The following is a 57,671-nucleotide window of genomic DNA, read 5'->3' on the forward strand; positions in this document are numbered from 1 at the left end:
AATTTTGGGCTGATTTAGCTGATGAATTGATGCGCCTCAAGCCCCATAAACTACCCTATTTTCAGCAAGGTTTACGGGCTATGACTCTTATCCAGTCTGCTTTATAACTTCTCTGTCACCCCTTCAGGGTTGGGACTTTGAGTGGCATTCTTAAGCAAGCACAAGTCAATGTTGAGGAGTTTATTGACAACCTATGAGGTCTAATATTTTCTTGATAAAGAGGCAATTTATAGGCTGTTTTAGAGACATAGGGTAAAACCTCTCTACAGTTCAAGATGATTTTGACTTCTGACTTCTGACTTCTTCTCCATAACGCTAGTAACTACATTAATTAAATTTTCAGGGTCAACAGGTTTAGTCAAGTAATGCTGAAAGCCGGCGGCGAGAATTTTTAAGCGGTCTTCTTCGTGGGAAAATGCAGTTAAAGCGATCGCTGGAACAAGACCACCGTTTTCTGGTGCTAAACCCCGGACTTGTTGAATGAAATTATAACTTTCTTGGTTTGAGAGACTGAGGTCACTAATCAAGATATCTGGTTTTGTCTCTTCAATGATTACCAGTGCAGTCTCAACTGATGCGACTGCTGTAGCATTTGCGCCATACTCTTCAAACATAAAGGCCAAAAAGTTGCGGCTGTCTGTTTCATCACCGACAACCAAAACTTTCAAACCTACTAAGGGTGTATTCCCGGCTACACAAGCAATCGAGTTTTCCGCCTTACCATCAAGACTTGGACTTGGCATTAAGGGGAGTCTTAAGGTAAAAGTCGCGCCTTGTCCCTTACCTGGGCTGTCGGCGATAATGATGCCGTGGTGTAGTTCTACCAAGTGACGGACGATCGCTAGTCCTAATCCTAAACCATTGTGCGATCGCGTGGTAGTGCTGTCTGCTTGGCGGAACCTTTCAAATACTTTGGGGAGAAAGTCTGGTTCAATTCCAATTCCTGTATCAATTACCTGAATTTGAGCATAAGATGAACTAACAAACCGAATGGGAGATACGCCAGAAGATAGGACAATTTCCCTTGATGGGACTGGATCTCTAGGCTCTGTGTCAGTTTCTTGGATGAGTTCTAAATTGACAGTAACTTTACCATCTTGTGGTGTAAACTTAATTGCATTATTTAACAGATTCCAGACTATTTGTTGTAAACGTACTGGATCACCACAAACTGAACCAATAGCAGAATCAAGAATTGTGTTGATTTGAATATGTTTACTCTCAGCTAAGGGACGCACTGCTTCTAGGGCAGCTTCAATGACAGTTACTAAGTTCACTACACATAAATTCAGTTTTAGCTGACCACGAATAATCCGCGATATATCTAAAATGTCTTCAATTAATTGCACTTGAGATGTCGCATTACGTTCTATAGCTTCTAAAGCTTTAGCAGTAGCTTTGTCATCCAGTTTTTTAGAACGTAATATTTTTGACCAGCCCAACATAGAAGTCAAAGGTGTGCGGAGTTCGTGAGAAAGCACAGCCAAAAATTCATCCTTCATCCGGTTGGCTGCTTCTGCTTCTTGTCTGGCTGTTTGTTCTCGAATGATTTGAGCGCGGACTTCTTCAGCTTGTTTGCGTTCGGTGATGTCTTCTAGTGTGCCAACATAGCCAAGTAGTTTTCCTTGCGCCGAAACCATCCGGGATGAACGCACCTGTACCCAACGCCGACTATGATTAGCTGTGAGAAATTGAAAATCCTCTGAGTAGTTTTGGCAACCCTTGTCTAAGTATTTTGACCAAGTAGCGATCGCTCTTTCTCTATCATCAGGATGGACAAATTCTAGCCATTGTTTTTCTAAACTTTCGGCAGCATTTAAACCACAAATTGCCTGATAGTGAGGATTAGTATATTTACATTTTCCTGCTGTATCTATTTCAAAAATCCCCACTGGCGAACAAGTACTCAGAGAACGAAAACGTTCTTCACTTTGCCGTAGTTCTGCATTTACAGATGCTAGTTGAGTTGCATGTTCTTTAATTGCTTGTGTCTTTTTAAATAGCTCCACAAATACAGTAACTTTCGATATTAATATGTTCGTATCTATGGGCTTAAGCAAATAATCCACCGCTCCTAGTGCGTAACCTTTAAATAGCATTTGGTCACTGGTACTAAAGGCGGTAAGAAAAATAATAGGAGTTTGACGCGACCTTTCTCGACTACGAACTAAATTAGCAGTTTCAAAGCCGTCCATTCCCGGCATTTGTACATCTAGCAAAATGACAGCAAAATCTTGATGCAGCAGACACCGCAAAGCCTCAGAACCAGAGGTTGCTTTAACTAAATTTTCTCCCAGTCTTTCTAAAATTGCTTCTAGTGCCAACAAATTTTCTAATTTGTCATCTACCAAAAGGATGTTGACTTTGGGTTCAGGCTGCATGATTTATTGCACTATAATTCAGTTCAGGTCTAGGTTTCAATCTCTTACAAGAGGATTGCTTGAATTATTATGACACGACACAGTTTCTGTCATTTGTCATTTGTCAATGGTCAATAGTCAAAAGCCTGAAGTATGACATTTCACACTTCAGACTTTACACTTCAGACTGCAAATTTTCTCTTATCTTTGCAAACTGCGAGGATCAAGGGCATCTCTTAAACCATCACCCAGTAAGTTAAATGCTAATACTGTCAAAATAATCAGCACGGCTGGCGGCCAAATTAACCAAGGTTGGAGTACCAAAATTGAAGCATTGCTGGCGAGGGAAAGCATATTTCCCCAAGAAGGATCAGGCTGTTGAATTCCTAAACCAATTAAACTTAAAACTGCTTCAGCACCAATAAAACTCGGAACGGCTAAAGTTGCAGAAATAATGATATATGTAGCAGTTTGCGGCAGAACGTGACGGACAATAATGTAAAGGGGATTTCCACCCATTGCCCGTGCAGCTTGGACAAATTCTCGTTCTTTAATCGAAAGTACTTGTCCGCGAATTACTCTCGCTAAACCAGCCCAACTAATTACAGATGTAATAATCACAATTAATAAAAAGCGTTGGGTACTACTTAACCCTGGTGGTAAAACTGCACCTAATGTCACCAAGAGATAAATACTAGGAAAAGTCATTAATACTTCTGCCAAGCGCATAATGACGCTATCTAACCAACCACCAAAATAGCCAGAAATTCCTCCCAACAACAAACCGAGGGGAAAGGTAAAAATTACACCAATAATCCCAATAAATAAACTAATACGACCACCATGTAGCAAGCGGCTAAATTGGTCGCGTCCTTGGTCATCAGTCCCGAAAATATTTAATCTAGCGTTGTTATCTGCACCAAATAAATGCCAAGTTAAGGGAATACCGGGAAAAATTGTGACTTCATCCCATTTGGGGGGTAGGGGTAAACTCAACTGCAACAAACGGTATTCTGGCCCAGAGACAAATAAACGCAGAGGAGATGGCTTTGTTGAGTCTACAATTAATTGGCGATCGCCTGTCTTAATATCAGTGTTACCTTGAGTCGTCGGGTAAATATGGGGGCCGATAAATTTACCAGAGGTTTGGGAAACCCAATAAATTTTTGTTGGTGGTAGCAGTGAACCATTTGGTTGTGATACATAAGGGTCATAGGGAGCAACAAAATCAGCTGCAATCACTGCTACATAGAAAATTAACAGCAAAATCGCCCCGAACCGCGCCAAAGGGTTTTTCTTGAGTCTTTGCCACCAATTCATAATTTATTCGTCCTTTGTCCTTTGTCATTGGTCATTTGTTGTTTAAGTTTACTAATGACTAATGACTAATGACCAATGACTACAATCTAAGCATGTAATTGCTCCATCATGTACATTTGTTCTTCTTGGATTTTTTCATGTTCAACGACAAACACATTGGAGTAGAGATTTGCCATCACTTGTTTGCCTTGTTGGGTGAGTGATAAGTAACGCAGACTATCCTTGATATAAGGATGTACCCCATTCCAATAAAACTTGGCGTAATTTTTGCGTAAATCGGCTGGGGTTTCGTACCCTAAGACTTTATTCATCCCAGTTTCTTCAAACTCGTAGTATAACGAGGTAATTTTCTTTAAGTAACGGGGGTCACTCAATTGTCCAATTAAATCAGCCGCCCGTACTAAGCCGGCAAAGCTAATAGTATCGTGATGATCTTCGGCTGCGGGTACAGGGAAGCGAGTCCATTCAATGTTACTTTTAATTACTTCAGCATCTATGAGTTTATGACCACCAAAACGCTCATCAATGAATAGTTTTGCTCTATCAACATGGTAAGGTGTCAGACTGGCATCAGAAGCACCAGGATGTAGGGAAATCATTCTGCCGTTTTTACCTGTGGCGTATAAACTCGCGGCTTCTTGGTCTTGGCGGCAAACTCCTTTGACATAACCAATATCGTGGCAAACTAAGGAGATAATAAAGTGCAACCAATCTTCACTTGAAACACCACCTTCGCGGATGTGTTTGCCACGTAAAATTTCTTGCCCTACCAAGGTGACTAAAATAGAGTGTTCGACATTGTGATATAGGGCATCGCTATTGGCAATATTTTCCAACGCCATACTTCCAGCCCAGGCTATGATGTCTTGATAATCATTTTTGAGACAGCCATAAGTACGACTGTAGCCTTCTCGAATTTGCTTGACAAAAGCATCTATTAAAATTTCAGTGGCGTTGAACATATTGGTTGCTCAGTTCCAATCAGAATATTTCTTGTTTGTGATTAAGATTCCCAAAATTAAGGCTTTAGTTGGTATTGAAAAGTATATTCATCTTTTTTAACCCAGATAAGGCTGTGAATGCTAGTTGCTGGAAATCTCGATCACATGATAGGTATACTTTCTTAGTTGACTGTCAACAGATACTATTTGGCGTATCCTACACTCATCAGTTTTTCATATTTATGCACACCATCCTGTGATCTGCATACAAAGGATCTGTGACGTTAATAAGACCCCGTATGTGATGAAAATACAAAGTCAGACAGAGTAAAAACTTCCGTATAATTACGGTTTTTTCTTTTTATTTATAATAAAAAACATGACTTGTGTCATGGTTGTCATATTGGGGATTATTACAGTCAAAACTGAAGATGGAAGTCAAATTTAATATACAGTAACTAGTCGCAAACTTTTTTAAAAATAATTAACATTTGTGTGTTTCCGCAGTGGAGGTGCGTCCCTTGAGTGATGAAAGTATTCCAGAACTGGAACGAGAAGAAGTTGTTAACGTATGGCAGAAATCAGCCAGTCAACCGACTCGCCCTTGGCTAACACCAATGTTTGTGGGTGTTGGTTTGGGGATAGCGATCGCATTAGGTGGTATGGGTGTGTTAACTCAATTACCAGCGCGGCAAGACAAAGCTGTAGCGAATAAAATCACGCCTAAATCTAACCCAGTCCTGACGGTGACTGTTTCCCCAGTGGAAACTACCCGTGTTTCTCGTACCTTAAATACTACAGGTACGATCGCCGCCCGTGATTTAATTCCAGTTCTGCCCCAAGCCAATGGTTTACAAGTCAAAATCATTCCTGAAGATATCAAGGAAGGTACTTATGTCAAAAAGGGACAAGTTTTGGCAATTTTAGATGACTCTATGTTGCAAGCCCAAATGAGTGGAGCCAGAGCCGAGGTAGAATCCAAACAAGCTGATGTGGGTTCAAAACAGGCAGGTGTAGTCTCACAACAAGCCACTGTCGCATCTTATGAAGCGATCGTGCGGCAAAAAAAAGCTGATTTAGGCCAAGCTAAAGCCAAGTTAGAAGAAGCCCAAAAGAATTATCTGCGTTATCGCAAATTGGCAATGGCTGGGGCGATTAGTCTGCAAGAACTGGATACTCGCGCCTACACAGTTAAAACAGCTACCGAGGCGGTGCGGCTGGCTGAAGAAAATATTCGCAGCGCCCAAGCTAATGTCATTAGCGCCCAAGCTAATACTGGAAGTGCTGTCGCCAATATTTATAAAGCCCAAGCAGATGTGCGGACTAGCGTTGCTAAGGTGATACAAATACAAACACAGTTAAAACAAACAGTAGTCCGCGCCCCGATTTCGGGAATTGTGGCGGAGAAACTCGCCAGAGTGGGTGATGTGACAGGTATTCCGCCTCAAACCCAAGTAGGGACAGTGATTGGGGGAACACAAAAACTGTTTTCGATTATTCGGGATGGCAGGTTAGAACTGCAAGCCGAAGTTCCCGAAATTCAACTAGCACAAGTAGAAATTGGCGCGGCTGTACAAATTACCTCCGATATTGACAATCGCGTGCAGTTGCAAGGCAGAGTCAGAGAAATACAACCTTTAGTGAACGATAAACGACGAGAAGCAACAGTCAAAATCGACTTACCTTTAACCAACTTACTCCGGCCAGGGATGTTTGCCCGTGCGGCTATTACAACAAACACAGCACTGGCAATGGCAATACCACAAAAAGCCGTACAACCCCAAGCCGATGGTAGTGCGATTGTATACACCCTCTCCGGTGATGATTTAGTCCAAAGCCAGAAAGTAGAAGTCGGAGAACCAATAAATAGCGAACTCGTAGAAATTAAAAATGGCTTGCAATTAGGCGACCGCGTCATCGTTGATGGTGCAGGTTATCTCAAAGATGGCGATCGCGTCAAGGTGACAGGTGATAGGTGATAGGTTACAGAGTTAAGAGTCATTTGTTGTTCTCCCTTGTCCCCCTTGTCTCCCTTGTCTGGGTGAACGAAATTTTATGTGGTATTTCTAGCTAAGTATCCAAAAAATTACCCTCCACATTCCCCCCACTCCCCACACCTCTCACACCCCCCGCACCCCCCACACTCCCCACTCACTCCCACACCAAAAATGTCCTTCAACATCTCGGCTTGGTCAATTAAAAAACCTGTTCCCACCATTGTTTTATTCCTAATTTTGACAGTTGTTGGGTGGTTATCTTTCATTTCATTGGGAATCGACACCAACCCTAACATTGATGTCCCGGCGGTTTCTGTGACTGTTACCCAACCGGGTGCAGGGCCAGCAGAACTGGAATCGCAAGTGACGAAAAAAATTGAAGATGCTGTCGCTGGGTTGGGCAACATCGATAATATGATTTCTAGTGTCAGTGATGGTAAGTCTACCACCACGATTAATTTTGTTTTAGGAACCAATAGCGATCGCGCCACTAATGATGTCAGAAATGCGATCGCTCAAATCCGCCAAAATCTGCCCCAAGATATCAATGACCCCGTAGTACAACGTTTAGAGTTTGCCGGTGGCCCGATTATCTTTTATGCAGTCAAATCAGATCAGCGTTCTGTTGAAGAATTAAGCAACATCGTAGACCAAACTATTAGCCGCGCCTTGTTAACTGTCAAAGGTGTGGCACAAGTCAAGCGCATTGGTGGCGTTGACCGCGAAATTCGGATTAACCTCGACCCTGACCGGTTACAATCTTTAGGCATCACCGCCACCCAAGTAAACGACCAAATTCGCGCTTTTAACATCAATTTACCTGGTGGACGCGCCGAACTTGGCGGTAGTGAACAAACAATTCGCACCCTTGGTAGTGCTACCAGTGTGAATCTGCTGCAAACTTATGAAATTCTATTACCTAGTGGTGGTTCTGTACCTTTATCCAGCTTGGGTACGGTGGAAGATAAATACGCGGATGTGCGACAAACTGCCCGTTTGGATAATCAACCCGTGGTAGCTTTTCAAGTATTGCGGAGTACTGGCAGTGTGGTTGTGAGTGTAGAACAAGGCGTAAAAGCCGCAGTCGCCGAACTGCAAAAAACTCTGCCCCCAGATATCAAAATCGAGTTAATTTTTACCAGAGCCGATATTATTCGCCAATCTTATCAAAGCACCATTGATGAGTTGATTCAAGCCTCAGTGCTGGCAATCATCGTGATTTTACTCTTTTTACGCGATTGGCGAGCAACTTTAATTACTGCCGTTGCCCTACCTTTATCGATGATTCCGACCTTTGCCGTGCAGCAAGCTTTGGGATATACCCTCAACAACATGACTTTGCTGGCATTGGCTTTGGCTGTTGGTAACTTGGTAGATGATGCCGTGGTGGAAATTGAAAATATGGAACGGCATATAGCAATGGGGAAATCTCCTTGGGAAGCAGCTTTTGACTCTTCCGACGAAGTGGGATTAGCGGTGATGGCCAGTTCCGCAACAATTATTGCGGTGTTTCTGCCTGTGGCGTTTATGGGGGGTGTTCCTGGTCAGTTTTTTCAACCCTTTGGTGTAACTGTGGCGGTGTCTACAATTTTTTCCACAATGGTAGCGCGGATGATTACGCCAATGATGGGGGCATATTTATTAAAGGATAAAAAACATCAATCTAGTGCTACTGACGCTAAGAACAGATTAAGTCAAATTTTTTATCGTCAAATCAAAAAGCCACAACCAAAACACCAGTTTCAGCCTTATAAGTCTTTATTGCAAACTGCATTACGCCATAAGTTAACCACAATTGCGATCGCAATGGCGTTTTTCATTGCCAGTTTGATGTTAGTTCCCTTGATTCCCAAGGGTTTTGTCGATGACGGTGACTTTGGCATTTCTAATGTTTCGATTGAAGTTCCGCCCGGTTCCACCTTAGAAGATGTCAATAAAGTAGTTACTCAAGCAACTGATATTATTCGCCAAAACCCAGTTGTAGAAAAGGTGTTAGCTACAGAAGAAATAAATTCCGCTACCTTATCAATTCAGTTAAAGCCCAAAGAAGAACGCAATATTTCCCAAAAACAGTTTGAAGAACAAATCCGTCCGTTGTTTCAAGAAATTCCAGGGGCGAGAATTAGCTTTCAAAGCCAAAGTCCAGGAGATAGCCGCAAAGGTTTATCAATTGTGCTACGGAGTGAAAACCCCGTAGCTTTAAACCAAGCGGCTAATGACTTGGAAAAACAAATGCGGAACTTACCGGGATTAGTGGAAGTTTCTTCGACTGCCAGTTTAGTCAAACCAGAGATTTTAGTTATACCCAACCCGCAACGCGCCGCCGATTTGGGTGTAACAGTGCAAGCGATCGCCCGGACAGCTTCTTTAGCTACCATTGGTGATAATGATGCTAACTTGGCTAAGTTTAACTTGAGCGATCGGCAAATCCCCATTCGCATACAAATTGACCCAACAGCCCGCGCAGACATCAATACTATCAAAAATTTGCAAGTTCCTAGCCAAAACGGGAGTTTAGTTCCCCTTGTAGCTGTGGCCGATATCAAGTTTGGTAGTGGCCCCGCCACCATCAGCCGTTACGACCGCGCCCGTCAAGTTGCGGTAGAAGCCAACTTACAAGGTATCTCCTTGGGAGAAGCAGTCAAAGCTGTGAATCAACTACCAGCAATGCAAAACTTACCACCAGGAGTTGTTCAGCAACCTTCTGGTAGTGCCAAAATTATGCAGGAAATTTTTGGCAGGTTCGGCGGTGCATTAGCTTTAGCTATTATGTGCATCTATGCAATTCTGGTACTTTTATATAACAATTTTCTGCATCCTTTATCGATTATGGCGGCATTGCCGTTTTGCTTAGGTGGTGCATTAGTCGCCTTGATGGTTGCCCAAAAACCTTTGGGAATTTACGCCTTGATTGGGATTGTGTTGTTAATGGGAATTGTCACCAAAAACTCAATTCTCTTGGTGGACTACACAATCATCAATATGCAGGAAGGCAAGAATCAACGCCAAGCCTTGATTGAAGCTGGTGTTTCACGTCTGCGACCAATTATGATGACTTCCTTAGCCACAATTGCAGGTACTCTTCCCCTTGCCTTGGGTATTGGCGCAGGTTCCGAAGTGCGTCAACCAATGGGCATTGCCATTATGGGCGGCTTTACCACTTCTACATTGCTGACTTTGGTAGTAGTACCAGTGATATTTAGCTATATTGATAACTTCCAAACTTGGATTTTGAACACATTGCGTTATGGTTTTGGTAAAAAACCACCTGCGGAAGAAACAGAAGTTAGGGGGATGCGATCGCCAAATAACACATCTGTATCGGAAATCCAAAACTAATCAATTATGGTATAATGTCTGTTAGCTTTGACTTTGCTAATAGCCATTATTCGCGGGTGTAATTCAGTGGTAGAATGTCACCTTCCCAAGGTGAACGTCGTGGGTTCGAGTCCCATCGCCCGCTTTGAAAAAAAGCCTTACATAGCAAGCTTTACACTGCTTTTATCTTGACTGATTACTGTGTTTTTCTTTATCGTAACAAACAAATATTAGCTCTTTTTCGGTGAATTTGGGTGTATTAAACAAGGTATTATGGACATACAACCTTGGTAATAGTTAGAACCGATGAGGGATGGTCAAGTTACGTAGACTTACATTCAGTTCTAACGGGAAAATATCATGGCTAAAGAAATAACATACTTAGAGTTATCTGAAGATGGTGGAAGTTCCCACAAGTTTTATGAGGTGATTGTTGAAGATACTCAAGTAAGCATCCGCTACGGTCGCATTGGTGACGCAGGACAGACGCAAACAAAAACTTATCCGACATCAGAAAAAGCACAGGTGGAAGCGGCGAAAAAAATTAACGAAAAGCTGAAAAAAGGCTATGAAAAAGCTGTGATGGGTGTGCGTCAAAAGCGTTCTGTAACTCGCCGCCAAGTTACTAGTACTGCTTCGACAGCCAAACAAGCGCCTATCTTGTGGAAGTTTGCGGCTAATTCCGCAGCTTTTGGAATTTTTATTGATGCTAACCGTTGCTGGCTGGGTAATCAAGCAGGTCAAGTTTTTGCCTTAAACCATGAAGGGAAAGTTAGCAATCAGTTTAAATTACCTGATGGGGTGAAATGTTTAGTTGCTGATGATATCTGGATTTACGCTGGCTGTGATGATGGTAACGTCTATGATTTGACTGGGAAGTTACCCCGCGTTGCTTACAAAATTGATGAAAATGTGGATATTTTTTGGCTTGATATTAAAGATGGTTTATTAGCTGTCTCTGATGCAAATGGTGGTGTGACAACTATAGATCATGATGATGAATCACAATGGACGCGGTTGAGTCAAGGTAGTTCTGGTTGGATGGTTCGCTGTGATGAAGCCGGAATTTATCACGGTCATAGTCAAGGGGTGACTATGTACGATAATCAGGAAGGTCGAATGTTGTGGCATCAAAAAACTGCTGGGAGTGTATTATTTGGTTGGCAAGAAGCATCCACAGTTTACGCAGGTGCAAGCGATCGCAAAATTTATAGTTTTAGTAAGCAAGGTCAACCACTAACAGTATACAAGTGTGATTCCTCGGTTTATTCTTGCGCTACAGCCCAAAATGGTAAATATGTGTTTGCTGGTGATGATAATTCTTCGATTTACTGCTTTAACCAAGCCGGGGAAAGACTGTGGAAGTTGGGGACTGGTTGTGGTTCTGCTTTATCTATGCAGTTTTACGAATCTCGAATTTATATTGTCACTACCGATGGGAGTTTAGCTTGTATTGATGCGAGTGAAAATGCGATCGCCTCTGCTCAAGCTGGTACAATTCCCGAAGCAACTGTGATTAAAGCGCCAAAAACTGAGGGAGTTACACCTTCGGCTGTTCTGGAAACTACTACAGATACAACTAGTGGGGTAATTGTCGAGTGTTTTCAAGATGGCCGTAAACTGCGCGTCAGAGTTATTTCCCCAGGCTACAATTCTGACTGGAATGTGCAGTTTCCTAAAGATATTCGCCAAGCAGGCTGCTGCTATCTCGTCCAAGAAATCCGCGAGTCAGCTAGAGGTGGCTTTTATCGCGCCTATGGCGATATTAAAAAGATAAATAATTAAGGTGTGATTTGTCATTTGTCATTCTGACTCCTGAATTCTTGATTAACTAACGTCTCTTGCAGGTAAGGCGACTGTGCGAATTGCGATCGCCTGTTTTCTGCCGTTACGATTGATGGTAATTTGCATCATATCACCAACTTTGGTATTTTCTACCTGTTGTTGCACTTGTCTAATATCTTGAATTGCTACACCGTTAATACTGTCAATAATGTCGCCCGGACGCAAGCCAGCACGGGAAGCGGGAGAGTTAGCTGCAACTCCTAAAATAATCACACCTGTATCTTGATTAACTTTTAATCCAGTATCACTTTGATTAATTTTGGTGCGTAAATCGGGGGTTAACTCTCCCATTTGAATACCAACATAAGGATGATCTACCCGTCCTTTAGCGATTAATTCATTGGCAATTCTTTGGGCTGTTTTGATGGGAATGGCAAAGCCTAATCCTTGCGCTCCTTGGATGATAGCAGTATTCATCCCAATTACTTCACCTTGAGCGTTGAGCAAGGGGCCGCCAGAATTACCAGGGTTAATTGCTGCATCTGTTTGAATAAAATCGACTCGTTCTGTGGGTACTCCTAAATCAGCAACAGAACGCTGAGTGGCACTGATAATTCCTTGGGTGACTGTATTATCTAATCCTAATGGATTGCCAATGGCGATCGCCCATTGCCCTGGTAACAAATTATCGGAGTTACCTAAGTTAACTGTTGGCAATCCTGTACCTTTAATTCTAACTACCGCCACATCAGTTACGCGGTCAACTCCTACTACTTTACCTTGAAGGCTACGACCATCTTTCAACACAACTGCAACGTTATCTGCATCTGCCACTACATGGGCGTTAGTCAAAATAATCCCATCACTACTAATAATAAACCCTGAACCAATCCCCCGTTGGACTTCTTCTCGATTTGGTACTTGTTCGCTAAAAAAACGTCCTAAATAAGAGTCTTGGGGAGATACGGCAACAGTGCGAGTGGAATTGATGCGTACCACGGCTGAACCAACTTTCTGCACTACTTGAGTGATGTAATTTGGATCTTGATTAGCATTAATTGGTGATGCTGGATTGAGTGTTGCTGTGACTAAAGGATTTTTGATATCTCTATTGGCAACACATCCAGTTAATAGCACAGTTAGATAAACCGAGAGTTGCAAAATCAGACGTTTCATTATGGGTTGATGGGGCTATTGAGTTGGAGTAATAACCAAGTTAGATAAGTGCCGAAAGGCCCCCAAAGTGCATAAGGAAGAAATAGCCACGAAGCTGTTTGAGAAATTGGCTTAACGACAAAAGCCAGAATATAGACCAAAAGCGTTGCTAAACCGCCAACAATGATACCACCAATCAAACTGCGGAGTTCTACCACCACCGGGCTGTACAGCGATGTCAGTAAAGCAATGGCCGCATAAACTAGCAGCAACCCCCAAGGACGAGAACCTTTCTTACTGCTTTTCTCCCAGACGATAATTGCAGAAATCGTAATGCAAACCCAAATGAAAGTCCAGATAAAGGGAATGAGAAATTCAAAAGTTAACCAACTAGGACGTTGCAGATTTTGAAACCAAGGGTCGCGTAGCGATGTGAACAAACTACCGCCAAAAAACAAGGCTGCTGAAGCTGCTGTAATTATCCATCGAGCTTTCACAACGACTCCTGCCAAAGTAATACGTTTGTATTTTAAATTGAATCTGCGATCGCTGCACCTATCTGGTGATAGGTGATAGGTTACAGGTTACAGGTTATAAGCTGTTGCACATTTAACTTGCATAATATGTGCGGGCAAGATGCCCACCCCACAAGAGTTTAATTTAATTTTAGATATGCAAACTAAATGTTTTTGAGCTGATCATATTCGGTTAATTAGTTGTGATTCGGTAAATCTGTACAGAAACGTTAAACCCTCTCCTCAGTTGCCTTAATAACAAGTATGTGGACAGACACGTTCTTACAGGTTATCGGCGTAAAAATAACTGAGTCATATAGTATGTATTCCCAACGCGCCAAATTCCCACACCAGTCTCTTGAAACACCGGACGCAAAATATTGGCTCGGTGTCCGGGGCTATTCATCCAACCTTTAATGGCTGCTGGTACAGGTTGCGGTACGTTTGTACAGGTAAATAAGTTTTCTCCCACCATCAAATAAGAGATTCTCCCTGTACGTATTCTGTCTTTTAAGGTGCTGCCATCGGCACCAGTGTGACTAAAGAATTTTTGCTGCGCCATCTGACGGCTGTAGTTGCGGGCTACTTGAGTGAGCTTGTCATTATTTTGCAGAGGCTGAAGTCCGTTTTCTTGCCGTACTTTGTTGATACCTTGGCGGATTGCGGCTTCCATGTCTGCAATTTTGGCAGAGGCTGGCGGAATTACAGGCTGGGGTGGTTGCTGAGATGGTAATTCAATGTCGGGTAATGGCGGGGCATATTTGAGCATTTCTTCGCAGCCACTTACCAAAAGTGCGATCGCTGCTGAAGCTAACCAAATAATTTGAGGTAGTTTATTTTGCATCAACTTACTTACCAAACCCAATTGGCTCACCTTGATGTTTCTTTCTCCAGCCAAGAACTATCAATTTAGTTGTCATGATGAAGTTGCTGTGAGTTCTGTCTTTAAGGTAACAAAAATCGCCAAATTCAACTGACCTAGATTTGAGAGTTACATTGCTGGAGAAAGAAAAACAATGAGTCCCAGAGGATGAGATTGGATGATAACCTCACTCCTCTGTTATCTGGGATTTACAGGCGACCAATATTAGTCAGTCCTAAAACAATACCAATACCAACAATGTGACCAAAAGCCATAGCCGCGATAAAGGTAGTAACACTTACGGGCAACCCTGGTAATTTAGGCCCAACTTGAGGCTGCTCAATGCGGGTAGATAGCAACAGAATCACCACGCTGGTAACGCTGATAATGATGCCAACGGTAGGAGTCCACGCAGGGGTAGCGGGGACATTAGCTGCTGCTGCCAGTAAATTTGATAACATCAACGTTTGGTCTCCTAAATGAAAAAATTCATAAAACCTTCAAAATTATAGAATTAGTGAGTCAGCAACCAAAAATAGTTAGCAAAAATTCGCTCTTTAGAACTATATGCGGGTAAAAATCTGTGGCATCACTCAACCACAACAAGCAACTGCGATCGCATCTTTAGGCGCAACAGCCTTGGGATTCATTTGTGTACCTACTTCACCTCGTTACGTAACTGCAACGCAAATCCGCGCAGTCGTCACCCAATTACCAGATAACATTGATAAAATTGGCGTTTTTGCTAATGCTCACATTCAGGAAATTCAGCAGATAGTTCAAGATGCGGGTTTAACTGGTGTACAGTTACACGGAGATGAATCACCGGATTTTTGCTACCAATTAAAGCAAAATATCCCCAATGTTGAAATTCTCAAAGCATTGCGGATACGCAGTCTTGACCACCTGCAACAAGCTGCTATTTATGCTGAACACGTAGATACTTTACTACTTGATGCCTATCATCCCCAACAGTTAGGGGGTACAGGTCAAACGTTAGATTGGACAATGCTAGAAAAATTCCACCCCAGTACGCCGTGGTTTTTAGCCGGAGGATTAACCCCAGCAAATATTTTAGAGGCTTTAAGTATGGTCAACCCTAACGGTATAGATTTATCTAGTGGTGTCGAAATTCAACCAGGAGATAAAGATTTAAATAAAGTCGCACTACTATTTGAAAGATTGAAGACCAAAGTGTGAAGTATGAAGTGTGAAATTTCAGACTTCATACTTCACACTTCAGACTTCTAGAAGAATGATGGTTGATGGCGAATCAAACTCAAGAATTCTTCGCGGGTTTTTTGTTCATCTTGGAATACACCCAGCATGGCACTAGTAACAGTCCAAGAACCGGGTTTCTGCACACCCCGCATTACCATACACATGTGAGTGGCTTCCATAACTACTGCCACACCTTGAGGTTCCAAAATCGTTTGAATTGCTTCGGCGATTTGGCGGGTCAATCTTTCTTGAACTTGCAAACGGCGGGAGTACATTTCCACAATCCGGGCTAACTTACTTAAGCCCACAACTTTTTGATTGGGAATATAAGCAAGATGCGCTCTACCCATAAAAGGCAGCATGTGATGTTCGCAAAGGCTAAAGAAATTAATATCTCGAACGAGTACCATTTCGTTATGTCCTTCATCGAAAATGGCACCGTTCAATAGTTCGTCTAAAGATTGGTTATAGCCACTGGTAAGAAACCGCATTGCTTCCGCAACACGTTTGGGAGTTTTCAGCAATCCTTCACGCTCTGGGTCTTCCCCAACGCCGACTATGATGTTTCTGACGGCATCCATCATTTGCTCCATATGTTCCTCAGAAGGCGGTTGCAAATCTGGTTGTCTACCGTCGTGGGTGTTGCGATCGGGTCTGGTATTGATGGCATCTGCCAAGTCAGAAATCAGAGGAGATTGAATACGATTGGAACCGTTAGAACTAGCAATAGTCATGATGTAATTTTTAGTTAGTTTTTGGATGTTTGCGATACTCAGCACTTAGCACTCAGCACTCAAAATGTGCCTGTATTGGGCATCAGAACCAATTCATCAATCACTGCTTGTGGTGGCAATAAGACAGTGTGGAGAATTGATTGTGCCACAATTTCTGGAGTTAACATTTTTGAACGGTCAAAGTTGGCGTGAACGGTGTCTGTGTCCCAAATTTCTGTGTTTACAGAACCAGGACAAATGGCCGTGACACGGATACCGTGGGCGCGTTCTTCTTGAGCCAGGGTTTGAGAAAGGGCTAGAAGTCCGGCTTTGCTAACACAATAGGCTCCCCATCCAGCAAAGGTTTGCTTGGCAGCGATTGAGGCTACGTTGATAATTGTGCCTGTGCTGCGATCGCGCATCCCCGGTAAAATTCCTTTGATGCACTCAAATACACTGGTGAGATTGATGTTAATAACTTGTTGCCAGTCTTCTAAGCTTGTTTCGCTTAAATTACCTGTATAGCCTATTCCGGCGTTATTCACCAAAATATCTATGTTGCCAAAATCTTGGGCGATCGCGGTGATTTTCGCTTCTACTTGGGGTAAATCGGCTAAATCTAGGGTGTATGCTTTAGCTTCTACTCCGCTTTGCTTGGCTGCTGTTGCTACCGCCTCTAATTTATCTAAAGAACGGCTGACTAAGGCAACATCTATGCCAGCTTTAGCAAATGCCAAAGCTGTTGCTTTGCCAATTCCACTACTCGCCCCAGTAATCAGGGCGCGTTGTTTCTGCTTACTACCCATACTTTCCCCTCATTTTTTTGGCAGTGGCCCCAGCCCTTTGCCACCAAATTATTTAAGTCTTTCGGATGGGCTACATTAAAGTAACCTTAAATTCCGATAATTTTTTTTGACAATTGCTATATTGAATTGTCAATATGGGAAATTATCCCCATAAAACACCTCCCCAGGATGAAACTTCAGTCTTCATCTGGATTTTTAGGCTGTCTACTCGCAGTAAGTTACGCAAAACTACACGCAATCTCTCATTTAAGTGAGTCGATTTATCACAAATACAAATGCCTGTGGTTAAAAAGATTGTTAAAAATCTTTAAGAACCACAGGCAATTATAACATTGTCTTGAATTAATGACCCAGCTTTAGTTTGCTAGTGGGGAATTTCTGTAAAAACACCGATTTTGCGGAATTTATCGTAACGCAGTTGCCGTCTTTCTTGGGATGTTAATTGTTTGAGTTCATCTAAATTATCTAAAAGGGCTTGTTTGAGGGTGGTTGCGGCTTCTAGCGGGTCAGAGTGAGCGCCACCAATGGGTTCTGCCAGAATTTGGTCAATAATCCCTAAATTTTTTAAGTCATGGGAAGTAATTTTTAAAGCCATAGCAGCTTGGGGTGCTTTGCTGGCATCTTTCCAGAGAATTGCGGCACAACCTTCAGGGCTGATCACAGTATAAACAGCATGTTCAAACATCAGTAGGCGATCGCAAATGCCAATCCCTAGCGCCCCACCAGAACTTGCTTCGCCAATCACTGTGCAGATAATTGGTACATCCAAGCTAAACATTTCCCGGAGATTATAGGCAATGGCTTCGCCTGCACCTTGATGTTCGGCGGCGACGGTGGCTAAAGCGCCTGGTGTATCTACAAAAGCTAAAATCGGCATACCAAACTTATTGGCATGTTCCATCAGCCGCATTGCCTTGCGATAACCACCAGGAGCCGCCATTCCGAAATTCCGTGCAATGTTATCCTTAGTGTCACGCCCTTTTTGTTGACCTAACATCACTACTGGCTGCCCCCCTAAACGAGCAACACCAGCAATTAAAGCCGGATCATCAGTCCCACAGCGATCGCCATGCAACTCCATCCATTCATCAGTAATTGCCTGAATATAATCCAGTGTGCTGGGACGACGGGGATGACGGGCAACTTGTACCTTTTGAGCCGGAGATAATGTACTAAAAATCTCCTCACGCAGTTTTGTGGCGCGTGCTTCTAGCTTGCGAATTTCGCCAGATACATCAACACCATTTTCTTCTGCTAGTTGCCGAATCTGCTCAATGCGGTTTGAGAGTTCGGCTAACGGCTTTTCAAAATCCAACAGTAGTGGTTTACGCTCGGTTGTGGCCATATTTAGGGATGAGGAACTAGGGATTGGGGATTAAACAAGTAAAAAGTAAAAAGGCAAAAGTAAAAAGATTCTTTTACCTTTTAACTTTTGACTTTTAACGTTGTTAAAGCAGCAAAGGTCTAAAGCCATGTTTCACCGATGCTTGACCAATCTGCTCCATTTTGTCTACGGTAATCTGATTACGCCCCCAAGAAAAGTTCGTATGTAACTTCTCAAATTCCAGTAGCATCGCTTCGGCGAAACAAGCAAATAGCTGACGTTCTGGCACTTCCATATTGACGATTTTCATGATTTTCCAGTCAATATCCAAAGAATGCTCAACAATGCCACCGTTGAGTACATGAACGTCAGGATGTTGAATTTTTGTCGCTAAATTTTTGGGATAGCCGCCATCAATCAGGACACAAGGTTGCTTTAACACTTTAGGGTCAATTTCGACACCTTTAGGCATACTTGCCACCCAAACCACAATATCAGCTTCGGGCAAGGCTTCCTCTAACGCCATGATTTTGCCCCGCCCTAGTTCATCTTGTAAATTTTGCAGGCGTTCTTGGTTCCGAGCAATGAGCAGAATTTCCTTGACATCTGTTTTGGCATCTAGCCAACGTGTAACTGCACTACCAATATCCCCAGTTGCACCACAGATAGCAACTGTTGCTTTCGACAGTTCAATTCCAACTTGTTTTGCAGCCGCCTCTACTTGCCGACAGATAATGTAGGCAGTGTGTGTATTACCTGTAGTGAAGCGTTCAAACTCTAATGTGACGTTACGGACTTGGCTGAACTGCTCTAAATTAAAGTTTTCAAAAATAATTGATGAAAAACCGCCTAAAGCTGTGATGTCGATATCATGCTTTTGAGCATGAGCCATTGCATTTAAAATTTTGCGAGTTGCCGCTTTGATGCGGCGATTTGCCAGCATTTCTGGCAAAAAACATGATTCTACGTACTTGCCTTCGATTGTTTCTCCAGTCAAACTGGTAACTTTAATGTGATCAACAATTTGCGGCGGGGCGCTGCACCAAAAATCTAACCCTTGATCGGCATATTCTGGGTATCCCAATTGTTGAGCTACCGATTGAGCGTGTTCTAAACTAGTCAGATGTCCAATTAGACCAAACATGTAGTGTGTATTAGGCGTTTGCTGCGTCGAAAGCGTGGAATTGAGTGGGTAAGTGAGAATACCTAACCTTAAAAATACAACAAAGTGTGAAGTCTGAAGTATGAAGTATGAAGTGTAAAGTCTGAAATTTTAGCAAAATGATGAATTTGATTCTGACTTTTGAGTTATTGGTTAACCTTCATTCCTCATGCTTCATCCTTCATACTTGTTTAGGCAGCTGAGAGGCCGTAGGCTGATAAGCGCATGATATCTCTGGTTGTGAAGCCAATATTACTTAAAGCTTCACCGTATTGAATCATGAAGTCTTCAACTAAAGCTTCTTTTTCCATTGCTAATACTTCAGCATCGGCAGCCACTTGGTTAAGCATTTTCCAAACAATGGGTAAGTTTTGGCGGTTTGCTTCTTCTAGTTCAGCTTTGGAGGCTTCAAAGTTAGCTTTCAGCCAAACTTCACCAAAATTTAAATGACTATATTCATCTTTAACTACACCCTCAGTAATTTTGCGGGCAAAAGCATCAGCTACGGGGATGTAAATGTTGTAGGCTGCGATCGCAAAACATTCAATAATCAAAGATTGAATTAGTAAGCAGGTGACAACGTTACCTTGAGCGGCGGCGGCTTTAAAGTTATCGTGCAGAGGTGCAAAAAACTCCTTAGCAAATTGCAAATCTGGTGTCACGTTTAAATTGCGACCGCAAGCTTCAAAGCCTTTTTTATGGCGGCTTTCCATTTTCGACAAGCGAATTAAATCATCATGATTATCAGGCAGCAGTTCAGCTAGTTTAATGTAATTCTCATAAGCTTCTTGTTCCCCTTCAATCACGATCGCATTAATCCGACTATAGGCATCTTTATATGTTTCACTTTGGAAATCTATTTCTAATCCATCTGCCAACTGCTGCATGGTATCGTCACTCCTGTAAAATGAATCATTTGATACTAACGCTTAATTTACCCTGTCATTTTAGGGCAATCTTCACTGTTGTTTAATTTAACTTAACAAGTCACTATGTAATAGATTAGCTTTTGCTGGGGGCGATGCTCTAGTACTAAAGAAACAAATGCAGAGAGTCGATTTAATCGTCAAGAGTCAATGGTCAATAATTTAATCAAGTGATAATTCTATCTACCCCCTGCTCCCTGCTCCCTTGCCTACCCCATCAATGGGATATTTTTTGAATTGGAAATCCCCTCGCCCCTAAGCTCTGCTATCTCACACTTATGATGAAATCTAGTTGGAATCTCAAATCTGGCGATATTGTTAGTTTAGCGGTACTCCTGTTAGGAGCATTCATTGTCTTGTTACCGCTGTTTGTCGTTTTTTTCACTTCTTTTGCACCCCCTGGCGCGACTCCAGACATCACGATGCCGCGAAATTGGTCGTTAGGTAATTACAATGATGCGTGGCAGCGCGGGAAGTTCCTCTTAGCTTTTGCTAATTCTACTGTAGTAGCGATCGCAGTCACCGCATTTCAGCTAGTCACCTCTGCTTTGGCTGGTTACGCCTTGGCAAGATTGAAATTTCGTGGCAGACAAGCATTGCTGTTAGTTGTTTTAGCAACCCTAGTGATTCCTTTTCAGCTGTTGGTTATACCTATATTTTTGGTGTTGAAGTGGGGACACTTAATTAATACCTATGGGGCGCTGATTTTACCCACGGCTGTTAATGGTTTTGGCATATTTCTTTTACGCCAATATTTTCAGACAATTCCTGTAGAACTAGAAGAAGCAGCCATAATTGACGGCGCAAACAGGTTACAAATCTTATGGCGGGTGTTATTACCTTTAGCTCGTCCCGCTTTGGTGACGCTGTTTTTGTTCACCTTTATCGCGGAATGGAATGATTTGTTTAAGCCGCTGGTATTTACCACACGCCCCGAATTAAGAACTGTACAGTTGGCATTGGCCGAGTTTCAAGAACAATTTACCAACAACTGGCCTTTGATGATGGCAGCAGTAACTATTGCAACCGTACCAGTGATGGCACTATTTTTAATTGGTCAGCGTCAATTTATTCGGGGAATTGCGACAACGGGAATCAAGAATTGATGTTGTCAAGGAGGATAAGGGAGACAAGGGGGACAAGGAGGACAAGGAAGACAAGGTAGTAGTAAGTCGGTAATTGCACCGCACTAGGTGAAGCAACCTAGAATAGGCTGGAAACTCTTAATAAATGACCAAATAAACAACTTTTTTAGATATCAAATACCCTCCCTTGTCCTCTCCTCTTCCTTGTCTCCCTTGTCCCTCTCCTCTCCCCATCAAATAGGACTGCTAAATCAGCAAAGGGTGTTAGTCTATGTCTTGCCAAAAATCTTTGCCAATACTTTTAGGTTTCAGCTTGGGTGCAATTTTTCTGTTACCATTCTCTCCTGCATTAGCAGAAATAGCTGCTGTTCCCTTACCTTCAGATGCGCCTTTAGAACTAGATTTATTAACTAAACCTAACAGCAACGTAATTACAGCTAACACCATTAACCCACAAGGATTAACAACTCCAAGTTTATGGTTAGCGCAAGCTAATTCTGAAAGTAAGTTATTGGATAATTGGATAGCTTATCCTGCTACTGCAAACACCCCTGGAAGAGTAGATGTCATTGTTAATCAACAAGTTTGGAGCATACTAGATTATCTAGAACGCTACAGTTTTGTAAATCGCCTCGGCAATGTTGCCCGAAAGGATGTTTATAATTTGCGGGTGTTTAATTATCAGCAGGAACTTTTAGGGAGTTATACCTGTAATTTTCAAACTAACCCAACATCATGCCGCATTCAAATTAATTCTTTAAATAGATTAGTATTACAGCAATCATCTGAGTTATAGGTGATATGTGATAGGTTACAGGTGAAAATTTTATTAGTATTTTTAGGTTAATTAAACTAAAATTATCTTGCCTCCTGCCTCCGGTTGGTGAGCGTAGTCGAACCAATGCCTCCTGCCTTTTCCCAACTATTTAATTAACTTGTCTTGATTTTAGTAAACAGAGATTCATACTGTTTTGCTGTTGATACTGATAATGGCAGCAAAAATTCACTTTTCGGGAAAGCTTGCTGATTTGTTTGTAATAAATTGCGTATTGGTTCAGCAATATCAGTAATTTTAATATCAGAAATAATTGGGGAATTAGTTTTGGTTTTGGTGGTGATTTGTTTAGCGATTTCTTGTTGCCAACAAAAGTCAATCCACTTAGATGATATGTCGTTTTTACTGGCTTTAGTGGGGCGTACCCATAAATCTGCCCAAATGGCTGTTCCTGATTTGGGAATGACTACATTAAGTTGGGGATAACGTGACAAAATTGGTAATACATCACTTGACCAACCAACGGCTAACCAAGTATCTCCTGTAATTAAAGGTTCGAGGTAGTTGTTAGAACTGTAGAATTTTACTTGTTGGTTTAAAGTTTGCAGTTCTTTTTCCAGGTTGGGTACGGTATCGAGGTTTTCTGTGTTGTAGGATTGTCCAAGTTTCTTCAATACTAGACCAATGACTTCTCTAGGATTATCTAGTAAAGAAATTTGCGATCGCAACCCATCCCGCCATAAATCACTCCAGTCTTGGGGTTGCCAGCCTAGTTCTTGAAATTTCTGGCGATCGTATACAATCACTGTACTACCCCAACGATAAGGCGCAGCCCAGACTTTTCCTTGAGGATCTAAGTTTCCTTGTTCATTGCGCGTTACTAATTGTCGCCATCTTTCGTCCAAATTCGACCAAGATTTTAATTGTTGGACTTCTGCTGCTTCTAGCGGTTGAATTAATTTTTGCTCAATGGCACTTTTTAACCAGTAATCTCCCAAACTTACCAAGTCTACTACATCAGTTGTTTGGGAATTAATAAATGGAACCCAGCGCGTCCAATTTTGTTTATCGTTGGTTTTTGGTGGTTCTTGCCAACGTTGCAATTGTTGATATAAATTTGAAATTTGCTCAACTGGAGAGAATTTTAACTTTGGCTTTGGCTGCAAAAGTTGGCTAAATTGATCAACTACTTGAGCAGGAATAGAATTTTTTAATAACTGAACGCTGAGTTTGGTTTGGTTTTTATTCTCGCACCCCACCAGCAGTTGCGACAGTGCCAATCCACTTATACTGAGTAAAAATGAGCGTCGATCCATTGATTTTGGATATGTAAACTTAGATTTTAGACTATTGTCTTACATTGCAGTTAAAAGTGAGGGAATAGGGAGTGGGGAATAGGGCGTAGGATTTATGCAGTGATAGGCAAAATTAAAGGTTTGATTGAGGTTTTAGGGATGTAAGGGTTTTGAACACCTGCATTCTTACACCTTCATACTTCTAAATTCTTCTCTAAAAACCAATACGGTTCAGTTAAGGTTTTGATCCCCCCCTAACCCCCCTTGAAAAAGGGGGGAACTAGAATCAAAGTCCCCCTTTTTAAGGGGGATTTAGGGGGATCTGCAATGTTTAAATTTCACTAACTGAACCGTATTGCTCTAAAATCCTAATTTTTCTTGTTCTGGCGTAAGTTTTATTCTTTTCCCTACTCCCTACTCTCGACTCCCTACTTTCAAGGCAGTATTATTCCCAAAATAAATGCCTCCCAGTCATGGAGGCAAAGCGTAAAGCATCCTAATATTTCTGGTGAAACAATAACATAGACGGTGTGAGATTGAATGAGGGCAGTCACCCTTCATTAAACCTGGATTTCTTCTCACAAGAGAGAAATCCAGGGGTGTGGGAGAAATCGTAGGATGGTGAATAAATAAGAAATCTTTCCCCCCACACCCCCCACACTTCCCACACTTCCCACACTTCCCACACCCTTATGATCTCTAAGGAAAAATTTTGGCTAAGAACGTGGTGATTTCTGACCAAGCGGAGGTAGCTGCAACAGCATCGTAGCGATAACCATCATCGCGCATAAATGTATGTTCGGCTTCGTATAAAAATACTTGATGATGTATATTGGCTTCTGTAATTGCTTTAATTAATGTATGGCGATCGCTTTCGGGAATGTGAGGATCAAGAGTACCGAGTATCAGCAGTAATTCGCCTTTAATTTCATTAACTCTATGAATAGTATCTGCTATGCCTTGACCAAGTTTGCCACTGGGGATACCAGTCGGGTAACAGCAAACAGCAGCTTTGATTTCAGGTTTGAAGGCGGCGCGAAAAGATAAATGTCCGCCGATGCAAAAGCCGAGAGTGCCAATTTTATCGGGGTTAACAGCCGCGTCGGTTTTCAGAAAATCAATCACAGCTCGACAATCTGCATCATACTCTGCGATCGCTGTTCTGCGTGCATCATCATTACCGCGCATTCTCCCCAAATCATCCGGTTCAATAACAGCACCAATAGGTTCAAGACGATGAAAAATTTCGGGTGCGGCGACAACATAACCAAACCCGGCTAGGTAGTTGACTAGACGAATCATCGGACTACCTAATTGATAGATATCACTGTAAAACAAAATGCCTGGGTAAGTTCCGGCTGGCTTGGGAGAGGCGACATACACCCGCATTAAGCTGTCATCTACCCTTAACTCGACATTGCGCTTAGTGATTTGCACTTGTTTGGCTCCCAGTCATAATTGTTTTCATTAGCTTTTACAGAATGACGTGATGATATCGGGATAGTAGAGCGAACGGATCACAACAGCAATAAAGATACATTTAAAATTAGGTAAAATATCATCTTGTCAAAGTATGTAAATCCAGTAACATTCAGACTTCTAACTGACTTGTGTTATAAGTTCAAATCAAACAAACCAGAAAAATTAAAATGTCAGGCAAAACTTTATAATCTCGCCAATCTCATGACAGCACTCATATCTAAGTAAAATATTTATTCAGCATCATCAACTAAAAGCAAAAACACTTCAAACTTTGATAAATAAATTAATCAAACAGTGTTAAGCTGACTATAGGAATCAAAAAGCAAGAACGCAAAAGACTTCAAGAAAAAGATTGAGTTTACCTCAATAAAGTCCTTTTGCTCTGGTAAATCCACTTCAATATCGTGACGCTTTTGCTAACGGTAGAAATTAGCCAGGTAAACAGGATTGTAACCTCATTACAAACTTGAAGTCAGTGATAACTTGCTTAGATAATTACTAGTAATAAGTGGCTATACAAGCTAGTATTATCAGCCAGATAAAGTTACTCTATGAGCCTAGGAAGAAAGACTCTTAGTACAAGCTGGCATTCTAAAAAAAATCAGCATGGTTACTGAAAATAATGCAAGCTAAATTAACTCTATCTTTGTCATGAAAGATTAATTTTACTGCATTAGTGATCAGCAGGTTGAGTAATTGAGTAGGAATCATTGTCAAAAATATCAAAGTAGGAATTACCAGCATAAATTTTGAAAATTTGTGACACATCCAAAACAGGAAAGTTGTAAATAAGAGCCATTCAGAGTGGAGTGCAATTTTGGTTGGTTGGGTTTATCAAAACCCAGGGAAATGTCAATTGTCACTATCACCATTCTTAAGGCTTGAGCAACCGATGGGGATTTAATTACACCAACCTGTAAAGTTTATGTCCAATTTTTCTCAAATTGGTGTCATTGAAACCTGCATTTGGTAAGACTTGCAATATTTCTACAATCCAAATTCTCATATAGGCCGCCTTTAACCATTATTGACTCTCGAACTTTGCAATCAAATTAATTGTAGGAAAACACCAACCATGAGTACTGACCAAAAAATCAGACAAATCGCTTTCTACGGTAAAGGCGGTATTGGTAAATCTACCACCTCCCAAAACACCTTGGCAGCAATGGCGGAAATGGGTCAACGCATCCTAATTGTAGGTTGCGACCCTAAAGCTGACTCCACCCGTTTGATGCTGCACTCTAAAGCACAAACTACAGTATTACACTTGGCTGCTGAACGTGGTGCAGTAGAAGACTTAGAACTCGAAGAAGTAATGCTCACCGGTTTCCGTGGTGTGAAGTGCGTAGAATCTGGTGGCCCAGAACCCGGTGTAGGTTGCGCTGGTCGTGGTATTATTACCGCCATTAACTTCTTAGAAGAAAACGGCGCTTACCAAGATGTTGACTTCGTATCTTATGACGTATTAGGCGACGTTGTATGTGGTGGTTTCGCAATGCCTATCCGCGAAAACAAAGCACAAGAAATTTACATCGTTACCTCTGGTGAAATGATGGCGATGTACGCTGCAAACAACATCGCTCGTGGTATTTTGAAATACGCTCACTCCGGTGGTGTACGCTTGGGTGGTTTGATTTGTAACAGCCGTAAAACAGACCGGGAACACGAACTCATCGAAACCTTGGCAAAACGGTTGAACACCCAAATGATTCACTTCGTACCCCGCGACAATATTGTTCAACACGCTGAGTTGCGCCGGATGACAGTTAACGAGTATGCACCCGACAGCAACCAGGCTAACGAATACCGCACCTTGGCTAACAAAATCATCAACAACGACAATCTCAAAATTCCTACCCCAATTGAAATGGAAGAATTGGAAGAATTGTTGATTGAGTTCGGTATTCTCGAAAGTGAAGAAAATGCTGCCAAAATGATTGGTAAACCTGCTGAAAGCACCAAGTAATTTTGATGTAGTCATCAAGTCTTTTTAAGCAACCAGAACCTCGTTTTTGTCAAAACTGGGGTTCTGGTTTTTTCATGATTACTTTTTTTGCCATCATTCAAGTAAATTGTGTGGTAAATGGAGTTATGAAGCTCAATGTTGAAGTTCTGAGAGTGAACGTTGAACCTTTTTACTCGAACGTTGAAGTTCAGAGGCTGAATGTTGAGCCTTTTTGCTCGAATGTTGAAGTTCTGAGGGTGAAAGCTGAGGCTCTGAGGTGGAAGTGTTAGGAAATTTTCTGCGTAGGGTGTTGTTGAATGTTAAATTTCCTCACGCAGAGGTGCAAAGACGCAAAGAAAAAAGGGAGAGTTTTGAATTTTTTAACAACTGGTTTGCAAAAACTGCTGAATCCGGCATGATTTACTTAACAGTCATTAGTGAACAGTAAACAGTAATCAGCAATATCTTTTAAAGTCCCTCACTTGTCAAAGGTGGTAGCCAACAAGAGTCAAATCTCCAACTAAAACCCTGATAACTGATAACTGATAACTGATAACTGATAACTGACTTATACAAGCTTGTGAGTTGACTGTGAAAAAGTTATTCAGTGCAATTAATACTGCGGGTATTTGTCTTGCGCCTTGGATGGTGGTGGGTGCAATAACAACAGGGTTAGTTTTAAGTATGCCAGTTGAGGGGATAGCACAACAACAAACCCCTGCATATTCAGCCGAGGAACAAGCAGCTTTAAAGGAAGCTGAAGAACTGGATCAACAAGTAATTAAGTTATACCAAGAAGGTAATTACAGTAGCACCATCCCTTTAGCAGAACGCGCTCTGGCTATCAGAGAGAAGGTGCTAGGTAAAGAACATCCCAATGTTGCTATTAGCTTAAACAGTTTGGCACTGCTGTATTATACACAGGGGAAATATGAACAAGCCGAACCATTGTATCAACGCGCTCTGGCTATCAGAGAGAAGGTGCTGGGTAAAGAACATCCTGATGTTGCCAATAGCTTGAATAATTTGGCTACACTGTATAATTCACAGGGGAAATATAAACAAGCCGAACCTCTGTATCTCCGCGCTCTGGCTATTAATGAAAAGGTTCTGGGCAAAGAACATCCCACTGTCGCCAATAGCTTGAATAATTTGGCTACACTGTATAATTCACAGGGGAAATATAAACAAGCCGAACCTCTGTATCTCCGCGCTCTGGCTATTAGAGAGAAGGTGCTGGGTAAAGAACATCCCTCTGTCGCCACTAGCTTGAATAATTTGGCTCTGCTGTATTATGTACAGGGGAAATATAAACAAGCCGAACCTCTGTATCTCCGCGCTCTGGCTATTAATGAAAAGGTTCTGGGCAAAGAACATCCCACTGTCGCCAATAGCTTGAATAATTTGGCTACACTTTATCATGCACAGGGGAAATATAAACAAGCCGAAGCCCTGTATCTCCGCGCTCTGGATATTAATGAAAAGGTTTTGGGCAAAGAACATCCTGCTGTTGCCATTAGCTTGAACGGTGTGGCTCTACTGTATTATACACAGGGTAAATATGCACAAGCTGAACCTCTGTATCTCCGTGCTTTGGCTATTTTAGAGAAGGTGTTGGGTCAGGAACATCCCGATGTCGCCCAAAACTTGAATAATTTGGCTCTACTGTATGATCAACAGGGGAAATATGCACAAGCCGAACCTCTGTATCTCCGCGCTCTGGCGATTAGAGAGAAGGTGTTAGGTCAGGAACATCCCGATGTCGCCCAGAACTTGGCTAATTTGGCTACACTGTATTATTCACAGGGAAAATATGAACAAGCCGAACCCCTGTATCTCCGCGCTCTGGCTATTTTGGAGAAGGTGCTGGGTAAAGAACATCCCACTGTCGCCCAAAGCTTGAATAATTTGGCTGCACTGTATGATTCACAGGGGAAATATGCACAAGCCGAACCCCTGTATCTCCGCGCTCTGGCTATTTTGGAGAAGGTGCTGGGTAAAGAACATCCCACTGTCGCCCAAAGCTTGAATAATTTGGCTGCACTTTATCATGCACAGGGGAAATATGAACAAGCCGAACCCCTGTATCTCCGCTCACTGGATATTAATGAAAAGGTGCTGGGTAAAGAACATCCTGATGTCGCCCAAAGCTTGAATAATTTGGCTGAACTGTATCGCGCACAGGGGAAATATGAACAAGCCGAACCCCTGTATCTCCGCTCACTGGATATTAATGAAAAGGTGCTGGGCAAAGAACATCCCACTGTCGCCCAAAGCTTGAATAATCTAGCTGGACTCTATCTAGTAAAGGGTGATATTACTCGTGTTACTGACTTCTTACGCCGTGGACTGGATATCCAAGCACAAAATCTCAATCTAATTTTTGCTACTGGCTCAGAAAAAAGCAAACAAAGCTACATTAGAACTTTTTTAAAGACAACTTATGCTACTGTTTCCCTATCCTTGGAAGAAGCTCGCAACAATTCAACTGCTGCATCTCTCGCTCTAACTACTGTACTCCGTCGCAAAGGTTTGGTGTTAGATGCCGTAGCCGACAGCATCCAAATCTTACGCTCTAAACTTGATAAAAATCCCGAAACTCAAAAATTATTCACTCAATGGCTACAAGTACAACAGCAACTCTCAACTTTAGTCTTTTCCCCATCAAAAAAACAAACTGCTAACCCGAAAGCTCAGTTAGAACAACTGGAAGCCGAAAAAGAAAAGTTAGAAGCAGCTATCAGTGTTAAAAGTGCTGAATTTCGCCAGCAAACCCAACCACTAGAATTAGCAGCAATTCAAGCCAAGATACCCAAAGATGCAGCCTTGGTAGAAATTGTTCAGTATAAACCATTAAACGTCAAAGCCAAAACAGAGGCTCAAAGGTTTGGGAAACCGCGTTATGCGGCGGCGGTGTTGCGTTCCTCTGGTGAACCGAAGTGGGTTGATTTAGGTGAAGCGGCAGAAATTGATAAGTTAGCCATTGATTTTCGTGCAGCGTTAGCCACTGGAAAACCATTCAAAAAACTCGCCCGCACTTTAGATGAAAAATTAATCGCACCTATTCGTCCTTTATTGGGTGATGCAAATCATATTTTAATCTCGCCTGATGGGCAATTAACATTAATTCCTTTTGAAGCTCTAAAAGATGAGCAAGATAAATTCCTGATTCAAATTTATGCTTTTTCTTACCTCACCAGTGGCAGGGATTTGTTGCGTTTCAACTCAAATGTTAACAATGCTTCTGCACCTGTGGTGTTGGCAGATATTGACTACAACAACCAAACCCAAACTGTCGCCTCAGCAAAACCATCTGGTGTACGTGGTTCCCAAAATCGCCGTTCTGGTGAGTTAGCTAACCTCGCATTTGACTCATTACCTGCTACTAAAGAAGAAGCCGCAGCAATTAAAAAGGTTTTACCAAACGCAAAGTTACTGTTAGGTAAAGATGCAACGGAAACGGCTGTTAAACAATTACAAAACCCTAGCATTTTACATTTGGCAACTCACGGTTTTTTCATTACTGATATTGAACAAAATCTCAACGCTTCACTAGATTTAGAGTTAACACCACGTCCAAAAGAATTTATAGAAGTGGAAAATCCACTGTTGCGTTCTGGGTTGGCGTTGGCTGGGTTTAATCAACGCAAGCAAGTGACAAATAACAATGATGATGGTGTGCTAACGGCGCTGGAGGTGGCTGGTTTAGATTTACGTTCTAATCAATTAGTGGTGTTGTCAGCTTGTGACACTGGTAAGGGTGATGTGAAAGTTGGTGATGGTGTTTATGGTTTGCGTCGGGCTTTGGTAATTGCTGGTTCGCAAACTCAAGTTTTAAGTCTGTGGCTGGTGAATGATGATGCGACGAAGGAATTAATGGTGAAGTATTACCAGAATTTACAAGCGGGTAAGGGGAGACACGAAGCTTTGCGGGCTGCACAGTTAGATTTGCTCAATAGTCAAGAGTATAGCGAACCGCAATTTTGGGCGGCTTTTGTTCCTTCTGGTAATTGGACTCCTTTGAGTGGGAAGTAGGACATTTAGATCCCCGACTTTTTTGAAAAGTTGGGGATCTGGTTTTTCCCCACTCCCTACTCCCTACTCACTACTCCCTGAACAAAGTTAACCGTGTATGGTTCCTCCAAAGATTGCTGAGTGCTGGCTTTGACGGCGGCTAAATAGCGACGCAAGGCGGACAATTGCTGGGCGTTGGGACGATAGCTGAGATTACCTTGTTTTTCAAATAAAGGTGCAGATGCGATCGCCTGATAATCTAAATTCTGAGATGAGTTTAGGGTTAGCCATGCTGACTCCGGTGGTGTGGGAATCAAACCGGCTGGTAATTCTCCTTCTAAAAATGCCAATAATCTCTGCTGACAAATACTGGTATTAATTCCTCTGCCCTCAAACAACTGAAGCACTTCGTTAAATGATAAACTCCGCTCTGGCAGTAGGCGCAGCAATTCGGTAAACAGAAAATAGTCGGTGTACTGTTGTCTTGGTTCTTCTAAAATCTGGGAATGCAAGGGTAACATTGCCAAACCCAATGCAACTCGGCTGCAATTTGGTGCGCCATTCTCCCCTAAATATGGGTCTTGAATAATTTTGGCGTTGGGGAGTTTTTGCCGTAGCCAATGATAAACAACTCCTAAAGATGCGACTCCACCAGTCAACACGGCTTGATTAATGTCTTCTGTGGGAATACCCCGCGCCACGAGTAATTTATTTAATTCCCGGTTCAAGCGGCGCACAAAGGGGACAAATACCTGACTTTCCAAGTCTCGCCGTTGCAACGTCCACTGTTGATCTGCTAATTCTAGGATGAAGTTTTCTTGATGTTGCAAAATTAACTTCAAAGCCAAGGCAGCTTCGAGGGCAGCTTGTCCTAAAACTGAACTTTCCAACCGTTGCTGTAACCGAATCCGCACACCAATATCAGGCTCTCCAGCCCTTGGCAAATCAAATTTATCTAACCCTAAACTTTGCCACTGCATTTTATCAACATTGGCAAAGGCTGGTTGCCAATACCCAGAACTACTAGTATTTTTTTGACCATTGCTTTGGTTATTTTTCCGTGGTTCTCGGTATTTTGGCGGGATGAGTAACTGACAAATAATATCCTGTTCTATCCCCTTGCTGGCGTAGGGAAAACTGTGCAGCATAAAATCTGTGTGCGCTAGTTGCAGCAGATTTCCGGGGATATCAACCAAAGCCATTTCGCTGGCGGTTGCGCCAATATTAATTACCAAAGTATTGCCAATCAAGGGTTCTGTGGTTTCGACGGGACGTAAACCAGTGCGATCGCTCACTTGAATGAGTTGGCTATCACTTTTATCAAATAAACTAATTAAACTAGCGATCGCTTCTTCCACAAAAAAGACTTGCTGGGGATGTTGGACAATTTTGCTAGTCAATAAAGCTTCCCGCACATTAAATCTATATTGTTCTGACCAACTTGCCGGACAAGTACAAATCACCCCAGCGATTTTACTCATAATGGTGTGGAAAGTCGGCTGATTAATTCCCACCGCCATAGCAATCAGACCTTGGGTGGTACTCTGGCGATCGGATTTGAGGGTTAATAGTAATTTAGAAAGCGACCTTACCACCCAAATCAATGGCCCTGCGGAAAATTCATTGAATTGCAGTACAGGTTCCCATTTTTGCTGTTCACCTTTGTAAGGTACAGCTATTTGTAAATAAGGCTTTAACTGTGCAGAACATTGACTACTTTTAACATTACTGTCACCTTGCACCACAGAAGCATTCGGGAGATAAACTTCCGCAGGTAAACGAAATGAATGTTGAAAAGCCGTCGCACCAGGAATATTCTCTGCTGACCAATATATGGGGTATACCACCGACTGAGTGCGATTTAACAACGCCGCCGAAATTCCAGTTGTGCCTAAATCAATACCTAAATACCAAACCGAGTTATGCACATCTACTGGAATTTCTATCTGAGTTGGGGAACCGGAAGCCGATTTCTCTTGCTTTTTTTTTTCGTTGGACGGGGAGAAGTTTAAATCAGCTTCGGTTTGTGGCGATGATATGGGTGCAACTGGCGCTACAGCCGGACGAGAAGAAGCCACATTTGGCGTATGGTCTAGGGTTTGTGCATTGGGTAAGGTGACATTTGGCGGTTCTTCTATATCTGCCAAACTGTAGACATCTGCTAAATGATAGTTCAGTAACTCATCAAAGTTGGCTAAATCTTGATTTAATTGCCGCAACTGTTCTTCATTTAAAGAAATATCCGGTATGTTTCCCGACTGCATTACCTCTGGCGCAAGCAAATTCTCCTGGGGGGAAGCCGCAATATATATATCGATATCAGATGCGTTTTCCCGCACTTCCGTTTCAGAGGTCACTCCCAAATCAGGAGTAGGTTCAGGTTCATCTAAAGTCGATGCAATTTCCGCAGGCGACAAACCCGGCCATAAATTCTCGGCACTACTAGCATCAGCAAACAGTTCAGTTAAAGAAGTAATTGTATCAGTATGTTCTGGCTGCACAGGAACATTTTCCCGGATCGCCGGCGAATAGCTGAGTGTAGTATGGGAAAACTCAGGTTCTTGTTCAAAAAATAACTTTTGTTGAAAATCTGAAGATAAATCAATAAATGGCGGCGAATGACTGGCTGTATTTTGCGGTGGTAAATGATTTGCTTCTAATAAGCCTGCATCTGACTGAGTAAATATCGACTCTGGTAAGCCGATATTTTCCTCAAATAACGGTGCAGCTGGGGTGTTGCCAAGATTTAAGTTAGCAGAATCTTCTGTAACAGTCGTAAACGATGTTTCTGGTTCTGCGGGAGAAATGTTCGCAGAACTATCCGGTGTTGGTTCTGTGGGAGTTGGTACAACACTGGGTTGAGTTACAGAACTAACATGAAATAAACTGGCGTAAAGTTGATCTACCTCATCATTCAACTCTAGATTTGGTGGCGATAAATCACTAAACATACCAGAGATTTCTGGCGGCGGTGTCGCAGCTTCTGGCGTTGGTAAAAGTGTCGGCGCAGTTAGTGGTTGTGGGGAATCATCTGCCAATGTTTCTAAATCTTCCAACCCCTCTAGTTCTAAAGGAATAGCCGCATCAGTCGCTTGGGGAATGCTACCAGTCAATTCCAGTAACATCGCATCCAAATCATTAGCCGCCACATCTGCTGTAAATTCTACTTCTGGCTGGGGTAATTCGAGTGATGGGTTAGCAACTTCAGTATTAGTAATTACTACTGGTTGAGTAGTTTCTACAGTAGCAGTTTCTAAGGGAGTGGGAAATGGCGATCGCGCTGCTGCTGATGTTTCTTTAACTACTGCCGTCGCTGGTAGATTATTAATCTGTTGCTGCAATTGCTGAGTCCAATTATTCAGAAAACTCACTAGCAACTGTTCGCTTTGCAAGCCTGTACTGTGCATTCTCGCCAGTGCTTGCGATAACGACTCTTGGTAAGTATTAATATTGCGCTGGAGTGCATCAAATACAACGTTTACCGTACCATCCAGCGACAGTAAACGTTGGTCTAATTTCTTCGCAAACTGATTTAACTGTTCTAATTGCGCTGATGAATCTAATGTAGGCGCACTTGCCGCCGAGTTTAATTCTATACTGTTGTGCTGACTAGGACTAGCAGCACGAAAATCATGGGCTGGTGTTGAGTTAATATGTGGTGCGATCGTGGGGACAAGGCGACTCATCAACACCTGTAAAAATTCCCCAATAATTTGCTCTTGATTGGCTAACTGCTGACTTAAAGAATAATTTTGTAGCCGTTTCTGCTCTAATTGGCGAATTTCCTGCATCAAAGTCGAGCGTTCTTGCAACAACGCCGTTAATTCTGCTTGCAGTGGTTGAATTAATGTCGCCAAGTCACTTTTTAGCTGGCTACTCAGTCCACTATTGTCTGCTGACTCAGATGGATATAACTCTCCTGATGATTGGTAATTAACTTGTTCAGCAAATTTCGCCAATAAAGATGACTGTTGTACCTGTCCCGTTGTTTGGGGAATATTGCCATAAAAAGCCTCCGTTGCTGGCAAATTCACCAGAAAGTTACGAACCCTCTCTAAAACCTCTCTGGCTTCTGGCGCTTGACCAGACAGCAACTTCGGCAGTCGCTTACCATTGTTAGTGAGTAAGTTATCAATATCTGCGATCAGTTTTTGAATTTCATCAGCGCGGGAAGTCACTTTAGAATTACCTTAGCTAGAACTGGATTTTTAACTTGGGTGAGAAATTGACGCTTATCAAAGTTAATAACGGTAGCAACTGCTTTGAGAGTACTGAGTGCTGAGTGCTGAGGAGCCACTGCGTTGCGGAGGTTCCCTCCGTTATAGCAAGTGGCGTTGCTGAGTAATTTTTACTCATTCAAAAAGCATCTCTAGCCCCTAGCCCCTAGCCCCTAACCCCTAGCCTCATTTTCATCAGGCATCACGGTAATTAGCTGGAGTGCTAATTGAAGTACCAGGATACAAAAATATTTACCAATTGTCAGCCAAATAATTTGACTAGGTACTTTGTTTGACCTTTTACCATACAGGCGATGTTACAGCCTCTGGGACTTCACAATTAAAAACATAAAAAAATGCAACAAATCAGCCAGAAGTCCGAACCCAATTAGCAAATTGCCTCCACTTTACATCCACACGCGCCATTAATCTAGCGAAGGAGTCTAGGAATGGCAAGTTAACTAGAACACAAATCAACTTGCGCTCCAAGAGAGTCTTTTGAAACGGGTGTAGGGGTATACTTCGGCGCTGCGCTCAGTAACCAGGGTACAGGGGTGTTAGGGTTTTGGATACATACACTGTTCGGCTGACGCTCACAGCGAAGCCCTTATACCCTTGATTTCTCACCTTACTGCGTAAGTCCTGACCCTTCCACCCTTAAATCCCTGATCCCCAGATAACTGAAGGTATCCGAAAATTTGGCGTTAGCAAAAATTAACTAGTTTGAGTATCATTAATGTGGTTTGCCTATATTTTTAAGTAAATATTTTTGCAATGCAGCTAGAGTTTCCAAAATTATCCCAGAGGCACTTAGACATTACTCGCAAAAGTTTTGCTTTATTTAAACTGCGTCAGTAAGACTGTTCTGCAAATGCTTTTATTGTAATTTTGTTTACCTAGCTGAACTCTGTATTTTAAAAAGTATTGGCATTGATGGCTTAGGCTGCAATTCACTTTTTTGTCTTTTTGTGTGTAATACCTTTAATGAAAATGCCGTAATGGGAGACAGATATAGCTTGCAAGAAGAACCTTTTCACCCGTGGATCAGAACGGCTCCCTTTTTTCAAGGGTTGCCAGAATCTGTTGTCGAACCAGCCCTTACCCATCTTGTGACGCGAACACACCCAGCAAATCAAGTGATTTTGTTGGAAAATGACTGGGGTGGTTCTGTATATTTTATCTTTGAAGGTTGGGTAAAAATTCGTACCTATAATTTGGAGGGTAAAGAAGTAACCCTCAATATTTTAGGTAAAGGCGAATTATTTGGTGAAATGGCAGCTTTAGATGAAGTGCCTCGTTCTACCGATGTAATTACTCTCACAGCTACTGTTATTGGTAGTTTGCCTGCTCAAGATTTTGTCAAGTTACTCCAAATCGAACCCTTAGCAGGTGTAAGATTATCCAAGTTGATGGCTAGACGCTTACGCCAAGTCAACCGTCGTTTGCGGCTGAGAGAATCTGATAGTCAATCGCGGGTAGCCGATACTTTGTTATTCTTAGCTGAAGGTCAGGGAAAACGAGCGCAAACAGGAACAGAAATTCCAAATTTGCCTCATCGAGAATTAAGTAGTTTAAGTGGGTTGGCGCGAGAAACAGTGACAAGAGTCTTAACTAGGTTAGAAAAGAAAGGGCTAATTCAACGGGATCAAGAAACTATTTGTATTCCTGATGTGTCAGCCCTGGAAAGATTGATTGTGTAAAAGAATTTTCAAAATGAGTATTGTAGATTCTCTGCCCGATGAGCCAGAGGAAAGCTTATCTTCTGCGTCTTTACCACCTACCCAAGAGGAGTTACCCCAAAATCAGAGTCAGTTAAAACCTCCCCAACTCAAAGCCGCAGCACCTTTACGGATGGTAGAAACGGCATTTTTAGCCAGTACTGCCAGTTTAATTTGGTTTATTAATTTTTATTTTCCTTTGGGGCCATTATTGCGGATTTTCTTTCCTGTGCCGATCGCTCTAGTTTACCTACGTTGGGGACACAGAGCGTCATGGATGGCGGCTGTTACTTCTGGCCTGTTGTTATCGGTACTGATGGGGCCTGTTCGCAGTCTATTATTTGTAATGCCTTTTGCGCTCATGGGTGTACTTTTAGGCGCAACTTGGCATCGTCGAGTTCCTTGGATTGTGTCGATTACCTTAGCCACTTTATTAGGAACTTTGGGCTTCTTTTTTCGGATGTGGTTGCTGTCTGTATTGTCCGGGGAAGATTTATGGATTTATTTAATTAACCAAGTCACAGAAATCTCTGAGTGGATATTTCTCAAACTCGGATTGTTAAACAGTCCCAGCGTATTTTTGATTCAAGTCGGGGCTTTGGCTTTGGTTGTTATTAATAACTTTATTTATTTATTTGTCGTACATCTAGCGGCATGGCTACTATTAGACCGTTTAGGTAATCCTATTCCCCGTCCGCCACGCTGGGTGCAAGTCATGATGGATTATGAAGGGTAGAGAAGGCATTGGTTCGGCTTCGCTCACCAACCGGAGGCAGGAGGCAGGAGTTTTTTCACTATTAACTCTTGACTTTTGACACTTGACTCTTAATTTATGATTCGTATTTATACTCAAATAGAACAAGGTAAAGTCTGGATTGCTAAATATGGTGGTTGTTTACCTGTGTTTGCCTGTGTTTTAGGTTTTACAGAAACTGCTTTAATTCCTGGAATTTCGGCGGCTGGACGCACACCAGAAGACCGCAATTATACGGCTTGTGCAGATGCTGAATTTTTATACTATGGTGCTGAACATCAACCGCAGTATCCTTTACCACCACTGACGGCGGGCGCATCGCCTGTATTAATTTCGCGTGCTGTGGTGGAAGGACTTACAATACCTGTGCGGTTGTTTAATGGGGGATTACCTTTGTTTCCGGCTGTACCAGTCATTGATTTGGGTGGTGCGCCAGCCAAGTGTTTAAGTACAGGTAAGGCGATGGAATTAGCTACAGTCGAACACTTGCTAGAACAAGGGCTGATTTGGGGCGATCGCTTGGCGGCGGAGGTTCCGCAAAGTTACGTAATTTTGAGTGAATGTGTGGTTGGCGGAACGACAACAGCTTTAGCTGTACTCACGGCTTTAGGTATAGATGCGATGGGTAAAGTTAACAGCAGTCACCCCACTTGTAACCATCAACAAAAATGGCAAGTCGTTCAATCTGGCTTACAACACATTCCTAATGATGCTGATCCGCTACAAATTTTGGCAGCTGTGGGTGATCCGATGCAAGTGGTATTGGCAGGAATGGCGATCGCTGCTAGTCGTCGTTGTGGAGTTCTACTAGCAGGCGGAACACAAATGTTGGCAGTTTACGCTTTAACTACAGCAATTTCCCAAGCGTATAACTTATTTTGGCAACCTGCGGAAGTAATTGTCGGTACAACTCGCTGGGTAGCCGAAGATCCCACAGGCGGAACTATTGATTTAGCCCTCAGTTTGGATAACAGCAGCAAACATCAAGGTATAATTCCACCACTACTATCTACACAGCTAAGTTTTGCCAATTCTCGTTATCCACAACTCCAAGCTTATGAGCAAGGTTTTGTTAAAGAAGGCGTAGGCGCTGGAGCCGCCTGCATAGCAGCTTATCTCTACCAAAATTGGCAACAATCTCAACTTTTAGCAGCTATAGAAGACCAATTCCAAAGGCTGAGTAAGTTGAACAATCATTAATTCTAAATTCTGGCTTCTGACTCTTGAATTCTGCTATAAAAACAAAAATACCGGACTTAACAAATTCCGGTAAATCCCTTGGGAATATCTACTAATGAGCCATTAATGAATTCTTTCGCGGAGTAATTGTTCTTCTAATGCCGCAATCCGATTGTAGGCTGCGGTTAATTGCGCTGTTAGTCTTTGTATCTGAATTTCTGGTGTTAAAATCTTATCCCCGCCTTGACGATTCATATCGATATAAGCGCCATCTGTCAGAACATCCTTGTGTTCTAGTTCTTGATTAAAACTAATTTGTCCTTTTAACTGATAAGGAAAAGTATCGCTATTTTCTTGATAGTTATCTTTTACAGATGCTTTAGCCAAGGAACACTCTGAGAAAGCCTGAGCAACTTTAATATCTAGCTGCTCAATTACCTGGTAGAGGGCATCCAGTTTATGGCTCAAAGTTAGAATCTGGTTTTGTAATGGCTCCATCTAATACCCTCGTCAGTATATTTCCTCCATGTTATTCAATTTACTGGCAACGTTAAACATACTTATGAATTATTTAATTATTCAAATAATCTGTCGAAATGATATACCTAAGTCATTAATTATCAATCTTTCTCAAAAAAATATTGCAGTAAACACCATTAATAATGTTAAAAAATGTAAAGTTGGACTAACTTATTTTTAGAAAAATTTGAAAGCGTAAAAACCAAAAAACTATTTACGAATAACTAAAATGATAAAACCTATAGTAATCTAGTTTATTTTAGAAATAATCTGTACAGCCTGAGAGTAAGGATTTAAGAGTCGGGAGTAGGAAAGAGTATTTTGTGGGAGTACTGTTTTTCAAAAATTAAATTACTATTCATACTTATATTTTTATTTTTATCTAGTTCTCTCATAATTGATATTTTCTTGACAATTGTTTTTTAAATTTCGATTAAATCTGATTGTGGGATGGGCTTCTAGCTTATCTATTGGAGGCTTTTCGTCCCAAACCACAAACAAGCCACTAATACCATTTCACTAAAAAAATGATCCAGATGGGCAAGCAGAGAAAGCAGAGGGGCATCGGACATGATATGACACAGATAAATTTATCCAATAGCAGAAATTGCATCTGCGTTTATCTGCGGTTAAGTTGATCCAAATCCTCTTGCTCTGTTTTATCACGGTCACGCTACTACACTTTGATAGCGATAATGCGAATTCTGCGATAGTCGGCTATCCAAACATGATTTTTGTAAAGTGTAGGCTTGAGGTATTCTTCAACATCACGAATCACTTCTACTTGTTCCACAGCCGAAAGGTTAGTGAAAAAATTACTAGCAAACATTTCCAGCCAGTTTTTGATACCTGCTGTCTCATCGGCTAAGACAGTGGGACGGGGAAATAAGATAGCATGAGTAACTTCAAAGCCTTGTTTTTCAAGTAAATTACTATACTCATTTATGCTGGGAAAATACCAAGGATTTAAAGCTTGGGGGTGAGATAGACCAATTTTTTCCAAAGCCACATACAAGGCTTGGACTATTAATTCTACGTTCCCTTTACCACCAAATTCCGCAACAAAACGTCCTCCTGGTTTGAGTGATTGATATATGGATGCGATCGCAGCATCTGCTTCTTTAACCCAATGCAAGGTAGCATTAGAAAATACGGCATCAAATAGTTGGTCTATTTGCAAGTTACGGGCATCAGCAATTTCAAAACGTAAATTAGGATAATTTTGTCGCGCCTTTTCAATCATTGTGGCGGCGCTATCAATTCCCCTCACCTCAGCGCCAGACTCGGCAATTTTGGCGGAAAGTTGCCCAGTTCCACAACCTAAATCTAAAATTATCTCTCCTGGTTTGGGGTTCAGCCATTGCAGTAAATCTTCGCCATATTGCCACACAAAAGCGTGTTTATCTTCATAAAGCAAAGCATTCCAATTATCTTTGGATGGCGAAATCTGATTCATATTGAGTGAAATTCCGTGCGTTGATTGCTTAATATCTACAGTAAAAAAGATTTCTATTGATGTCCAATATATTTTTATACTGTGATTAATATTTAAAAAATATTAGTTGTCCTTACCAATGGAATTACGCCATCTGCGCTACTTTGTGACGTTGGCAGAAGAATTACACTTTGGCAAAGCTGCCGAAAAACTGCATATTGCCCAACCTCCTCTCAGTCAACAAATTCGCCAACTAGAGACAGAATTAGGATTTGAACTGTTTCACCGCACAAAACGCCATGTACAGTTAACAACAGCAGGGCAAGTATTTTTAGGTGAAGTACAGCAAATTCTTCACCAATTACAACAAGCAATTCAAATCGGACAACAAACTAGTCGTGGCGAAGTGGGAAAATTAGTAGTTGGCTTTGTCAGTTCCACTGCGTATAATATTTTGCCATCTATACTCAAAAATTATCGCAACTGCGTTCCTGGAGTAAATCTAGAGTTACATGAATTAACTACAGATCAACAACTAGATTGGTTGCAAGAAGGACGAATGGATGTTGGTTTTATCCGTCCTCCTGTTGAAGACAATAAATTTAGCTGGGAAACGATTTTTCAAGAGTCGCTCGTGGTAGCTTTACCAGAGACGCATATTCTGGCGAAGCAATCTCAAATTAGTTTGACATTCCTAGCTAATGAAGGGTTTATTTTATTTCCCCGAAAATTAGCGCCTGGACTCTACGATTTAATTATCAGTCTTTGTCAGCAATCAGGTTTTAGTCCGAATGTTGTGCAAGAAGCGATTCAGATGCAAACCATTGTCAGTATCGTAGCAGCAGAAATGGGAGTAGCGATCGTGCCAGCATCATTACAAAATTTGCAAAGAACAGGAGTAGTGTATAAATACATTGAAGAATCTACTCCAAAAGTAACAATTGCAATGATTTGGCGTAGTTGTGAGGTATCTTCAACTGTGCGGAAATTTGTGGAGATAGTCAGGCAAAGTAGTAGGAGATAGGTAACAGGTTAGAGGTGACAGAGTAATTATTTTACAAACAGGATTTACGCAAAAGTTATGGAAAAACAAACCACAGAGGCGCAGAGGTCACAGAGAAATGAGAGTTTGAGAGATTTTTTGCCAAATTCCTAACAAATTAGCTCAAAACGAAAAATTCAGGTTTGAAGAAGGGTGTAGGGGTCTTAGGTATTCAGAACCCTTACACCCCATTTCAACAACTAACCTTTGTGCGTTAGTCCTGAATTAAAATTACGCCGGATAGATCCTTAAGCGGCGATTAGGTTCTTCGCCAAAACTATGGGATTTGAGGCGATAATGTTCTACCAACTCATGCTGCATTTTGCGAACTTGGGGAGAACGGGGCAGTAACTCAACTGGCTGTCCTTTAGGAATGACAATTTGCTCGACTGCAAGTCTAGCTTCCTCTAAGGCATCAATTTCGTCATCGCTGCCACTGTGCAGAAAAAGTTGCAATTCGCGGTCATCAGCGATTTCTGGGTCGTCGATGTTGAGCAGCCGTCTCAGCCCACGAGTAATTTGCGGAATGGTGCTGGCTTTAATCATGTGGATAGGCACATGACGGGCTTTGGCCATTTGCCGTAGTTTAGCGTGGTTTTTGACATGCGATCGCAATGCCAAAATTGCATCAGCACTGTCGATGTCTTTTGTCAAGACCACAGGCAAAGTCAGCACACTAACTACCTGTTCTAATTGGTGGCGACTCACCCCATAAGGATAAACATGCAGTGGCAAATCTTCCCCGTTGGGGCCAGCATTCTTCGTGGCTGCGAAATCAATGGTGTCGGAGTAGTTAAAGGATTCCTCTAGCAAGCGGTCAAACTCACTCTGTCCAGTTGTCTTTTCCCGCTCTAGGGTCAATGGCGGAAGTGCCACCATCTGTCCCGATGCCCGCCAGCCACCAGACTGTCGCCCAGAGGAGAAAGTGTCTTCCCCACTCGCTAGATGACCACCACGACCATTCACCACCGATAGCTGTCGAGTCATGACAACTTTGCCATTGTCATCCACAGTGCGGGTTTGGGGGCTGGGTTGCCGTCCACGTAATAAAGTATCTACTGTGTCAGCAACACTTTCGTGAACTACCCAACGCTGCCGTTCTAACATCTCTACAGCAATTTCAAAGGTAGGGGGAGCTTTACGCTCTAACACCGTTTTTTGGGAACCGCGCCTTCTGGCTTCGTCGTCTCCCAGCGTCACAGCTTGAATTCCACCAACCAAATCAGAAAGTGTGGGGTTTTTGATCAAGTTTTCAATTTGGTTCCCATGAGCAGTGCCAACTAACTGCACACCACGTTCGGCAATGGTACGCGCTGCTAAAGCTTCCAGTTCTGTGCCGATTTCATCAATCACAATCACTTCTGGCATGTGGTTTTCCACGGCCTCAATCATGACTTGATGCTGAAGTTCTGGATGAGCTACTTGCATCCTTCTCGCACGACCAATGGCAGGGTGAGCAACATCGCCATCTCCCGCAATTTCGTTGGAGGTGTCGATAATTACTACTCGTTTGTTTAACTCATCTGCCAACACACGAGCAATTTCCCGCAGGGCAGTAGTTTTACCCACACCTGGACGACCCAGCATGAGAATGGATTTACCTGTTTCTACCAAATCGCGGATCATACCGATAGTACCGAATACCGCACGACCAACACGACAGGTTAAGCCAATTATCTTACCATTACGATTGCGGATAGCACTGATCCGATGCAAAGTTTGCTCAATTCCTGCTCGATTATCTCCGCCAAATGTGCCGACTCGCTGAATGCAATCATCAATTTGTGCTTGAGTTACGGGTGTTTCACTCAGATACTCAGCTTGATTAGGAAAGCGAGCTTCTGGGCGACGACCCAAATCCAAGACTACTTCAACTAAACTATCTCGCTGAGGATGATTTTCTAGTACTTGTCGCAAGTCTTGGGGCAAGATGTCTAATAACTTTTGGAGATCGTCTTTAATCGTCATGCTTTCTATGGTGACGTTTTGAGAGATAACGAACGAGCGATTATCGCTCTTGCTGTGACTTGATCTGGGAAACGAGAGAATGGGCAAGCCCTACAGCTTCCCACAATAAGTCTGGTTCTGATTCCAGGCGGACATTCCCTTTAACACTGGTGTGACTCACCTCCTTATTCTCCAACTGTTCGAGAATTGGCGACAGCAATACACGGGCATAGCTTCCGTAGGCGACTCCTGCAATTGAGGCAGAGGGGCAGGGGGCGGGGGGCAGAGGGGAAAATTCTTCTCCCTTACTCCCTGCTCCCTGCTCCCCTGCTTCCTTAAGTAGTCCCATTGCCTTTAACTTAGCAACGGTGTAGCTATTTGTGCCACCTGCTAACTGCACATATCCGGGTAGGTTGGCTGCCAAAACTTTTTGTCCCAATTTGACTGCCGCCGTAGTGGTACCATCTCCAATATCACCACTCATCGGACGACCATCGGTTTGCCAAATTAAGGTATGAGGACGCGGGATAATTAGGTCATAAATTGCTTTTAAGTAATCAATCATGCCTTCGCCATCAGGACAACTGATAGCCAATAACTGAAGTTGTTCAGCCCAAGGTGAAATTGCTTGCCATAATTTTTGAAATTCTACTAATCTGCCGACTTGTGTATGAATTTCTACGGCATTTACTCCTGTGGAAATTACCATTGGCGCGATCGCCTCTGGTGTTGACATATATGATCTAGTATAAATTATATCGTAAGGGCATAATGGGATGCAACGACCACAACCGTAACATTTCTGAGATTCAACCCCGGAAAAATTATCTGGTTTCCGGTTAAATGCGATCGCCTGTGCTGGACAAACTCGCTCACATGGTCTAGGACAGTCAGAGGGACAATGAACGGCATCAAACTCGGCTTTGCGAAAATGGGGATCTTCACCATCATTCAAACTCACCATTAACAAAGGCGAACTCCCTTGATAGTTGAAACCTCGTTCTTGGGCTTCTCTTGTCAGGTTTTTAGCTGCTTGCAATCCGGCTTTAGCTGCTGCTATCACCGCCGGATCAGCAGCCACATCTATACAGTCAGTGCCCGCCAAAGTGTAGGCTAAAGTTAAACTTCTGACTGCTGGCAGATGTTGGTAGCTGGCTCCACAAATGAGCTTGAACCAGCGACCGTTTTCCAGGGAATGTAAAGGGGCAAACAAATCAGTCACATCTCTATTATGCTTTTATGTAACTGAAAATAGTAGTCTTTAATCAATAAAATTTTTTTTGACACTATTTTGACTTTCTGAGTAACCAGACTCTCACTTTTGACAGGTAATGTCAATCAAATGCTGCAAGGAATTCTCGTGTTACCGAGAACAAATCGATATATTCTTTATATTTTAAATCATGTAATTTTTATTACTCAGATATGTTTTGATTAGGGAGTAGAGAGGAGGAAAAAATTTTCGACTGCGTTGGCAGGTGTTTAAATACTGCTCTGCTGTTCCCTATTGTCTTTAACATAAAGTATAAAGATTCTATCTTTACCACTGAGGTATAGATGTAATAAAGTCAACTACTGCTTCTGGGTTTAAAGGTTGAGAAAACAGAAAACCTTGAGCAAAGTCACAGTTTAAACTTCTTAATTTTACTATTTGTTCTTGGGTTTCCACACCTTCAGCAATCACAGTCATACTCATTGATTTAGCAATACTAATTATTGTTGGTACCAGTCCCAGATTATCTTGATAAAACTGCATTCTGGTAATAAATGACTTATCAATTTTCAATGAATCTAAAGGCAAACTGTGGATATAACTGAGAGAAGAATAGCCAGTACCAAAATCATCCATTACTAATTTGATGTTACGCTGTTTAATTTCTTCAATAATGCTTCTCACAACATGAGTGTTTTCCATAATCACACTTTCAGTAATTTCTAATTCTAGATTTTTTGGATTAACTTTTGTGTCATGAATAATTTGGTCAATTTGTGTAATTAAGTTGGACTGGGTAAAAAGACGCGCACTTAAATTAACACTCATGGTTAAGTTTTTAGGAATATCTGGATGCTCTTGCCACATCCGTAATTGCTGACAAGCTGATTGCAAAACCCAAATATCAAGGTCGTTAATTAAACCTGTTTCTTCTGCTATAGGAATAAACTCTGTAGGAGCCATTAAACCCCTAACAGGATGTTGCCAACGCACTAATGCTTCAAATCCAGCAATTTGACCAGTACTTAATGCAATAATTGGTTGATAGTTAATAATCAGTTCGCCTCTTTCAATTGCTCGCCGCAGATCATTTTCAATTTCTAACAGTTGAATTGCTTCTTGATACATTGCTGGGTCAAAGACTTTATAACGGGCTTTTCCTTGAGCTTTGGCACGATACATTGCGGTGTCAGCATCGCGTAATAAATACTCTGGTTTTTCGTAATCTTTACAACCCCAATTAATGCCGATACTAGCATTCATGAATACTTCATATCTAGACAATTTAAATGTCATGGATAGTTCTTTTAGCATGAGTTCGGCAACTTGAATAGCAGAATTAACGTCTGAAATATTTTCCAGAAGAATTCCAAATTCATCACCGCCTAGTCGTGCTAGGGTATCACCAGGATTCAGGCATGATTGCAGGCGATGAGCGATCGCAATCAGTAATTCATCTCCCACTAGATGGCCGAGAGAATCATTGACAACTTTGAAGCGATCGCAATCTAAATATAGGACAGCAAAATGATAGTTTTGATCTTCTCTAGCCAGGTTAAGAGCTTTTCCTAGTTGTCTTAAAAATAAAACTCGGTTTGGTAATCCTGTAAGTGCGTCATGTAGAACTATATCCAGTAATTTATCTTGCAATTGTTGCCGAGAAACAATCTCTCGTTGCAGTTTTTGCAAAGCATTTTCTAACTCCCAAGTCCGAGACTTAACTCTTTGTTCTAGTTCTGTATTCAGTCTTAAAATTTCTAATCTTGCTTGTCTTAGTTCGAGTTGATTTTGGACACGCACTACAACCTCTTCAAACTCAAAGGGTTTAGTAATATAGTCCACTCCCCCTAATCTAAAACCTTTAATTTTATCGAAAACATCATCTAAAGCACTAATAAAAATTACGGGAATATCTGCGGTTAAATCCCAACTCTTAAACCGCCGACAAACTTCATAGCCGTCAATTTCTGGCATCATAATATCAAGTAAAATTAGATCCGGTAAAACAGTTTGACAAGCAGTTAAAGCCATTTGCCAGTTTAACGCTTTACGGACGTTGTATCCTTTTCTAGCCAGTAGGGAGGATAAAACTCTCAAGTTATCTGCCTTGTCGTCAATTATTAAGATATCTTTTTTATCCGGGTCTAACTGCTGGTGGTTCATTACATCTTGCTGCTATTCAATTCCCTAATTTTCTTGAACTGATATTTATTATCTAAATTGTTTAAAACCCGGCACATTTGATTGTAATCTTATCCTTAAAATATTTTTTCCTGGGAGCGCAGATTTGATTTTCTGCCTTGCATTTGTAAGATCACTTGGACACCGTGATGAAATAGGCATCTTGCCTGTTCGATAAAAATCATCTGGAAATTCAGTAATACTGAGTTTTCTAACTGGGCTAAGAGCTGTGTTACCGCTGTATTTTATTTTGTAATGAAAGAAAGATAAACCAACAGACTCATCACGACTCTCATTTGCCAGATAAAGGGCTTAATTATAACTAATCTCACAGGTATCTTGGCATAAACATTGGTAATGAGGCGGTGAAACGATTGAGCCAGATGAAGTTTAGATATCATGGTTATTAGATGTTTCCCTAGCTCTGATTGTGGATAACTCAAGCAATATCAGATACATGTTTTGCTCCGGGTTATTACTATTTGCTAAGTTCAAACCTATAAAGGATATTACTATTTTTAGTATAAAGATTTACTTTTGCCAAGTTCTACGCATATATAAAATAAGCAGATTTATGATTATACTAAGCCACGAAACTTGGTGACGGCATCAGAATTTAGAATATTGTGGAGTTTGGGATTGTAAATTTTGTCATGATTGACTGGTAAGCTTTTGGGTAATTCATCTATTGCAATCATCTTGGAATTTGGCATTACTTTATCTAGCTTGCTGATATATTAAAGGTACTGTTTAGCCAAAATCAAAAATAGATGAACACTTATTTACTCAAGTCTTTGGGAGCAAATTTGAATTGAGATATTGCCAGTAAAAAGGTTACAAGCATCGCACTTGCAGCTAAAAGCCTGATAATAAGTGACTGCCAACAAAAAAGATATACAGTCACTGTTTAGGCTAAGGGCAAAGGGAAAAACAAAAAGTTTTTTTAGGAAATTGGATGTTTTATTTTCTGCAAGTCCCTCAATATTCAAATTTTTTTAACACAATTGCATAATAACCTAACAGTCATTCAATTATTTATATTAATAAAATTTAAGTTTAATATTTTAAATTTTATTAATTAATATCAGAGATAATTTCGATTTCATCACCAATTTGTAATAATTCTCCAGATTCTGATGTTGGTAATCTGGTATTTACACTCAACCGATAAAAATGATTAAAGTGGGATAAATTGATTGAGTTTGGTAATGTTGCTTGTCGCTTTTGGATAAATATTTTTTGGAAATTGGGGTAAACCAAGGCTGAGTCTGGATGCTTTGTTGGCACTACACAACGCTGGCATGGGTTGACTCCGAAAAACCGCACATTTCCCACTCGAAAGGCTACTAATTTATCTGGTTCACTAAATAGATGATCTTCCCAAAAAGGTGGCACACCTGCGATTTCAATGTTGGCACGTATCCGACGACGCATTTCATCGACAGTGACACCCGGAAACCATGAAGCAACTTCGGTTAAAGTTGCTGTACTAATTATTGTTGGGCCAGGAGAATCTGTATCATCAGGAAAACCCATAAGTGAGTTTTGGATGATGGTAAGAGAAAACCCAAAAAAATCACTTAAAGCTGCGGTTAATTTTTCTCTGTCTGTATTTAAATTAAAAACTAATGATGAATCCTGGTCAGGGATTTTCAGAGAGACTGTTTGATTGTCAGAGGTGTTTGGATAAACCGCTCGCAGTAAATGAATTTTGGGATGACGCTTACCATTAACAAATTTACCTTGTGCATCAAAAATAGCGAACTCGCGATCGCCTTTCAATGCGCCACTAGACAAAACCTCGGCTTGTGCCACTTCTACCCCATCTAGTGACTTAATTGGGTAAATTAAGATTTTGGCTAGGTACGGCATTTCCAGATGACTTGGTTAGGGGTATAAGGGTGATTTATCAATGCCACCAACATGGTTTAATGGCCAAAAGCGCAGTACAGCCCGACCGATAATATTTTCGCGGGGTACAACACCCCAACAACGACTATCGTAACTGCTGTTCCGGTTGTCACCTAATACTAGGTAGGAATTTGGCGGTATTGTCTGTGGTTTTGCTAAAAAGGCTGGTTGCTGTCCAGAGGTGCAAACATCAACCACTGTACTCTGGCTAGAACTTAAATAAGTCTCTTCATCCAGGGGTTTGTTATTAATGTAGACTTTACCATCACGCAGTTCTACTGTTTCTCCTGGTAAGCCAATGACACGTTTAATAAACGCATCTTGATATTGTTCACGCTTGAGTTCGTCAGTGGGTGAAAAAACCACAATATCTCCCCGTTGGGGGTTGGCAAACTTATACTTCAACTTATCAACAATAATCTTGTCTGCTTCCCACTGGTTTTGAGTGCCATGTAAAGTTGGTTCCATTGAACCAGAAGGAATCCAGCGGGCTTCAGCAACAAAAGTACGAATCCCTAGGGCAAGAACGATACTTAATACAACTGTTCTACCCAGTTCGGCAATCCAGGAATTATCGGGTTTTTGACTAGAATTTTGATCAGACACTTGATTTTGCATGAAAGTACTGAAGTAAGGAAAAGTGTAGAAATTAACTAGCTCAGGGAAAGTCTATCTGTTAATTTTAACGAGAAAATTAAGTTCTCTAGGTGAGTTTTAGCATCTTTACAGACAGATTTATAAGTTAAAAATAAACTTTTTTTGAATCAGCTGCAAAAATTGATTATAGAAAGGGCAAGCAATTTTAACCTAAAATCAAAATTTGCAGTCACACATAACTCCTTTCCTTCAAATTTTTTAGCTCCATGTCATCTTCAGAAAGTTTACTAATTCGCCGCGCTCGCATTGTCCTACCCAATGGGGAATTCATGGTTGGGGATGTACTTATACGCGATCGCCTCATCCAAGAAGTGGCACCGGAGATTGCTGGTACCATTGTCACCAAAGAGATTGACGCACAAGGGTTAACTTTGTTGCCAGGAGTTATCGACCCGCAAGTGCATTTTCGGGAACCAGGACTAGAACATAAAGAAGATTTATTTACCGCTAGTTGTGCCTGTGCTAAGGGTGGTGTGACTTCGTTTTTAGAAATGCCTAATACCCGCCCCCTGACTACTACTCAAGCGGCATTAGATGATAAACTCCAACGGGCGGCTAGTAAGTGTGTGGTGAATTATGGCTTTTTTATTGGCGCAACCGCAGAAGTTTTGCCAGATTTACTCACAGCCCAACCGACATGCGGCATTAAAGTTTTCATGGGGTCGATGCACGGTCAGTTACTGGTTGACCAAGATACTGTTCTGGAAACAATTTTCGCCCAGGGCGATCGCTTAATTGCGGTTCATGCTGAAGACCAAGAACGCATTAATCAACGCAGGCAAGAGTTTGCTGGTATTCATGACCCAGCCATTCACTCCCAAATCCAAGATAATCAAGCGGCGCTGTTAGCCACCCAAAAAGCCTTAAATCTTTCTAAAAAATATCAGCGGCGGCTACATATTTTACACATGTCCACAGCCGAAGAAGCTGAGTTGTTACGTCAAGACAAACCGAGTTGGGTAACGGCTGAGGTGACACCACAGCATTTGTTATTAAATAGTAGTGCTTATCAAGATATTGGCACTTTAGCGCAAATGAATCCGCCGTTGCGATCGCCCCACGATAACGAAGTTCTCTGGCAAGCTTTACGGGATGGTGTGATTGATTTTATCGCTACCGACCATGCCCCCCACACCTTGGCAGAAAAAGCCCAAGAATACCCAAATACACCTTCGGGAATGCCTGGTGTCGAGACTTCTTTACCGTTGATGTTAACTGCGGCAATGCAAGGCAAATGTACTGTGGCGCAAGTTGCCAACTGGATGTCTTATGCAGTGGCACAAGGTTATAAAATTCCCAACAAAGGAGCGATCGCACCTGGTTACGATGCTGATTTAGTCTTGGTAGACTTGGATAATTACAGTCCAGTCCGCCGGGAAGATTTGTTAACTAAATGTGGTTGGAGTCCGTTTGAAGGTTGGAATCTCACAGGCTGGCCTGTGATCACAATTGTGGGTGGACAAATTGTCTATGAACAAAATCGCGTTAATACTGACGTGCGAGGTCAAGCTTTAACTTTCTCTTCATGAACATTCAGTAGTGCTGAGTGTTGAGTTAAAGATTCTCACCCTGTCCCAACCGGGTAGCTGTAAGTCAAAAGGCAAAAGTTAAAAGTCAAAAATCAAGAATACTTTTGACTTTTGGTTTTTTTACTTTTGACTTCTTTTCAATAGCGCAACTACGTATAAACACTAGCTTCCAAATTTGGGAGCGAAAAGTTGAGTGTTTATACGAGTTAAAATCGTATAAATACTATGGTACTTGGTTAAAAATGTTTGGGCTTTTGGAAGATATATCAGTATGAGCATAAGATTTTCTTTTAAAGAACACTTATTCAAATTAATTTATCTCATAACTTAATCATTAGTTACTTTTTGATTGCAGATTCTGTTTTTAACTTGGGAATACTAGGTCAATGGATAGATGACAGGATGACTATTGCGATCGTAAATCTTTTAACCTTTCTCAACTAGTCTTTTGTGTTTAACTATCCGGATTTTTCAACTCAAAAACGAAGAGAATTAATAGGGTTAAGTAAACGGGCAAATTTCTGTGAAAACTCAGTTTTATACATATATAAATTTTATATGCACTTAATTTGGACGACCTTAAAACCTATTTTTTACACTTCTGATTGATTTTTTCTCAGCAGTTGGTGCTATAAAAGCCAGCATTAGCAACGAAAACGGAGTTAGTCTCAAAAAACTAGCATCCTAATTAAACACACTAAAAGAAACAATTTACTTAGTTAATCAAAGGCAGGTACGAAGAGAAACAGAAAACAAGTAATACATCCCAGTACTGACTGGCTAACTAAAACTCATCTGTAAATGAGCCTTCTCACCAAGATGATTCTCTAAACAACAAATTAAAGTCACTTCTTATTTGAATGTAATTACCCTTGAGTGTCCGCACTCAAAAATCTGGCAGCTTGTTAGATATCACTCTCCAAAGGATTGTTTCATTCAAAAGCTTTGACTCAAGATTTATCGACACTTACGGCAATATTGTCTGCGAGCATACACCAAAAATTAGCTAAATGCAGTCGCTAGTAAATGTCAATCAAGGCCAAAACCCCTATTGTACAGTATTCCATTGATTTTTGAATAATGAAGGCAGTAATGTTAGTCAATTTCTTCGATGAACGCGGTAGTGGTAGATAGAACGAGTGTACAATCCGCCCTCGACTATCGATACATTTTTATCATCTCATCACGATGTGAGGCTAATTTTGGATTGGACAGTTGTCCTTGTAGTTCATTTATGTAGAACCGCATCCAGAAAACCCTCTCACAACCTACAGCAATGAATTATGAATTCTGAGCGGCAAATTTTGCCGCTCAAACTTCTTTTGGGTGGGATTCTCTACACTACTTCTACCTACCCATTTTTTTTTGCTTTCATGCTGCATAACTACGAAAAATTGTATAGTCTAATCAATAAATTTAAATAAATTATTTAGATTTTAGCAATTAATTCGCTGATGTTGCAATGTAATCCTGTAATATCGGCTTGGCGATTACCATTTTCACCATAGCTTAAACGCACACACAGATAACTCTCTGGCTGGTAAGGCATTCTTTCTGCCCACTCTATCGCTACAATTCCAGGTTCTATTTCGATTCCTTCCCAATAGCTTTCTAAGTTTAAACCTGTCACCTCTGATGGCTCTAAGCGATATAAGTCGAGGTGATAAAGGGGTATACGCCCTTGAGTGTATTCATTAATCAAAGTGAAAGTGGGGCTGACAATTGATTCGCTAATTCCTAAACCTTGACCAATGCCTTGCACCAAGGTAGTTTTACCAGCACCTAAGTCGCCTTCTAATAAAATGACAGTACCGGGAGTCAAAGTTTGACCTAATTTGATACCTAAATTAAGGGTCGCTTGGACATCTGCAAGAGCAATTTTCATTTTTGGTCATTAGTCATTGGTCATTAGTCATTAGTGTATACATATAACTAATGACTAATTCTTACTTGCCATGATGAGCGCCACTGTACCACCGTAACAAGACTTTTGCTAATTTTTGGGGATTGTGACGGACAACACCGGTTTCATCTTCATACAATACATTTGCTAAAACAACTCTTCGCCCTAGTAAAGATACATCTTCTCTGTCGAGGAAAACTGGATGAGAATTTTGTTGGGCATAACGGATGAGGGATTGGGGAGAAGGAGATTTTTTGTGTACCATAACAGCATCAAATAATCGCCTTTGACCACAGGCTGCATCAATAGCTTTGATATGGTCAGCAACAGTATAGCCCTCAGTTTCTCCTGGTTGGGTCATAATATTGCAAATGTAGATGCGAGGGGCTTTGGAGGAGGCGATCGCATTGGCAATTTCTGGTACTAGTAAATTAGGAATCAAACTGGTATAAAGGCTACCCGGCCCAATAATAATATAGTCAGCTTCTTTAATCGCTTTAATGGCTGCGGGTAAGGCTGGTGGATTAGCAGGTGTGCAACCAAGTTTGACAATTTTACCACCAGCTTTCGGAATATTAGATTCTCCTTCAATGCGGCGGCCATCGGCTAATTCTGCCCACAGACGCACATCGGTGAGAGTTGCTGGCAAAACTTGTCCCCGCACCGCCAAGACTTTAGAACTCGCCGCCACAGCCCGTTCTAAATCACCAGTAATCTCACTCATGGCAGTTAAGAACAAGTTACCAAAACTATGGCCAGTCAAGCCATCGCCAGCCCGAAAGCGGTATTGAAACAATTCTGTTAACAGCTTTTCTTCATCTGCTAAGGCTGCTAAACAATTGCGAATATCTCCCGGTGGTAGCACACCAAATTCTTGACGCAACCGCCCAGAAGAACCACCATCATCAGCAACCGTGACGATCGCACTAATATTAGCACTATAAGTTTTTAGTCCCCGCAGCAAAGTCGAAAGTCCGGTACCACCGCCAATAACCACAATTTTCGGCCCGCGATACAAGCGGCGATGGGCTAACAAAACATCAATGAGTTCTGTTTCACCTTGTTGTTTGAAAGCCGCAGTAATGGAACCCACAGTGCGAGTTTGTCCCCAAAGCAGCAACAGTAAGCCACACAGCAGCACCAAAGGGCCGCTGATATAGTTGGGTAGGATGTTGGTAATTACTCCCAGAAAACTCCTCAACAACTCCAACAGCAAAAAAATCGGGGTCAACTTCACCCATATTGCTAACCCCAAACTCGCCAAAAATACACCGCCAACGCTAATAAGTAACCAGCGTTTTACTGATAACCCTGGAGATAACCACTTAAACCACTGGTTAACCCGATGAGATGTGCGGCTGCGCGACTGCTGTTGCAGGGCGTTGAGGGCTTGTCTGAGAAAACCAATTGACATACCTGATTGAAAGCAGTGCTAAAAACTAAATGAATAAATGAAAATTTACACTCCTTGGTTTTAACACCAAGTGTGTCATTATTAAGTATTTCAGTACTTTGAGACTTATAGCAGAAGACAGGAGATAGAGGCCAAATGTAAGCAGGAGGTAATAGTATTACTATGCCTAACATTCATGCTTTCCGAGTGTCCTAACTTCTGTGACTACAGCTAGAAAACCAGTCATCAAAGTTGCCAGTCTTCCCAGTAAAACAATACCCTGGCTTGGTCAAAGTTAGTTTAATGGAAAAAAGAATTTTAGGTTTAGATCCTGGATTAGCCATTTTAGGATTTGGCGTAATTACTTGCAAACAAGGCTCTAGCAAGGTACAAGACGCAACGGTAGATATGCTTGACTTTGGGGTAATTAGTACCTCGGCAGATGCAGAAATGGGACAGCGCCTGTGTACCTTGTTTGATGATTTGCACACCCTGATTAGTGAATTGCAACCAGACTTGGTTGCGATCGAAAAGCTGTTCTTCTATCGTATGTCAAGCACTATTCTTGTAGCACAAGCTCGTGGCGTTGTCATGTTAGTTTTGGGACAACATCGCTTACCTTATGTAGAATTTACCCCGGCACAAATTAAACAAGCTTTAACAGGCTATGGCAATGCAGATAAATCTGATGTGCAAGCAGCAGTGGCGCGAGAGTTGAATTTAGATACAATCCCAAGACCAGACGATGCCGCAGATGCTTTAGCAGTAGCTTTAACAGCATCATTTCAGTTGTAATTATTCATGTACGCAAACAATAAAGAACTTTACTAGTTCGTAAAGTTCTTTACTGACTCGTAAAGTTCTTTACTGACTGTCACAGAGTAAAAATATTTAGGATATCGTCTCTAACGGCAATGAAATAAAAAAAGTTTATTGTTAGGCAATACCTTTGCCAAAATTTTTGTAGGCTCTTATTTTGGCAAAGGTATTGAGGAAACCTAAAAGGTATTTTTAAAACTGATTGTTTTTGCCCAGTTTCAGAGGAATCAGAGTTTGTATAGCTATAGCCATATTAGTTAGGACACTACTTGCTTGAGAACGGTTTCTATTGCATCACGTAGATGATCAGATTTGAGTAACAACTTACGAACCCTACTTTTGAGCCATGCCCAACACTTTTCAATCCGATTGAGATTGGGTAAGTAAGGGGGGAGATAAACAACCTAGCACCCTGTGGCTTCAATTAATGAAGCAATGCAGCCACCATGATGAAATATCGTATGAGCATTATCTATAATCACCGACTCACCCGGACGCAAGACCGGAATTAAACAAGTTTCTAGCCAAGTCTCAAACACAGTTCGGTTACACGCCCTTCGACCGCAAATGGCGCAATCAATTGCCCCTGTCGATACCCAGAAATCATATTGATGCGACCCTGCCGTCGACCCGATTTGAGTTCGTAGAAGCGTTGCTCAACTACGGAGTATCCGTAACGGTAGTTGTCGCGTTCATCCATCCCAGACTCATCAACGTATACCAGATGAGACGCTTTCAGGTTACCCAATTGCGCTAAGAACTCTGCCCATCTAGCTTCATCTCGTTGACTATACCTGTATGTTTTTTTTAAACAGTTTAAAAATATTATTTCCTGAAAAGTCTGGCACTTGGGTTAGTAATTTTGTAGCAACCTCAGACCTCAATAATTTTTTCCAAACTCATTCCATCTGAACACCGTATTCAATAAACAGCGATGGGATGGAGATATCTAGCGCCATTGCCAGCTTTTCAATGGTTTCCAGTGAAGGATTTAGCTCACCTCTTTCCAGGTTGGAAATATAAGTACGGTGAAGCCCAGCCTGTTCTGCAAGCTGTTCTTGTGATAAATCCAGTTCACGCCTACGCCGCCTGACCGCTTTGCCAAAGCGTTGTTTAATGTCTAGTTCATTATTTTCACTCACTGCACAATCTTCAGAAAGTGCAGGAAACTTGTCTATAGATTATAAATAACTTTTTGTAGTGTATAAATAACATAAGAGAGTAATAAGCAAAAATATTTATGCCTGAAACTCCCCTTTCAATACCACCGATAGCTTTGCCAGAGCGAATTCCTCAAGTCTTACCCCAGCAAAGATTCCATCTTGGTGAATGGGTGCAATGGTTTCAAGTACCCAATGGCGACTTTGGTCGCATTATTGGCGTTATCTACACCCAACAAGCTAGTTGCATTGCCACTGGCTTGCACTACTTAGTTCTTTTAGATGAGCGCAGCCCTTCTCGTGAAATATGCTTCTGCGATTTTGCCTTTGAGGAAGACATCGAACCCCTAGACCAGCCATCCTTGGAAAGACTTAGAGACAATCATGCCTGAAGCTCAACATCAGCAGTTACTAGAACTGCACAATCAAATGTTCATGTCTCCTCAAGACTTTAGCTACCGTTGGGGATTAGGTTATGAAGAACTCGCCAAAATCTGTTCCATCTCAAAATCCACCACATATCACTGGCTAGGTGGACAAGCCAGCCGTCGCGCTGCTGGATTACCTTACCAGAGAATTATGGCTGTCGCTGATTTTTTACTAACCAACGCTGAAGTTATTCAACCTTTATTGGAAGGGTGGCATCATTCCCAACCGCCAAATTAATCGCTGCGTTTTTGCAAATTGACAAAACTTTTGTCCATCTCCTTGACCAAGATAAAAAGCAGGTAGTAGGGTGCAGAATATTGTCACCAGCTACCAACTAATTCATGAACCGCGCCACTCAGGACTCTTACTATCAGCCCTCCAGTATTGAAATTACAGACACTCATGTCCTGATTTATCGCATGGCAATACCCCTCACAAATGCCATCAGCTACCTCAAACAATTTCCCCAGTCAGAATACGAAGAAATTTGTTTCGATGCTTTGGAATTGGGATTTCTGTGCTTGCAAACTACTCAAGCTCGGCATAGCAACGAAGTAGTTAAGCAGCAGATGGAATTACTTTTGGTGGAATTTCAGCAAGCAGTCCAAGTCATTGCTGAGTCCTTCCAGCAAGAGTTAGTCAATCAAATTGGCACAGATAACGG

General features: G+C 41.7%; 45 protein-coding genes, 1 tRNA gene and 1 pseudogene (1 of these 47 running past the window's edge). 18 read left to right on the forward strand and 29 right to left on the reverse strand.

Going from position 1 to position 57,671, the window contains the following annotated elements; genetic code table 11:
* Positions 1-263: 263 nt before the first annotated feature.
* The 3 genes from H6G75_RS26220 to H6G75_RS26230 form a co-directional block, all read right to left on the reverse strand.
* Positions 264-2,381, reverse strand: a complete 2,118-nt coding sequence (locus tag H6G75_RS26220; protein ID WP_190982847.1) for a response regulator — start codon at positions 2,379-2,381, stop codon at positions 264-266.
* A gap of 180 nt (positions 2,382-2,561) precedes the next feature.
* Positions 2,562-3,680 carry an ABC transporter permease gene (locus tag H6G75_RS26225; RefSeq protein ID WP_190982848.1) on the reverse strand — a complete coding sequence of 373 codons (1,119 nt, stop codon included), beginning with the start codon at positions 3,678-3,680 and terminating at the stop codon, positions 2,562-2,564.
* A gap of 86 nt (positions 3,681-3,766) precedes the next feature.
* Positions 3,767-4,642 carry an Npun_R2479 family HD domain-containing metalloprotein gene (locus H6G75_RS26230; protein WP_190982849.1) on the reverse strand — a complete coding sequence of 292 codons (876 nt, stop codon included), beginning with the start codon at positions 4,640-4,642 and terminating at the stop codon, positions 3,767-3,769.
* Between the two features lie 500 nt (positions 4,643-5,142).
* Here H6G75_RS26230 and H6G75_RS26235 point away from each other — a divergent pair, with 500 nt between their 5' ends.
* From H6G75_RS26235 to H6G75_RS26250, 4 genes are all read left to right on the forward strand, one after another.
* Positions 5,143-6,600: an efflux RND transporter periplasmic adaptor subunit gene (locus H6G75_RS26235; protein WP_190982850.1), complete on the forward strand. Its 1,458-nt coding sequence runs from the start codon at positions 5,143-5,145 to the stop codon at positions 6,598-6,600.
* 189 nt (positions 6,601-6,789) lie between these two features.
* Positions 6,790-9,957 (forward strand): efflux RND transporter permease subunit, encoded by a 3,168-nt coding sequence (locus H6G75_RS26240; RefSeq protein ID WP_190982851.1) that lies wholly within the window; start codon positions 6,790-6,792, stop codon positions 9,955-9,957.
* A gap of 52 nt (positions 9,958-10,009) precedes the next feature.
* Positions 10,010-10,081 (forward strand) — tRNA-Gly (locus tag H6G75_RS26245).
* A 215-nt stretch (positions 10,082-10,296) separates the two neighbouring features.
* On the forward strand, positions 10,297-11,721 hold the full coding sequence (locus H6G75_RS26250) for a WGR domain-containing protein (protein WP_190982852.1): 1,425 nt from the start codon (positions 10,297-10,299) through the stop codon (positions 11,719-11,721).
* Positions 11,722-11,763: 42 nt separating this feature from the next.
* On the opposite strand, the gene H6G75_RS26255 is transcribed toward H6G75_RS26250, so the two are convergent.
* The 4 genes from H6G75_RS26255 to psaK all read right to left on the reverse strand — a co-directional run bounded on the left by H6G75_RS26255 (position 11,764) and on the right by psaK (position 14,714).
* Entirely contained in the window at positions 11,764-12,897 is a 1,134-nt protein-coding gene (locus H6G75_RS26255; RefSeq protein ID WP_190982853.1) for an HhoA/HhoB/HtrA family serine endopeptidase, read from the reverse strand.
* Positions 12,897-13,373 carry a tryptophan-rich sensory protein gene (locus tag H6G75_RS26260; protein ID WP_190982854.1) on the reverse strand — a complete coding sequence of 159 codons (477 nt, stop codon included), beginning with the start codon at positions 13,371-13,373 and terminating at the stop codon, positions 12,897-12,899. Before H6G75_RS26260 ends, H6G75_RS26255 begins: the two co-directional genes overlap by 1 nt.
* Positions 13,374-13,680: 307 nt before the next feature.
* Positions 13,681-14,235 carry a CAP domain-containing protein gene (locus tag H6G75_RS26265; protein WP_190982855.1) on the reverse strand — a complete coding sequence of 185 codons (555 nt, stop codon included), beginning with the start codon at positions 14,233-14,235 and terminating at the stop codon, positions 13,681-13,683.
* Positions 14,236-14,462: 227 nt separating this feature from the next.
* Complete coding sequence (psaK, locus tag H6G75_RS26270; RefSeq protein WP_190591604.1) at positions 14,463-14,714, reverse strand: photosystem I reaction center subunit PsaK; 252 nt, start codon at positions 14,712-14,714, stop codon at positions 14,463-14,465.
* Between the two features lie 106 nt (positions 14,715-14,820).
* On the opposite strand from psaK, the gene H6G75_RS26275 reads away from it, so the two are divergent.
* On the forward strand, positions 14,821-15,453 hold the full coding sequence (locus tag H6G75_RS26275; RefSeq protein ID WP_190982856.1) for a phosphoribosylanthranilate isomerase: 633 nt from the start codon (positions 14,821-14,823) through the stop codon (positions 15,451-15,453).
* A gap of 47 nt (positions 15,454-15,500) precedes the next feature.
* Here H6G75_RS26275 and folE read toward each other — a convergent pair whose 3' ends face one another.
* The 5 genes from folE to H6G75_RS26300 form a co-directional block, all read right to left on the reverse strand.
* Positions 15,501-16,208 (reverse strand): GTP cyclohydrolase I FolE, encoded by a 708-nt coding sequence (gene folE / locus H6G75_RS26280; protein ID WP_190982857.1) that lies wholly within the window; start codon positions 16,206-16,208, stop codon positions 15,501-15,503.
* A 59-nt stretch (positions 16,209-16,267) separates the two neighbouring features.
* Entirely contained in the window at positions 16,268-16,993 is a 726-nt protein-coding gene (locus tag H6G75_RS26285) for an SDR family oxidoreductase (protein ID WP_190982858.1), read from the reverse strand.
* 364 nt (positions 16,994-17,357) lie between these two features.
* Positions 17,358-18,338 (reverse strand): acetyl-CoA carboxylase carboxyltransferase subunit alpha, encoded by a 981-nt coding sequence (locus tag H6G75_RS26290; protein WP_190982859.1) that lies wholly within the window; start codon positions 18,336-18,338, stop codon positions 17,358-17,360.
* A 103-nt stretch (positions 18,339-18,441) separates the two neighbouring features.
* Entirely contained in the window at positions 18,442-19,461 is a 1,020-nt protein-coding gene (locus H6G75_RS26295; RefSeq protein ID WP_190982860.1) for a long-chain acyl-[acyl-carrier-protein] reductase, read from the reverse strand.
* 209 nt (positions 19,462-19,670) lie between these two features.
* The gene (locus H6G75_RS26300; protein WP_190982861.1) at positions 19,671-20,366 is read right to left on the reverse strand and encodes an aldehyde oxygenase (deformylating); all 696 of its coding nucleotides are present in this window, start codon (positions 20,364-20,366) and stop codon (positions 19,671-19,673) included.
* A 317-nt stretch (positions 20,367-20,683) separates the two neighbouring features.
* Here H6G75_RS26300 and H6G75_RS26305 point away from each other — a divergent pair, with 317 nt between their 5' ends.
* The gene (locus H6G75_RS26305) at positions 20,684-21,511 is read left to right on the forward strand and encodes a carbohydrate ABC transporter permease (RefSeq protein WP_190982862.1); all 828 of its coding nucleotides are present in this window, start codon (positions 20,684-20,686) and stop codon (positions 21,509-21,511) included.
* Between the two features lie 250 nt (positions 21,512-21,761).
* On the forward strand, positions 21,762-22,286 hold the full coding sequence (locus H6G75_RS26310; RefSeq protein ID WP_190982863.1) for a hypothetical protein: 525 nt from the start codon (positions 21,762-21,764) through the stop codon (positions 22,284-22,286).
* Between the two features lie 134 nt (positions 22,287-22,420).
* Here H6G75_RS26310 and H6G75_RS26315 read toward each other — a convergent pair whose 3' ends face one another.
* Positions 22,421-23,581, reverse strand: coding sequence for an extracellular solute-binding protein (locus H6G75_RS26315; RefSeq protein WP_190982864.1), 1,161 nt, complete (start codon positions 23,579-23,581; stop codon positions 22,421-22,423).
* A 678-nt stretch (positions 23,582-24,259) separates the two neighbouring features.
* A complete protein-coding gene (locus H6G75_RS26320) occupies positions 24,260-24,997 on the reverse strand; it encodes a dienelactone hydrolase family protein (RefSeq protein WP_190982865.1) in 738 nt (245 codons plus the stop codon).
* A gap of 1,120 nt (positions 24,998-26,117) precedes the next feature.
* Between H6G75_RS26320 and nifH the strand changes: the two genes are divergently transcribed.
* Complete coding sequence (nifH, locus tag H6G75_RS26325) at positions 26,118-27,008, forward strand: nitrogenase iron protein (protein WP_190982866.1); 891 nt, start codon at positions 26,118-26,120, stop codon at positions 27,006-27,008.
* 570 nt (positions 27,009-27,578) lie between these two features.
* Positions 27,579-31,022, forward strand: a complete 3,444-nt coding sequence (locus H6G75_RS26330; RefSeq protein ID WP_313934912.1) for a tetratricopeptide repeat protein — start codon at positions 27,579-27,581, stop codon at positions 31,020-31,022.
* A 56-nt stretch (positions 31,023-31,078) separates the two neighbouring features.
* Here the strand turns inward: H6G75_RS26330 and H6G75_RS26335 are convergent, their stop codons facing one another.
* Positions 31,079-35,179: a hypothetical protein gene (locus tag H6G75_RS26335; RefSeq protein WP_190982867.1), complete on the reverse strand. Its 4,101-nt coding sequence runs from the start codon at positions 35,177-35,179 to the stop codon at positions 31,079-31,081.
* A gap of 1,037 nt (positions 35,180-36,216) precedes the next feature.
* Here H6G75_RS26335 and H6G75_RS26340 point away from each other — a divergent pair.
* The 3 genes from H6G75_RS26340 to cobT all read left to right on the forward strand — a co-directional run bounded on the left by H6G75_RS26340 (position 36,217) and on the right by cobT (position 38,890).
* The gene (locus tag H6G75_RS26340) at positions 36,217-36,918 is read left to right on the forward strand and encodes a Crp/Fnr family transcriptional regulator (protein ID WP_190982868.1); all 702 of its coding nucleotides are present in this window, start codon (positions 36,217-36,219) and stop codon (positions 36,916-36,918) included.
* Positions 36,919-36,931: 13 nt separating this feature from the next.
* Positions 36,932-37,672, forward strand: coding sequence for a DUF2232 domain-containing protein (locus tag H6G75_RS26345; RefSeq protein WP_190982869.1), 741 nt, complete (start codon positions 36,932-36,934; stop codon positions 37,670-37,672).
* Between the two features lie 96 nt (positions 37,673-37,768).
* The gene (gene cobT / locus H6G75_RS26350) at positions 37,769-38,890 is read left to right on the forward strand and encodes a nicotinate mononucleotide-dependent phosphoribosyltransferase CobT (RefSeq protein WP_190982870.1); all 1,122 of its coding nucleotides are present in this window, start codon (positions 37,769-37,771) and stop codon (positions 38,888-38,890) included.
* Positions 38,891-38,992: 102 nt separating this feature from the next.
* Here cobT and H6G75_RS26355 read toward each other — a convergent pair whose 3' ends face one another.
* Both H6G75_RS26355 and H6G75_RS26360 read right to left on the reverse strand, forming a co-directional pair.
* Entirely contained in the window at positions 38,993-39,367 is a 375-nt protein-coding gene (locus H6G75_RS26355) for a hypothetical protein (protein WP_190982871.1), read from the reverse strand.
* A gap of 697 nt (positions 39,368-40,064) precedes the next feature.
* A complete protein-coding gene (locus tag H6G75_RS26360) occupies positions 40,065-40,844 on the reverse strand; it encodes a class I SAM-dependent methyltransferase (RefSeq protein WP_190982872.1) in 780 nt (259 codons plus the stop codon).
* Between the two features lie 118 nt (positions 40,845-40,962).
* Here H6G75_RS26360 and H6G75_RS26365 point away from each other — a divergent pair, with 118 nt between their 5' ends.
* On the forward strand, positions 40,963-41,847 hold the full coding sequence (locus tag H6G75_RS26365; RefSeq protein WP_190982873.1) for a LysR family transcriptional regulator: 885 nt from the start codon (positions 40,963-40,965) through the stop codon (positions 41,845-41,847).
* A gap of 249 nt (positions 41,848-42,096) precedes the next feature.
* On the opposite strand, the gene H6G75_RS26370 is transcribed toward H6G75_RS26365, so the two are convergent.
* The 6 genes from H6G75_RS26370 to lepB all read right to left on the reverse strand — a co-directional run bounded on the left by H6G75_RS26370 (position 42,097) and on the right by lepB (position 49,735).
* Positions 42,097-43,833 (reverse strand): R3H domain-containing nucleic acid-binding protein, encoded by a 1,737-nt coding sequence (locus H6G75_RS26370; RefSeq protein WP_190982874.1) that lies wholly within the window; start codon positions 43,831-43,833, stop codon positions 42,097-42,099.
* Positions 43,834-43,873: 40 nt separating this feature from the next.
* Complete coding sequence (ldpA, locus tag H6G75_RS26375) at positions 43,874-45,034, reverse strand: circadian clock protein LdpA (protein ID WP_190982875.1); 1,161 nt, start codon at positions 45,032-45,034, stop codon at positions 43,874-43,876.
* Positions 45,035-45,352: 318 nt separating this feature from the next.
* The gene (locus H6G75_RS26380) at positions 45,353-47,188 is read right to left on the reverse strand and encodes a GGDEF domain-containing response regulator (protein ID WP_190982876.1); all 1,836 of its coding nucleotides are present in this window, start codon (positions 47,186-47,188) and stop codon (positions 45,353-45,355) included.
* 596 nt (positions 47,189-47,784) lie between these two features.
* Positions 47,785-47,919: a hypothetical protein gene (locus H6G75_RS33615; RefSeq protein WP_277884109.1), complete on the reverse strand. Its 135-nt coding sequence runs from the start codon at positions 47,917-47,919 to the stop codon at positions 47,785-47,787.
* Positions 47,920-48,280: 361 nt separating this feature from the next.
* Entirely contained in the window at positions 48,281-49,078 is a 798-nt protein-coding gene (locus H6G75_RS26385; RefSeq protein WP_190982877.1) for an MOSC domain-containing protein, read from the reverse strand.
* A gap of 15 nt (positions 49,079-49,093) precedes the next feature.
* Entirely contained in the window at positions 49,094-49,735 is a 642-nt protein-coding gene (gene lepB / locus H6G75_RS26390; RefSeq protein WP_190982878.1) for a signal peptidase I, read from the reverse strand.
* Between the two features lie 245 nt (positions 49,736-49,980).
* Here lepB and H6G75_RS26395 point away from each other — a divergent pair, with 245 nt between their 5' ends.
* Entirely contained in the window at positions 49,981-51,303 is a 1,323-nt protein-coding gene (locus H6G75_RS26395; protein ID WP_190982879.1) for a dihydroorotase, read from the forward strand.
* 1,429 nt (positions 51,304-52,732) lie between these two features.
* Here the strand turns inward: H6G75_RS26395 and tsaE are convergent.
* Complete coding sequence (gene tsaE / locus H6G75_RS26400) at positions 52,733-53,188, reverse strand: tRNA (adenosine(37)-N6)-threonylcarbamoyltransferase complex ATPase subunit type 1 TsaE (protein WP_190982880.1); 456 nt, start codon at positions 53,186-53,188, stop codon at positions 52,733-52,735.
* A gap of 61 nt (positions 53,189-53,249) precedes the next feature.
* Positions 53,250-54,620 carry a gluconeogenesis factor YvcK family protein gene (gene yvcK, locus H6G75_RS26405; protein ID WP_190982881.1) on the reverse strand — a complete coding sequence of 457 codons (1,371 nt, stop codon included), beginning with the start codon at positions 54,618-54,620 and terminating at the stop codon, positions 53,250-53,252.
* 282 nt (positions 54,621-54,902) lie between these two features.
* On the opposite strand from yvcK, the gene ruvC reads away from it, so the two are divergent.
* Complete coding sequence (gene ruvC / locus H6G75_RS26410) at positions 54,903-55,394, forward strand: crossover junction endodeoxyribonuclease RuvC (protein WP_190982882.1); 492 nt, start codon at positions 54,903-54,905, stop codon at positions 55,392-55,394.
* 281 nt (positions 55,395-55,675) lie between these two features.
* Here ruvC and H6G75_RS33960 read toward each other — a convergent pair.
* The 4 genes and pseudogenes from H6G75_RS33960 to H6G75_RS26420 all read right to left on the reverse strand — a co-directional run.
* A pseudogene (locus H6G75_RS33960) lies at positions 55,676-55,810 on the reverse strand (transposase); the annotation flags it as partial.
* Positions 55,811-55,822: 12 nt separating this feature from the next.
* Positions 55,823-55,957, reverse strand: coding sequence for a transposase (locus H6G75_RS33195; protein ID WP_242051649.1), 135 nt, complete (start codon positions 55,955-55,957; stop codon positions 55,823-55,825).
* Complete coding sequence (locus H6G75_RS33965; RefSeq protein WP_397332774.1) at positions 55,939-56,166, reverse strand: transposase; 228 nt, start codon at positions 56,164-56,166, stop codon at positions 55,939-55,941. The genes H6G75_RS33195 and H6G75_RS33965 overlap by 19 nt, the downstream gene beginning before the upstream one ends.
* A gap of 151 nt (positions 56,167-56,317) precedes the next feature.
* Positions 56,318-56,560: a helix-turn-helix domain-containing protein gene (locus H6G75_RS26420; protein ID WP_190982883.1), complete on the reverse strand. Its 243-nt coding sequence runs from the start codon at positions 56,558-56,560 to the stop codon at positions 56,318-56,320.
* Positions 56,561-56,658: 98 nt separating this feature from the next.
* Between H6G75_RS26420 and H6G75_RS26425 the strand changes: the two genes are divergently transcribed.
* The 3 genes from H6G75_RS26425 to H6G75_RS26435 all read left to right on the forward strand — a co-directional run.
* On the forward strand, positions 56,659-56,970 hold the full coding sequence (locus H6G75_RS26425; protein WP_190982884.1) for a hypothetical protein: 312 nt from the start codon (positions 56,659-56,661) through the stop codon (positions 56,968-56,970).
* A complete protein-coding gene (locus H6G75_RS26430) occupies positions 56,963-57,244 on the forward strand; it encodes a helix-turn-helix domain-containing protein (RefSeq protein WP_190982885.1) in 282 nt (93 codons plus the stop codon). The genes H6G75_RS26425 and H6G75_RS26430 overlap by 8 nt, the downstream gene beginning before the upstream one ends.
* Positions 57,245-57,348: 104 nt before the next feature.
* Positions 57,349-57,671, forward strand: partial view of a hypothetical protein gene (locus H6G75_RS26435; RefSeq protein ID WP_190982886.1) — the beginning only. It continues 979 nt past the right edge of the window; the window shows 323 of its 1,302 coding nt (coding positions 1-323); the start codon lies at positions 57,349-57,351; its stop codon lies off the right edge, out of view.

Source organism: Nostoc sp. FACHB-280, assembly GCF_014697615.1.
Lineage (GTDB): Bacteria > Cyanobacteriota > Cyanobacteriia > Cyanobacteriales > Nostocaceae > Nostoc_B.

Bases quoted from the DNA above. Each gene is read 5' to 3' on its own strand.
- H6G75_RS26355 (WP_190982871.1), bottom strand. From the start codon at position 39,367: ATGGAGCCATTACAAAACCAGATTCTAACTTTGAGCCATAAACTGGAT.
- H6G75_RS26265 (WP_190982855.1), bottom strand. From the start codon at position 14,235: ATGCAAAATAAACTACCTCAAATTATTTGGTTAGCTTCAGCAGCGATC.
- H6G75_RS26360 (WP_190982872.1), bottom strand. From the start codon at position 40,844: ATGAATCAGATTTCGCCATCCAAAGATAATTGGAATGCTTTGCTTTAT.
- H6G75_RS26240 (WP_190982851.1), top strand. From the start codon at position 6,790: ATGTCCTTCAACATCTCGGCTTGGTCAATTAAAAAACCTGTTCCCACC.
- H6G75_RS26285 (WP_190982858.1), bottom strand. From the start codon at position 16,993: ATGGGTAGTAAGCAGAAACAACGCGCCCTGATTACTGGGGCGAGTAGT.
- H6G75_RS26395 (WP_190982879.1), top strand. From the start codon at position 49,981: ATGTCATCTTCAGAAAGTTTACTAATTCGCCGCGCTCGCATTGTCCTA.
- H6G75_RS26365 (WP_190982873.1), top strand. From the start codon at position 40,963: ATGGAATTACGCCATCTGCGCTACTTTGTGACGTTGGCAGAAGAATTA.
- nifH (WP_190982866.1), top strand. From the start codon at position 26,118: ATGAGTACTGACCAAAAAATCAGACAAATCGCTTTCTACGGTAAAGGC.
- H6G75_RS26310 (WP_190982863.1), top strand. From the start codon at position 21,762: ATGTCTTGCCAAAAATCTTTGCCAATACTTTTAGGTTTCAGCTTGGGT.
- ruvC (WP_190982882.1), top strand. From the start codon at position 54,903: ATGGAAAAAAGAATTTTAGGTTTAGATCCTGGATTAGCCATTTTAGGA.
- folE (WP_190982857.1), bottom strand. From the start codon at position 16,208: ATGACTATTGCTAGTTCTAACGGTTCCAATCGTATTCAATCTCCTCTG.
- H6G75_RS26220 (WP_190982847.1), bottom strand. From the start codon at position 2,381: ATGCAGCCTGAACCCAAAGTCAACATCCTTTTGGTAGATGACAAATTA.
- yvcK (WP_190982881.1), bottom strand. From the start codon at position 54,620: ATGTCAATTGGTTTTCTCAGACAAGCCCTCAACGCCCTGCAACAGCAG.
- H6G75_RS33615 (WP_277884109.1), bottom strand. From the start codon at position 47,919: ATGCCAAATTCCAAGATGATTGCAATAGATGAATTACCCAAAAGCTTA.
- H6G75_RS26315 (WP_190982864.1), bottom strand. From the start codon at position 23,581: ATGGATCGACGCTCATTTTTACTCAGTATAAGTGGATTGGCACTGTCG.
- H6G75_RS26230 (WP_190982849.1), bottom strand. From the start codon at position 4,642: ATGTTCAACGCCACTGAAATTTTAATAGATGCTTTTGTCAAGCAAATT.
- H6G75_RS26255 (WP_190982853.1), bottom strand. From the start codon at position 12,897: ATGAAACGTCTGATTTTGCAACTCTCGGTTTATCTAACTGTGCTATTA.
- lepB (WP_190982878.1), bottom strand. From the start codon at position 49,735: ATGCAAAATCAAGTGTCTGATCAAAATTCTAGTCAAAAACCCGATAAT.
- H6G75_RS26430 (WP_190982885.1), top strand. From the start codon at position 56,963: ATGCCTGAAGCTCAACATCAGCAGTTACTAGAACTGCACAATCAAATG.
- H6G75_RS26250 (WP_190982852.1), top strand. From the start codon at position 10,297: ATGGCTAAAGAAATAACATACTTAGAGTTATCTGAAGATGGTGGAAGT.
- psaK (WP_190591604.1), bottom strand. From the start codon at position 14,714: ATGTTATCAAATTTACTGGCAGCAGCAGCTAATGTCCCCGCTACCCCT.
- cobT (WP_190982870.1), top strand. From the start codon at position 37,769: ATGATTCGTATTTATACTCAAATAGAACAAGGTAAAGTCTGGATTGCT.
- H6G75_RS26225 (WP_190982848.1), bottom strand. From the start codon at position 3,680: ATGAATTGGTGGCAAAGACTCAAGAAAAACCCTTTGGCGCGGTTCGGG.
- tsaE (WP_190982880.1), bottom strand. From the start codon at position 53,188: ATGAAAATTGCTCTTGCAGATGTCCAAGCGACCCTTAATTTAGGTATC.
- H6G75_RS26300 (WP_190982861.1), bottom strand. From the start codon at position 20,366: ATGCAGCAGTTGGCAGATGGATTAGAAATAGATTTCCAAAGTGAAACA.
- H6G75_RS26425 (WP_190982884.1), top strand. From the start codon at position 56,659: ATGCCTGAAACTCCCCTTTCAATACCACCGATAGCTTTGCCAGAGCGA.
- H6G75_RS26340 (WP_190982868.1), top strand. From the start codon at position 36,217: ATGGGAGACAGATATAGCTTGCAAGAAGAACCTTTTCACCCGTGGATC.
- H6G75_RS26370 (WP_190982874.1), bottom strand. From the start codon at position 43,833: ATGACGATTAAAGACGATCTCCAAAAGTTATTAGACATCTTGCCCCAA.
- H6G75_RS26385 (WP_190982877.1), bottom strand. From the start codon at position 49,078: ATGCCGTACCTAGCCAAAATCTTAATTTACCCAATTAAGTCACTAGAT.
- H6G75_RS26275 (WP_190982856.1), top strand. From the start codon at position 14,821: ATGCGGGTAAAAATCTGTGGCATCACTCAACCACAACAAGCAACTGCG.
- H6G75_RS26290 (WP_190982859.1), bottom strand. From the start codon at position 18,338: ATGGCCACAACCGAGCGTAAACCACTACTGTTGGATTTTGAAAAGCCG.
- H6G75_RS26345 (WP_190982869.1), top strand. From the start codon at position 36,932: ATGAGTATTGTAGATTCTCTGCCCGATGAGCCAGAGGAAAGCTTATCT.
- H6G75_RS26380 (WP_190982876.1), bottom strand. From the start codon at position 47,188: ATGAACCACCAGCAGTTAGACCCGGATAAAAAAGATATCTTAATAATT.
- H6G75_RS26295 (WP_190982860.1), bottom strand. From the start codon at position 19,461: ATGTTTGGTCTAATTGGACATCTGACTAGTTTAGAACACGCTCAATCG.
- H6G75_RS26305 (WP_190982862.1), top strand. From the start codon at position 20,684: ATGATGAAATCTAGTTGGAATCTCAAATCTGGCGATATTGTTAGTTTA.